Genomic DNA, 56211 nt, shown 5'->3' with positions numbered 1-56211 from the left:
CGAATCCGACATTTCCGAAATGTGCTCGCCGGCGAGCCAGAGCCGCAAAAAGTCCTTCGGCAGCAGGACCTTTGCCACCTTGGCGAAAACAGCCGGTTCGTTGTTTTTCACCCAGGCCAGCTTCGGCGCGGTGAAGCCGGGAAAGACGATGTTGCCGGTCAGCTTGCGAAAGCGCGGGTCGGCATCGAGTGCGGCCGCCTCGGCGTGGCTGCGCGTGTCATTCCACAGGATGCAGGGGCGCAGCACCTGGTCGGCGGCATCGAGCAGGGTGGCGCCATGCATATGGCCGGAAAGGCCGATGCCTTTGACCGCCGCGAGTTCCTTCGCATGCGCGGATCGCAGCTCGCCGATCGCCGCTTCGCAGCCGCCGATCCAGTCGGCCGGGTTCTGCTCGGACCAGCCGGGATGCGGGCGCGACACGTCGAGCGGCGCATGGCCGGAACCGACGATGCCCTGCCTTGCATCGATCAGCAGCGCCTTGACGCCCGACGTGCCGAGATCGAGGCCGAGATACATGTGTCCTCCCATGTCCGTCATGCCTGGCGGCGACGGTCTTCCTTGCTTTCCGGCCCAGTCCTGCGACAGAGGCGGTGAAGATATCCCAGCAATCGTGCCGCCGGACAAGCGCTCCGGTCAACACGTGAAGATTTTTTCGACACTCGAAAAAATCTGGCCGGGGCAGTTTTTAAGGCAAGATTTAGTCTTGGTCAATTCGCCGCGAGAGCGGTTGCGCGCCGTGAAAACAGTGCCGACAGCGGGCTGTCCGGCCGCGCCAGCGCGCGTTCAGCCGCAAGCGCCCTCGCCAGCGCGCCATCACCGAAACGCAATGCCGCCTCGATCAGCGTCAGGTCGATGACGTCGCGTTGTGCGTGGCTGCCGCCGAAGCGATGGGCGATTGCCCGGATCGGCCGGATCAGGCGTATCGTCTCGGCATGATTGCCCTCGCCGAATGCCTTGATGGCGAGCGTCAGCGGATGGCCTACATCCCGGGTGAAAGCAGCGTTGTCGCCCTTGCCCTGCATCGCCTCGCGCTGCGCCTCGAGCAAGCCGCGGGCCGGCGCGTCGAGGCCGGCGCCGACAAACGCCATCATCGCGTGGGCGTCGTTGAAGGCATAATGGCCGGCGGCGGCCTTGGGCAACCAGTTGGCGGCGAGTGTTGTCCAGCGCTCGCCGAGATCGACGCCGCCGAGATGCAGCCGCCACAGGATCGCCGAGGCATCGACCATGTTGAGCGCCAGCGTCGAGCGCTCGCCATAGATCGGCCCGTCATAGAGCGCCAGCACCTCGTCGGTCTCGCCGAGGTCGTAATGGAACAGCGCCAGGTGCCACCAATTGTGGACCTGCAGGAAGCTTTCCCGCGTCCACGCTTCGGGATTGGCGCGCATCCACAGAATGCCGTCCTTTTGCCGGCTCTGCATCTCCATGACATGGGCGACGGCATGCTGGGCCCAGCCGTCGCGCGGCTCGAGATCGACCGCCATGCGGCCAAGTTTTTCGGCGCGCGCGTAGTCGCCCATTTCCTCCAGGCCAAAGGCCTGCATGCCAAGTATGGCGTGGTAGCCCGGCATGCCGCTCTGCCAGGACGGCAGCGCGCGGCCGATGCGGTCGCGCAGCATGCGGGCATTGCCGGTGAAGAAGTCGATCTGGTGGCCGGTCTGCAGCGCCAGCGCATCGAGCGGAAACTCGATGGCGATATCCTCCAGCACGCGGGCGGCCTCGTGCCAGCGGCCCTCCGCAAGGTGGCCAAGGGCGGCGACATGCGCCTGCTCGCGCGTCGTCGCGGCAAGCGGCAGCGCTGCCTCGTAACATGCCTTTGCCACCGCCGTCGCCTCTCGCTCGGTGGCAAGGCCAAACAGATAACCCTTGAACACATGCGCCATGACGAAGCCGGGATCTTCGGCGATTGCCCGGTCAATGGAACGGACAGGATCGCCGATGAAGCACTGCAACTCGCGCACGGCCCGGCTGTAGGACGAGAGCCCGGCCTCCGTCGCGCCGGACAGTGTCAGGCCGAATGCATCGCTGACCGCCACGGTCTGTCCTCAGTTGCCCGATCGCATCGCTACTGTCGCGATGCCGGCGCCGACCAGCAGCGTACCGCCGGTGCGGTTGAAGATACGGATCGCCTTTGGGTTGCGCACCACGTTGCGCGCTCTTGCCGCGATCAGCGCGTAGCCGAAGGCATTGGCGAAGGCGAGCGCCAGGAAGGTCGTCTCGAAGATCAGCATCTGTGTCCAGAAATCCGCGTGCCGGTCGAGGAACTGCGGCAGGAAGGCGACGAAGAAGGTGATGCTTTTCGGATTGAGCGCGGTAATCAGCCAGGCATGCGCCGTCATCTTGGCCGATGACACCGCGTCGGTGCGCGGTTCGGCCCGGAGCGCACCGCCGGCGCGAAACAGCTTGATGCCGAGATAGATCAGATAGAAGGCGCCGATCACCTTCAGCACGGTGAATACGGTGGCCGACGCCGCCAGCAGCGCGCCGATGCCCAGCATCGACAGTGTCATCGCGGTGAAGTCGCCGAGCGCCACGCCGACCGCCATCGGCAGCGCGGTGCCCCAACCCTGGCCGAGCGCATAGGACACCACCAGCAGGATGGTCGGGCCCGGAATGACCAGAAGGACTGCCGAGGCAGCGGCAAACGCAGCCCAGTTTTCGAAGGACATTTTCTTCTCCTTGAGCTCAAAGAAGAGGATAAATCCTTGGCCCTGCGAAGATGTAAAGGGCTAAAAATGGAAAAAGCCCCTCGTTAACGCGAGGCGGCCGGCCTTCACGCTTTTTCAACCATGATTGGTGAAAATGCCTGCTATCCGGCCGGACCGTGTTTCCCGCCGATAGCGTGGGGTTTGGTAAATGCGTGAGTTGCCGCAAGGTCTATCGCTGCCGCATAATGGCGACGCAATCGAAACCGAGATACAGCTTTCCCGCCGCACGGTGCTGTCCGGCGCCGGTGCGCTGGCGCTGCTCGGCGTCGCCGGCTGCAGCCAGACGCTGGATTTGCCGTCGCTCCAGCTCGACGACGTCACCACCGGCTCGATCCGGCCGGTCCGTCCGAGCATCAGCGTCGACAAGAACATCACCAGCCCCGACGTGATGTACGCGTCGCTCACCGACGGTGGCTTCAATGTGCCGGAAGTGCCCTATCTCAAGGTCAAGCCGGAGTTCCGCCGTCAAATCGTCGTCGATCCGACCGGCGAGCAACCCGGCACCATTGTCGTCCACTCGCAGGAGCGGCTGCTCTATCTGGTGCAGCCCGGCGGCGAGGCGATCCGTTACGGCGTCGGCATCGGCAAGGACGGGTTCCGCTGGTCCGGCCGCGCCAACATCCAGTACGGCAAGGAATGGCCGGTCTGGACCCCGCCGCCCGAAATGATCGCCCGCAAGCCGGAATTGGTGAAATGGCAAAGCGGACAGCCGGGCGGCCTCGACAATCCGCTCGGCGCGCGTGCGCTTTACATCTATCAGAACGGCAGCGACACCGGTTATCGCATCCACGGCTCGCCCGAATGGTGGAGCATCGGCCAGGCGATGTCGTCGGGGTGCGTGCGCCTGATCAACCAGGACATTATCGACCTCTACAGCCGCGTCTCCAAGAAAAACCCGGTGGTCGTCATCTGAACGGCGGCTTCGCTTTCAGCGATCACTCTGCCGTTGCGCGATACCGCAAGACAGGCGAATGTGCCTGCGATTTTCATCGCCCGGGAGACGTGAACAATGGCCGGAACTTTTGTCATCGCGCAAGGCGGCGGTCCGACCGCCGTCATCAACCAGACAGTGGTGGGCGCCACGCTCGAAATCCGCAAGCGGCATCCCGGCGCCAAGGTGCTGGGATCGATCCACGGCGTGCGCGGCATTCGTGACGGCAATTACGTCGATCTCTCCGCCATCCCCGAGGACCGCCTGCGGCTGATCGCGGCGACGCCGAGCGCCGCGCTTGGTTCGACGCGCGACAAGCCGGATGCCGACTATTGCGACCTCATCCTCAATGGCTTGAAGAAAGCCGGCGCCGACGCCTTCATCTATATTGGCGGCAACGACACCTCGGGCACGCAGCAGATCCTCACCGAGGCCGCCGGCGGCAAGATCGCCTTCGTGCACGCGCCGAAAACCATCGACAACGATCTCGAGGAAAACGACCACACGCCCGGCTTCATGTCGGCGGCCGAGTTCGTCGCCGGGGCATTCCTTTCGGTCGATCTCGATTTCCGCGCTTTGCCCGGCATCTATGTAGGCATCGTCATGGGGCGGCATGCCGGTTTCCTGACGGCCGCGTCCGCGGCATGGCAGCTCGACCAGGACAGCGGCCCGCATCTCGTCTATGTGCCGGAGCGGCCGTTCTCGGCGGCCGGTTTCATCGACGACGTGCGCGCCACGCTCGACCGCCACAAGCGCTGCATCGTTGCCGTCTCCGAAGGCGTCAGCACCGCCGACGGCAAGGCGCTGGTCGAAAGCCTGGTGCCACCGGAAAGGCTGGAGCGCGACCAGCACGGCAACGTCAAGCTGTCGGGCAGCGACCTGCCGGCAGCCTTGGAGCGCGCGCTCGCCGAAGGGCTACCGGGCAAGCGGGCGCGCGTCGATGCGCTTGGCTATATGCCGCGCGGCTATGTCGGCGCCATCAGCGCGGTGGACGCGCAGGAGGCCTTCGACGCCGGCGCCTTCGCGGTCACGGTGGCCGACGAGGGTGGCGGTTCGGTGGCGCTGCAATATGACGGCAAGAAAACCGTGCTGGAGAAGGTGCCGCTGAAGAACGTCGCCGGCAAGACGCGCCATATGCCGGATGATTTCATGCTGCCCGATGTCAACCGGCTGTCCGATGCGGGCATGGCCTATCTGAAGCGGCTGGTCCCGCAAAAGTACAAGGTCGGCAAGCCATTCGTCTGATGCCGGCCTTCGTCTGATGGACAGCTGGTTCAGCAAAACCCTCGTCGACGCCGAGACGACGATGCTGACCGAGCCCTTCGTGCATGATTTCGTGCGCGCCAACATCTGGCATTTGCGCGGCCGCGATGTCGACCTGCTGGTCGACACCGGCATGGGGATCTGCCCGCTGGCACCGCAGATCGATACGCCGGCCGGCAAGCCGCTGCTCGTCGTCGCCACGCATATCCATCTCGATCATGTCGGCTCGCTGTACGAGTTTCCGTTGCGGGCAGGGCCGCGCCACAACGCCACGCAGTTCGACAGCATGGATGAGGCGGTGACCTACGCCTACATGTTCCATGATCTGGAAGGCGCCGTCTCCAGGCTGCCGGCGGAGGGCTGGAAGGCGGCCGATTACAGGATTCAACCGGCGCCTCTGGCCCGGACCCTGGACGAGGGCGATAGGATCGACCTCGGCGACCGCCAATTCCGCGTCCTGCATCTGCCCGGCCACTCTCCGGATTCGATCGCGCTGTTCAACGAGGCGGACGGCGTGTTCTTCGCCGGCGACGCCATCTACGACGCCATGCTGATCGACGACCTGCCGGATTCGGATCGCGCCGCCTATCGCCGCACGATGCAGCGGCTGCTCGAGCTGCCGATCCGCATCGGCCATGGCGGCCATGGACCAAGCTTCGACGGCAGGCGGATGCGCGAGATCGCCTCGGCGTATCTCAGGCGAACGGACGGGACAGCGGCATAGGAAGCCTCGGCAGGGGCGGTGAGGGGCGGTGAGGGGCGGCACAAATCTGAAGCGATTTTGGCTTGGGCAGCTATTTTGTTCTTGCTTTGTGCCGGCAGCTATGCTATTAATTTGAGTATGGTGCTGATTCGCCCCAACGACCCGCCCCCAAGGCGGGTTTTTGTTTTCGGGGTTCGGCGCCAGCCGGCAAGGCGGCCTGCCAGCCGGAAATTAAATCTTCGTAATATTATCTGGAAACCACGATCGGCGCCCTAGATGCGGGGCTGTCGATCCGGTCGGCTGCCATGAAGGCGAGACAGGTAAGGCCGACGACCGATGCGCCGATGAATTGTTCCGGCAACGGACCGTCACGGCGCTTCACCAATCTCTCGCCCGGACAACGGCCATGTCACCAATCCAGACCCTTCGCAGACATCGCGTTGCCGCTCTGCTGGGCGCCGCGCTGATTGTCAGCCCCTTCGCCTTGCCTCTCGCTCCCAGGCTGAATGATGTTCTGGCGGCAACAGTCACCCCTCCCGTCACCGGCATGACGGCGCCCAACGGCTCGTTCGCGCCGGTCGTGGCGGCCGACAAACCGGCAGTGGTGACCATCACGACGGTCATGAAAGCACAACAGCCGGACACCATGAGCGACGCCTCTCCCTTTGGCGGAACCTCGCCTTTCGACGACTATTTCCGCCATTTCTTCGATGACCAGGGACAGCCCGCCCCCAAGACACCGCCGGAGCAGGCGCCGCGCACCGAGGCCCTCGGTTCAGGCTTCATCATCGGCGCCGACGGCACCATTGTCACCAACAATCACGTCGTCGACGGTGCCCAGTCGATCAAGGTGACGCTCGACGACAGCACCGAACTTCCCGCCAAATTGATCGGCCACGACGCCAAGAACGATCTTGCCGTGCTCAAGGTCAAGGCCGGCAAGCCCTTGCCGACCGTCAAATGGGGCGATTCCGACAAGCTCATGCCGGGCGACCAGGTGCTCGCCTTCGGCAATCCTTTCGGCCTTGGCACCACGGTCACGGCCGGCATCGTCTCGGCGCGCGGCCGCGACCTGCACAGCGGGCCGTTTGACGACTTCATCCAGATCGACGCACCGATCAACCGGGGCAATTCCGGCGGCCCGCTGACGGATGTGAACGGCAATGTCGTCGGCATCAACACGGCGATCTTTTCGCCGAATGGCGGCAGCGTCGGCGTCGGGTTCGCCATCCTCTCGGACCAGGCGCAGAAGGTCGTCGCCAAGCTGATGAAAGGCGGCTCCATCCAGTACGGCTATCTCGGCGTCCAGATTCAGCCGGTGACGCCTGACATGGCGAGCGCCATCGGCCTCGATCGCCCCGCCGGCGTGCTGGTCGCGCAGGTCAGCGACGGATCGCCGGCCGCCAAGGCCGGCATCGAGACCGGCGATGTCATCACCAGCTTCGCCGGCCAGGACATCAAAGACCCAAGGGATCTGTCGCGCGCCGTCGCCGAAATTGCGCCCGGCACGAGGGAAACGCTCAACGTCTGGCGCAATGGGCAGAGGCTGCAGATCTCCGTCGAGGTCGGGCGCAACGAAGACGACATGGCAACGGGATCGGTGACCGGCGATCAGGGTCAGCCGTCGATGGAGCAGGGCCTTCGCGCACCGGCGCTCGGTCTCGGCCTGATGGACGTCACCCCGGATGTTCGCCAGGCAATGAACCTGGCAGGCAACCAGCACGGCGCACTGGTCGAGCGCATCGACCCGAACAAGGCGGCATCGGCTTCCGGCATCCAGCCCGGCGACATCATCGTCGCCGTCGACCAGCATCCGGTGAGAAGCGCCAGGCAGGCTAACCAGGCGATTGTGCAGGCTGCCAGATCCGGCAAGAAATCGGTGCTGCTGCTTGTCGAGCGTGACGGTGCCCAGATGTTTGTCGCCGTGCCCTTCGCCAGTGGCTGAATCGGGCGCGGCGCTGCCAAGATCGATGTAGAGCATTGCCGCCAGGCCGGAGCCAAGATTTCGGTTGCCCGCGGACACGTCTTCGAGAAAACTGACAAAGGTCGATTTGGACCTCGCACAAACGGATATTCTCGATGGTTACCCGAGGCTTCTCTTCCGGACGAAAGCCCCCGACGGATACGGATGCACGTATCCCGCCGGGGCAATATCTCGAGCAAGGTTTCCCGGTCCTGTCGGCCGGCCCGACACCGCATGTGCGCACCGAGGATTGGTCGTTCACGCTTAAGCACGGGCCGCGGCCGATCAAGAAGTGGAACTGGGCCGAGTTCAACGCACTGCCCTTGACCAAGATGACGCGCGACATCCATTGCGTCACCGCATGGACCAAGTTTGACACGGCGTGGCAGGGCGTGCTGGTCGACGACATCCTTGCCGACGCCGGCATCGAGCCGCCCACCGCCTTCACGCTGGCGCTGGGTTTCGACGGCTATTCCACCAACGTGCCGACCAAGGATCTCACCGGCGGCAAGGCGATGGTGGCGCTGCGTTATGAGGGCAAGCCGATCACCCCCGACCATGGCGGCCCGGCACGGCTGCTCGTTCCGCATCTCTATTTCTGGAAATCGGCCAAATGGCTGAACGGATTGCAGTTCACCGAGCGTGACGAGCCGGGTTTCTGGGAGTTGCGAGGCTATCATATCTATGGCGATCCGTGGCGCGAGCAGCGCTACACGAACGATCCATGAGCGACGCACCGGCGGCGCAGTCGCCTTGGCAGACGGTCACCATCACTCGCATTCAAAAGCGCACGCCGCGCGTCACCAGCTTTTTCCTGCAGCCGTCGCGGCCTTTCGCCTACCGTGCCGGGCAGCATGTCGATGTCAGGCTGACGGCGCCTGACGGCTATCAGGCGCGCCGCTCCTACTCCATCGCCTCGGCGCCGGAGACCGGCGAGACCATCGAACTGGCGATTGAAAAACTCGAGGACGGCGAGGTCTCGCCGTTCTTTCACGAAATCGCGGCGCTGGGCGACGAGGTCGAGTTGCGCGGGCCGCTCGGCGGCCATTTCGTCTGGTCCGACAGCGATGGCGGCCCGCTCCTGCTCGTCGGCGGCGGGTCGGGCGTGGTGCCGCTGATGTCGATGGTCCGCCACCGGGCGATGCGGGGGTCGCTGGTCGCCACCGCCCTGGTGTTTTCGGCGCGGGTCTGGGACGAGGTGATCTTTCGCGACGAGTTGATCGACCTCGCCGAGCGCCGGGATGGCTTCGACCTGGTGCTGACGCTGACGCGCGAGCCGGCCCGCCGTCCGGCGGATTATGCGCGGCGGGTCGACGCCGCGATGATGGTGCAAGCCATGACCAGGCTGCCCGCCCCGCCGAAACTCGCCTTCGTCTGCGGCTCGAACGCATTCGTGACGGCCGCCGCCGAGGCACTGATCGATGCCGGCGTCCCGGCGGCCCTTATCCGCACCGAACGTTACGGGGTCTGACCCGGTTCTGCTTGCCCGGTTGCTGCCTTCGCCGGCCGGCATAAGACGGGCCGAAAGCAGCCGCAACGGCGTGGCCGCGTTTGGCTGAGATGGTTAACGATTCGACAAAGAACCTCACCTTCGACTTTTATCGATTTAAAAAATCGAACCGAACGGTTCGTTTCTGTTGACAATGCGTGCAGGACGCTGTGAACGCTGCTTCCCTCAGCCGCCTTGCAGTCAGATCGAGATTATCGGTCATCTCATTGATATTGAGCAACAAAATTGTGGCGAAGGGAACCTTTGGCACAATTTCAAGGTGTAGATTCTTGGTCCACACCAAAACAACTTCGTGATTGGAAACTGGCCATCGGCTCTCCCACATCGGGGCTGTCCGGACGACGCGAATTCCTCCCAAGACACGCCGCTAGACGGACGGAAAACTAAGATACTGGAGTACTTAAAAATGAAAAAGATCGCTCTTGCCGCCGTCGCCGTTTTGGCCATCACCGGCAGCGCCTTCGCTGGCAGCGACAATTTTGGTTCTAATGGTGCGAACCAGCCTGCCGCTTCGGTCGACAGCTCGTATACGGCTTCCATTCAGAAGCCGGCTCACGCTGACAAGCAGCCTGTCCAGGGCGCCGACCGTAACCTCTTCGGCAACAACTAACAGCCGATCCCAGCATCAGGGCGGCGGGCATATCCGCCGTCCGGGGGATCTCAGAAATTCAGGAGTATTAAGGTGAAAAAGATCGTTCTTGCTACCGCCGCCGTTTTGGCCATCAGCGGCAGCGCTTTCGCCGCTAGCGACAATTATGGTTCGAACGGCGCGAACCAGCCTGCGCCTTCCGTCGATAGCTCGTACACGGCTTCCGTCAAGACGGCGGACCATGCTGAAAAGCAGCCGGTCGTCCAGGGCGCCGACCGCAATCTCTTCGGTAACAACTAACAGCCGATTCCAGCGTCAAAGCGGCGGGTGAGCTCGCCGCTTCGATTGAAATCCAGGAGTACCCAAAATGAAGAAGATTATTCTTACTGCCGCCGCTCTTTTGATCGCTGCCGGCGCCGCCTATGCCGGCAACGACAACGTTGGCGGGACCGACATCAATAAGCAGTCGACCGTCAATGTCGACAACACCCGGACGTCTTCGGTTCGCGACAGCAATTCGCCAGTCTACAAGCTGCTGAATTCGTCGCGCGATGTCCCAAAGTCCGCGCCTCAGGGCGCCGACCGCAATCTCTTCGGCAACAACTAACAGCCGAACTGGATTCAAGACAAAAGCGGCGGGCCATGCCCGCCGCTCTTGTTTTTTGCATAACGGAAAACGCCTGCTTCAAGCCGCCTTTGCTTCTGCTTCATGGAGCGCGAAGGAGTGTCCGTCCGCGTCGAAGATGTGCAGATCGCTGGCGTCCGCCGTCAGCCGCATCGCCGCTCCGCGCTTGACCTCGACATTGCCCGGCAGCTTGGTCACCAACGGCAGGTCGGCGCGGCCGATGTCGACATAGACGAGCTGGACCTCGCCGAGCTGCTCGACATAGTCGACCGTCCCTTCGAACAAATAGTCGGCGCCGCTGGCAATCATCAGATCCTCCGGCCGCACCCCGAAGCTCACCGCAGCGCCTTTCGCCGAGGCAGGCGTTGCGATTGGCACCGTTGCCTTGCGGCCGCCGACATGGCTGACAACGGTGGGGTTGCCGGTCTTGTCGATCGTTGCCGGCAGGATGTTCATCGCCGGCGAGCCGATGAACTGGGCGACGAACAGATTGCCGGGCCGCTTGTAGAGCTCCATCGGCGTGCCGACCTGTTCGATATGGCCTTCCTTCAGCACCACGATGCGGTCGGCCAGCGTCATCGCCTCGACCTGGTCGTGGGTGACGTAGATCATCGTTGTGGCCGGCATCGATTCCTTGAGCTTGGCGATCTCGATGCGGGTGGCGACGCGCAGCGCCGCGTCGAGGTTGGATAGCGGCTCGTCGAACAGGAAGACCTTGGGATTGCGCACGATGGCGCGGCCGATGGCGACGCGCTGGCGCTGGCCGCCCGACATCGCCTTGGGCAGGCGGTCGAGATATTTGGTCAGCTGCAGGATCTCGGCGGCCTGGCGCACCCGCTTGTCGATCTCGGCCTTGCTTTCCTTGCCGATCTTCATCGAGAAGGCCATGTTGTCGTAGACCGTCATGTGCGGATAAAGCGCATAAGACTGGAACACCATGGCGATGCCGCGCTTTGACGGCGGCACGTCGTTGACGATCTCGCCGTCGATCTTGAGCTCGCCCGAGGTGATCTCCTCCAGCCCGGCGATGCAGCGCAGCAGGGTCGACTTGCCGCAACCCGAGGGGCCGACGAAGACGATGAATTCGCCCGACCTTATGTCGAGGTCGACGCCGTGCAGAATGTTGAGATTGCCGTATGATTTCTTCACTTGCCTCAGCGTGACATCGGCCATGGTACCCTCCAGTTCTTCATTGAATTCAGTCGATACGCCCGAACCAGGCGTCGTAGCCGCCGAGGCGGATAGTGCCGGCGCCAGTCTGTCCCGAAAACCCGTGTCCCGGCAAGGGCTGCAGTGAGCGGCCGCCAAGATCGACTTCGGCCGGCTTCGCCCCGAGATTGAAGGCGCAGACGATCTGCTCGTTGCCTTCGCGGCGCGTGAACGCGACGGTGTCTCCGTCGCTTTCGATGAACTCGATATCGCCCTTGGTCAGTGCCGGATGAGCGCGGCGGAAAGCCAGAAAGCGCCGGTAGTGCTCGAGCAGCGAGCCGTCGTCGCCTTGCTGCACATTCACCGCTTGCGCAAGATGCTTGCTGGGCACCGGCAGCCAGGGCTTTGCCGTCGAGAAGCCGCCATTGCGGGCGGCGCCGTCCCAAACCATCGGCGTGCGGCAGCCGTCGCGGCCCTTGAATTCCGGCCAGAAGCGGATGCCGTATGGGTCCTGCAGATCCTCGAAGCTGAGTTCGGCCTCGCTGAGTCCGAGCTCCTCGCCCTGATAGATGGAGACGGAGCCGCGCAACGACATCAGCAGCGCCGAGATGAGCTTGAGGTAGGCGGTCGGGTCGGGCTCGCCGGCCGCCCAGCGCGAGGCAGTGCGCATCACGTCATGGTTGGAGAAGGCCCAGCACGACCAGCCGTCGCTGGCCACCTTGCCGAAGGTTTCCAGCACCGCGCGTATCTTTGCCGCGCTGATCTTCTCCGGCGCCAGGAAGTCGAAGGAGTAACACATATGCACGCGCTTGCCGCCGGCCGTATAGGCCGCCACCACTTCCAGCCCACGCTGCGAATCGCCGACTTCACCAACCGCGGCCGTCGCCGGATATTCGTCAAGCAAGGCGCGGAAGCGTTCGAGGAAGCCGAGGTTTTCAGGCCGGCTCTTGTCGTAGAGATGGTCCTGGTAGTTGTAGGGGTTGACGGCCGGCGCCGTCTGATCGTTGCGCTGCTCGGGCGGCAGCGGCGGATTGTCTTCCAGGCCTTGGCTGTGGAAGTAGAAATTGATGGTATCGAGGCGGAAACCATCGACGCCGCGCTCCAGCCAGAAGCGGGTGACGTCAAGCAGCGCGTCTTGGACCGCGCGGGTATGGAAGTTGAGGTCGGGCTGCTCGGCCAGGAAATTATGCAGGTAATATTGCTGGCGGCTGGTGTCCCACTGCCAGGCCGAGCCGCCGAAGATCGACAGCCAGTTATTGGGCGGCGTGCCGTCCGGCTTGGCGTCCGCCCAGACATACCAGTCGGCTTTTGGATTGCTGCGGCTCGAACGGCTTTCCTTGAACCACGGATGGATGTCGGCGGTGTGCGAGAGCACCTCGTCGATCATCACCTTGAGGCCAAGCCGGTGCGCCTCTGCGGTCAGCGCGTCGAAGTCGGCCAGCGTGCCGAACATCGGATTGACTTCGCAATAATCCGACACGTCGTAGCCAAAGTCCTTCATCGGCGATTTGAAGAATGGCGAGATCCAGATGGCGTCGACACCGAGCGAGGCGATGTAGGGCAGCCGCTGGATGATACCCCTGAGGTCGCCGATGCCGTCGCCGTTCGAATCCTGATAGCTGCGCGGGTAGATCTGGTAGATCACGGCACCTCGCCACCAGTCGCGATCGATAGCGAGATCGGGCTTCGGGGTGGCCTTCAAAGCGGATTGCATGATCTCAACCTCCTTTCACCGAGCCGGCAAGCAGCCCGCGGACGAAATAGCGCTGCAGCGAGAAGAACACGATCAGCGGCACGATGATGGTGACGAAGGCCGATGTCGTCAGGATCTCCCAGTCGCCGCCGCGCGAGCCGAGCAACGCATTGAGCTTGGCGGTCAGCACGATCTGGTCGCCCTCGGTACCAAGGAAAACCATCGCCACCAGCAGATCGTTCCACACCCAGAGAAACTGGAAGATGGCGAACGAGGCCAGCACCGGGAACGACAATGGCAGCACGATCTTGACGAAGATCTCAAAATCGCTGGCGCCGTCGATGCGCGCCGATTCCATGATCTCGCGTGGCAGGCCGGCAATATAGCTCCTCAGAAGATAGATGGCGAAAGGCAGACCGAAGCCGGTATGCGCCAGCCAGATGCCGAGATAGGTTTTCGACGGCACGCCGAAGAAGCTGCCGACGCCGTTATAGAGCTTCAACAGCGGGATCAGCGACATCTGCAGCGGCACGACCAGGAGGCCGATGATGACGGCGATGAGCAGGGCGCGGCCGGGAAAGCGCATCCAGGCCAGCGCATAGGCGGCGAACGCGGCGATCAGGATCGGGATCACGGTCGACGGAATGGTGACGGTCAGCGAGTTCATGAAAGAGCGGCCGATGCCTTCCGAAAACAGCACTGTGTTGTAATTGTCGGTGGTGAATTTCGGCGGCGCCGACGAGGCGTAATAAACGCGCTGGCCGCGTTCGCCTTCGAAGGCCTTCGGCGAGGTCATGACGAAACTGCCCTCGGCATTGAGCTGCAGGGTCACGCCGTCGCCGAGATCGGCTGTCGTGCCGGCGGGATATTGCGTCGGCGCTGCCGACTTGACGCCGAAGGCGCTGATGTTGCGAGCAGGGCCGTCGCCGAAAATATTGCCTTGCAGGACGAACTTGCCGTCCTTCTCGACCTGCGCCGAGGCGGGCGGCAGCCGTCCGGCTTCCGTCTGACTGGAACTGGTGAACGAATTCCACCAGCCAGAAGCGATGATCTGGTCCTTGTCGCGCAGCGACGAGACCAGAATGCCGAGCGTCGGGATCGTCCAGATCGCAACGAAGATGAAGACGGCGATATGGACGCCGAAACGGCTGACAAAGGACTTTCCGGTCGAGCCAGTCATCTCAATGCCCTTCCGTCTCTTTGTTCGCCTGGCGGATGTTCCAGACCATGATCGGAATGACCGCTATCATGATGATGATGGCGATGGTGGCACCGCGGCCGAAATCGCCGCCGCCGCGGAACATCCAGTCGAACATCAGATTGGCCAGCACCTGGCTGTTCCACTGGCCGTTGGTCATGGTCAGCACGATGTCGAAAACCTTCAGCACCAGGATGGTGATGGTGGTCCAGACGACGGCGATCGTGCCCCAGATCTGCGGCACCATGATCTTCCAGAAGATCTGGAAAGGGTTGGCGCCGTCGATGACGGCGGCTTCCAGCGTCTCTTCTGGAATGCCGCGCAAGGCCGACGACAGGATGACCATGGCAAAGCCGGTCTGGATCCAGATCAGGATGATCATCAGGAAGAAATTGTTCCAGAACGGCAGCGAGATCCAGACCTGCGGCTGGCCGCCGAAATACTGGACGATGGCGTTGAGCAGGCCGATCTGTGTCTGGCCCTCGCCGCGATATTCGTAGATGAATTTCCAGATGACGCTGGCGCCGACGAATGAGATGGCCAGCGGCAGGAAGATCAGGCTCTTGGCGATGGTGCCCCACCAGATCTTGTCGGTGAGCACGGCGATGATCAGCCCGAGGAAGGTGCAGGCGGCCGGCACCACCGCCAGCCACAGGATGTTATTGAGGATCGAGTTGCGGAACTCGCGGTCGCCGAACGCCCATTGATAATTGGCCAAGCCGACGAAATGGGCGCCGCCGCGATCGAGGAACGACAGCCTCAGTGTCTCCACCACCGGGTAGATCAGGTAGATGGTGAGGATGATCATCGCCGGGCCGACGAACAGCCAGGGCCGGATCACCCCCTGCCGGCGCAGATTGTTAATCGCCGCCTTGCCGGAAACGCCGCGTGCCGGAAAGATCGTGTCGAGAGCCTTGTTGGCGCCCCAGAAATAGGCGACGCAGCCGCCCACGCCGATGATGATGACGAATATCGCCGAAAAAATCTGAGCCGCCATGGGTCCCTCCCCCTGCGCACGGATCCGCCAGTCGAGAATGGCTTTGGCGACGGGATCATGCGCCGATTCAGTTGTCTGGAGCGCGACCAGCCGGAAAGCAGGTCACTGGGCGCGCGTCATGCCGGAATGCATTGTGCTCACGACAATCGACGTGACGCCAAGCACCGGATAGGATCCGGGCCGTTTTGAGGCCCGGATCGCATCAAATCGGAACTCAAGCCGGCCGCTTACTTGATCGCGTCCCAGCTTTTCTGGATGTCGGTGGCGACGTCCTGGGCGGACTTGCCGCCGACGAGGTCGATCATGCCCGTCCAGAACGCACCGGCGCCGATCTTGCCCGGCATCAGGTCGGACCCGTCGAAGCGGAACGTTGAGGCGTTGGCCAGGATATCGCCCTGCTTCTTCAGCGCGTCGCTGGCATAGGCGTCCTTGTTGACCGACTTGAACGGCGTCACGAAGCCGCCCTGCGCCATCCAGATCTCATGAGCGAGCGGCAGCTTCAGGAATTCGATGAACGCGCGGGCACTCTTGCTATCCTTGGTGATCATGGCCAGCGTGCCGGCGCCGAGCACCGGAGTGCCGAGCTCGGGCTTGGAGGCGTAAGGCGGGTAGTAGAAGAAGTCGGCATCCTCGCCGATCTTGGTGCCTTGCGGGAAGAAGGTCGGGATGAACGATGCCTGGTGGTGCAGATAGCATTTCGGCGGCACCGAGAAGAGGCCCTTAGGGCTGTCGCGGAAATCGGTCGCCGCAACCGCCTTGGCGCCGCCCTCGACCATCTTGTCGTCGGTCGCGATCTTGCCGAAAATGTCGATGGCGTTGACCACTGCCGGGTCGTTGAACGGAATTTCGTTCTTCACCCATTTGTCGTAGGTCTCGGGCGTCTGGGTGCGCAGCATGATGTCTTCGACCCAGTCGGTCGCCGGCCATCCGGTGGCGCCGCCCGATCCAAGCCCGATGCACCATGGCGTGCCGCCGTCGGCGATGATCTTCTTTTCGAGCTCGGCAAGCTCTTCCTGCGTCTTCGGCACCTTGTAGCCGGCTTCCTCGAAATTATCCGGCGAGTACCAGACCAGCGATTTCACGTCGGCCTTGTAAGGAAAGGCGAAGAAGCCGGGCTTGCCGTCCTTGTCCTTGAAGGTGCCGAGGTCGACCCAGGATTGCCCGGCGCCGTAATTGTCCTTGACCCAGTTGGCGGTGTCGTCGCCGAGCGGCGTCAAAAGGCCCTTCGATGCCAGATCCTGGATCAGGCCCGGTTGCGGCAGCACGGCGATGTTGGGCGGGCTACCGGCCTGCGTGTCGATGACGATCTGCTGCTCGTAATTCTCCGACGAGGAGTACTTGATCTCGGCGCCGGTGGCTTCCGAGAAGTAATCGAGAACGGTGCGGATAAGCCCTTCGTCCTCGCCGCGCCACGGGCCGAAGATCGTCAGCGTCTCGCCCTTGAGGTCGACCTTCTTGAGCTCTTCGTAGTTGGCCCAGTTGAAACGGGGATCTTCGCCCGGCTTGAACTTCAGTTCGGCTTGCGCGGGCATGGCCAGAGCGAGCGTGGCAAACGCGGCGCCCAGCAGAAGCATTTTCTTCATCGGTATTCCCTTCCAGTGGTGACAAACACCGAACGAAACCTCCATTCCGTCCGCCGGCGCTGCAGGACTGTGACTCAGTCGGAAAGGAACTGCAACCTTTCGTAGAGTCTTCCAAAGCGCTTTGGTCATCTTGATCTCGCCACTGAATTGATCGCGAGTCAAGAGGAAGCCAGGCTAATCGATTTAATTTCTGCGGGCCTGGTGCCGACGAAAGTGCGCTGCAGCACAGTTTTCTGGCAATGCAGCAGCAAATTCGGCTTCAAACCGGTCCGAACCGTGCGTATGGTCACTGCGCTCGGCAACGCGGTTCGCAGCGGCCAGCTCGATTCAGATTAAAAGCGCTTTGAGCCTTGGAGGCCTTCCGGTGAATCTCAAGCAACTCTCCCATATGCTGGCGCTTTCGCAGACCACGGTCAGCCGCGCATTGAACGGCTACCCGGAAGTCAACGAGGAGACGCGCCGGCGGGTGGTCGATGCCGCCAAGCGCCACGGCTATCGCCCCAATCCGAGCGCGCGCCGGCTGGCAACCGGCAAGACCGGCATGATCGGCTATGTGCTGCCGACGGGAACGACCGTCGATATCGACCCGCATTTCGTCGAGTTCCTGTCCGGCCTCGGCGATTATGCGCGTTCGCACGAGTTCGACCTGGTGCTGTCACCGGCCGATGCCGACGACCAGGAGACGACCTACCGCCGCATTGTGGCCAACCGGCAGGTCGACGCGGTCTATATCTCCTCGCCGAGGCCGACCGACCGGCGGGTGGCGCTGGTCAATACGCTCGGCATTCCCTTCATCGTCCATGGCCGCAGCGAAGGCTTCGATTTCGACTATCCCTTCACCGACATCGACAATGAGGGCGCCTTCCACGAGGCGGCGCGGCTACTCGTCCAGCTCGGTCACAGGCGTCTGGCGCTGATCAATGGTGATGATCGCGAGACCTTCGCCATCCATCGCGAGCGCGGCGTGCGGCGCGCACTTGCGGCGAGCGGCCTGATGCTCAGTGAACAGCATGTCTGTTCCCTCACCATGACCGAGGAGAACGGCTACCGCGCCGCCAGACGCTTGCTGGAACAAAGCGACGCGCCGACGGCGATCGCCTGCTCCAGCCTGATCATGGCGCTCGGCGTGGTGCGCGCGGTGCGCGATCTCGGCCTGACCATTCCGGGCGACCTGTCGCTGATCGCCCATGACGACGTCTTTCCCTGGCTGAAGCCGGAAAATTTTTCGGTGCCATTGTCGACGACGCGCTCGTCGATCCGCCTGGCGGGCGCACGCATCGCCGAACGGCTGGCGGCGCGGATTTCCGGCCTGGAGGAGGGCGCTCGCGGCGAGGTCTGGCCGGTCGACCTGGTGGTCAGGGGATCGGTCGCCGGCGCGCCTGCCTAAGGGCACAACTCAATCACTCTGAAAGGCCGAGGTCGACCTTGGCGGCTGTTGGCAGCATCAGCGAGTGCGTCCTGGTCTCAGGCCGCGGATTTGAGGTGATCGATGAAGGCGCGCAGCTTCGGCAGGACTTGGCGCTTGCCAGGATGATAGAGGAAGACACCCGGCGTCGTCGTGGCGATGCTGTCCAGCACCGACTTGAGTTTTCCTTCTTCTATCGGACCTTCGGCGAGTGGTCGTGGTGTCTGCGCCAGCCCAACGCCCCGCGTCGCAGCCCCGACCAATGTCGAATAGTCGTGCGCGATCAGCGGGCCTGAGACGACCGCTTCGATTGCGCCGTTGCCGTCGATGAACGACCAGGGCGCGATGCTGCCATTCGAACGGCGCAAGCGTAAGCAGGCGTGGTGGCGCAAGTCGTCGACACGCTCGGGACGGCCGTGGCGCTCGAGATAGTCAGGGCTGCCGACGACCACGAACGAGAACGGCGCTGTCAGCCGCACCGCAACCATGTCGGGGGCGATGAGCTGCCCGAGGCGAATGCCGGCGTCGAACCCGCCGGTCGCGAGATCGACCATCTGGTCGCTCACGGCGATCTCCAGTTCGATCTCAGGATAGGCTTGGCAGAACGACGCGATCACCGGCTCCAACATCAGCGGCACGATGGCGCGGGGCACGGACAGGCGTAGCAGACCGGTCGGCCGTTGGCCGATATCGCGGGCGGCCTCGCCGGCCGCGACAAGCTCTTCGAATGCCGGGCCGGCACGGTCTAGGAACCGCTGGCCAGGCTCGGTTAAACCAACGCTCCGCGTCGTGCGGACGAACAGCGCCGTGCCCAGGCGGGCTTCCAGTGCGCGCACCGCCTGGCTCACGGCGGACGGCGTCACGCCGAGATCAGCGGCGGCACGGCGGAAGCTGCGGCGCCTGGCGACGGCCAGGAACGCCTCGACGCCCTCCAGCGCACCATGCCGGACTGTGTAGTTCTGCTTCATAGGTTGTTGTGATTACACCGGATAGTCGAATTGCGGTAGCGGGCTTAAAGCCGCGTGAATCAACTGTTGAGGAAGCCAAATGTCCACGGAAATGGTATTCCAAACCCATCTTGTTCTCGGCTACGTCGCGTGGCTGCTTTGCTTCGGCGCGTACGGTTTGCCGTGGCTCAGGTCGATGGACTGGGTCGCAGCGCAACGCGCTATCGCTACGCTGCACAGCTTCCGCTTCTTCGGGCTCGTCTTCATGGTTCCAGGCGTCGTAAGCTCCAATCTGCCCGCCGATTTCGGCGTGTTCGCCGCCTACGGCGATTTCGCGACTGGCGTGCTGGCCATGCTGGCGCTGCTCACGGTTAGGATACGCCCGCTCTTCTGGCCGTTGGTCGTCGCCTTCAACGTCGTAGGGACGGTCGACCTCGTCGTCGACTATTACCACGCCATTCAGATCGGCCTTCCTGCACGCGCGGGAGAACTGGGCGCCACCTACGCGATCCCGATCATCTACGTACCGCTGCTGATGATCACGCACATCGCCGCATTCTATTTTCTGGTTCGTCCTCGGCAAAACGCGACTTGAGCGGGCTATTGCTTCGCCGTCTCGGCCGCCTTCATGTCCAGCAGCCCAAAGCCGAAATCATAGTCGCGTCCCTTGGGGCCGAGATCTTTTGCCGTGGCGGCAAGTGTTTTCTCGACCCAGTCGGCGGAGCGGTCGGGCGCCGCATGCAAGAGATTGGCGACGGCGCCGGTCACGATCGCCGCCGCAAAGGAAGTCCCGCTCACCACATCCGAGCCGGCGCCGCTCGGCGCCACCATCTCGACGCCGGGAGCGGAGATGAAGACGTAGGCGCCGCGATTGGCCTGCGCCATCAACCCGTCCTTGGCGTCGGTGGCCGTCACCGCGATCACGCCGTCGAAGGCGGCCGGATAACCATAGGGCGCCTTCGGTCCGTTATTTCCGGCGGCCGCGACCAGCACGATGCCAAGCGCGCGTGCATTGCGGCAGGCGATGTCGAGCAAGTCGTTCTTCGGACCGACGAAGCTCATATTGATGATGCGGACATCCTGCTCCGCCGCCCAGTCGAGCGCCGAAAGGATGACGTCCATGCTCGACTTGCCGCCCTCGAAGGCGCGGGCGTGGTAGATCCCGGCGCCCGGCGCCATGCCTTTGAACGCGCCGGTGCCGGCGATCAGGCCGTCGACCGAAGTACCGTGGTCGCGCGCCTTGATCGGCACATCGGGCATGGCATCGAACTGCCCGGCAATAACGCCGGAAAGCGCCGGATTGCTGTCGTCGATGCCGGTGTCGATGACGCCGACGCGGATATTCTCGCCGCTGGCCGCGTCGGCGTCGAGTGCGATGCGCTCGAACGCATAATTGACGATACTGGCCGTCTGCTGCAGCGCATAGACGTGGTTGGCCTCACGCCGCAAAGTACGGCCGCCGGCGGCAAGCTGCGCCAGCACGACGCCGACCGGGCGGCCATCGGGTATGCCGAAGCGCACCAGTGTGTTGCCGAGCAGCCGCGACTGCCGCTGCGAGCGTATTTCGAGGCCGAACGAGGCGGCGATCCGCTGGACCGCGCCGGCATCGCCAGTGACGGTGACCAGCACCTCGTCGGGCACGAAATCGCCGATCACGGCGCGCGGCGGCTCGGTTGCGACAAGATCGGTGGGTGCTACGACCGGACCACCCGACGCGGCAGCCTGTATTGCCGGGGCGCCCGAAGGCGGAGCGGGCGGCGGGGCCGCAGTATTGCCAGGAGGTGTCGGCGCCCCGGCGACTACGGCGGGATTGGGAAACAGGTCGACAATCAAGCCCGGAAGAAACACGGCGCCCGTCGTTCCAGGAGCCGGCGCTTTGCCGCCATCCTTCACGCCGCCGCCATCCGTGGCGCAGTCGGCGTTGGCGGCACTTGCCCGGTTCAGGCAGTCGATCTCAGCCTGGCTGAGGTTCGGGTCGTTGGTCTGCGCCATTGCGGATGCGGCGGAGATTGTGATTGCCGCCGTCAATCGAATGACCGCCTTAGCCGCCATCAGCCGGTTTCCTTCCCTCCAGGGCAGCTTCGGTGAAAGGCTGGGCGGCAATAAGGCCAAGCAGCTTCTGATAGTCGGCGGCGGTCTTGGCCGGAACGCCGAGCCGGAAGATGCCGTCGGCGGTCGGCCCGCCGGCGATATTCAACTGGTTCTGGTCGAGAAAAGCGACGATTTCGGACAACTTCGCATCCGCTTTGAATTTCACCAGGGCAAACGGCATTTTGGCCAGATCGTCCTCCGATCCGGCAATCTCGAAGTCACCGCCTCTGTTGCCGGTCTGCACAAAGGATTGCGTGACGACCAGAGCCAGCAGCACCGCGGCCGCGGCCCAGGCGACGCCGGCGGGCACCGCCTTGAAGCGGCTCCAGGCCTGCGCCAGCCAGGACGATGCCACAGGCGCACGGGACGGGCCGGCCTCGGCGTCGAGCGCCTTGGCGAAGCGGCTGAGCGCATCGGCCGGCGGGCGGATTGCCTCGTTTGCGGCAGCGGTGCCGGAGAATTCGGCCTCGGCCTCACCCAGTGCGGCCATCGCCGCCGGATCGCTCGCCAGCCATTCCTCGATGGCTTCGAGCTCGGCGCCCTCCAGCGAGCCGTTCAGATAAAACGGCAGCAGCATTTCCATTTCGTCGCGGCGTGACATTTTTTCAGCGGCGCTCATGGCCACCCCCTGTCGTAACCGGCGGCCTTGAGGGCTTCGCCGAGTTTCTTGCGGGCGTAGAACATCCTGGTCTTGACCGTGGCGACCGGGATGCCGAGTACCTCGCCGATCTCGCTCACCGATTGCCCGTGATAATAGGCAAGGTCGATCACCGTGCGGTGCTCTTCCGGCATGGCATCGATGAAGCATCGCAAGGCAGCGGCCTTGTCTTCCTTCATCGTCACGACTTCCGGCGTGTCGGCGACGTCGGCGACCTGGGCCGCGTCATCGTCGTCGATCCAGTCTTCCTTCTTCTTGCGCAACAGGGACAGCGCCTTGAAGCGGGCAATGCCGAGCAGCCATGTCGAGACCTCCGAGCGCCCCTCGAAGACCGGCGCCTGTCGCCAGAGTTCGAGGAACACCTCGTTCGCGATATCGTCGGCCATCAGTTCCGATCCCGTCTGGCGTGCCACGAAGCGGTAGACCCGCGCGTGGTGGCGCATGAACAGGAGCCGCCCGGCGGCACGGTCGCCCTTCGCGACCCGCTCGACGAGCGCGCGATCGGTCTCCGCGGCCGTCATCGCCGGTCGAGCCGCCCGGCTCCTGCCTGCTCTGTCGCTGATCGGCCCAAAAAGGTTCACCGCATCCGCCCGAGGACTTTTGCGGAGGCTAGCCGAAGAGCGGGAGCGTGGCCAGAGTATACCGTTCTCCCCCTTTTTAGGGATACTGTCTAGGCCGTCAGGCTCGCAATGACGGCGGCCAAAAGGCGGCTCATAGCCATCGGGCAAGGTGCAGTCGTTCAGTCTCGGGCGGGCGTAATTGGATGCAGGGATTCCCGACAGTTTTGTCACTCACCGGTCCGCTGCCGGGCGACTAAGGTCCCGATCGCAAACGGCAATCCAAATCAGTCGAGAAATGGCTTTGCCTTCATCGTCGCCGGCACCGGCACGCCGAGGCGCGCAAGCACCGTCGGCGCAAGCTGCAGCTGATCGAGCAGCGTATTGGCTTTCGGACCCGCGCCGGGCCCGAAGTAGTAAAGTGCGAAATCCTGCATCTCCTCGTCATGGCCGCCGTGATGGCCGCGATCGGTCTGGCCATGATCGGCGGTGACGATCACCTCGTAGCCGTCCTCCCGCCAGCGCGGCAGGAAGCCGGCGAGCATGGCGTCCATTGCATAGACGGCATGATCCATTTCATGGCAATCATGGCCGAAGCGGTGGCCCATCGAGTCCAGAGTGCAGCTGTGCAGGATGCCGTAGTCGATGCCGTAGCGCCTGGTCAGCATGGTCAACGTCGCGAACAGGTCGACGTCGCTCGGCGTCATCTGGTTCGTGGCATTGTAGCCGCTCATGGTATGGAACCGGCCATGGCTGATCGGCCTGCCCGGCTGGTCGAACTCCAGGTCCTCGACCAGATCGAAGGGATAGGCCCGGAAGAATTCGGACCAGTAGGAATGGGTGACCGCACCCGTCTTGCCGCCGGCCCTGCTGACTTCGGAAAAGATGTCCGGCTGTTCGATGCGAAACCGGTTCTCGTTCGACAGGATACCGTGCACTTGGGGCGGCACGCCGGTGTGGATCGAGGCATAGCAGGATGCCGAGGTCGACGGCAGGACGGAGCGCATTTTCCATACGCGCGCTTCGCCTGATTGCACCCAGCCTTCGAGATTGCCCATCAGCCGTCGCCAGTTTCGGTAAGGCACGCCGTCGAGGATGATGAGCAATAGTTTTGTCTTGAGCGCCATAGGCAGCTCCATGTGCCTTAATCGGATAGTCAGGGCCGGGCTGCCGTTCGATCCACGCCCGGACCGGATCGTCGGGCGCAATGGCCGGCGCGCTAGTTCCCCGCGCTGGCCATGCGGCGTCCCTTGATCGCCTTTTCCAGCCAGCCGATCTCCATTTCTGGCACCGACGACAGCAAAAGATCGGTGTACGCATCGAAAGGTGGCGTCAGCACGGTGCTCTTGGCGCCGTAGCGCACCACTTCGCCGCGATACATCACCGCGATCGAATCGGCGATCGACTTGACCGTCGCCAGGTCGTGGGTGATGAACAGATAAGCGACATTTTCCTCTTTCTGCAGCTCGAGCAGCAGTTCCAGTATGCCGTGGGCGACCAGCGGGTCGAGCGCCGAGGTCACCTCGTCGCAGATGATCAGCTTCGGCTTGGCGGCGAGCGAACGGGCGATGCAGACGCGCTGCTTCTGGCCGCCCGAAAGCTCGGCCGGATAGCGGTCGACATAGCCCTTGCCCATTTCGATCTTGTCGAGCAGTTCGGCGACGCGTTTGTCGCGCTCGCGCCCGCGCATTCCAAAATAGAATTCCAGCGGCCGGCCGATGATGGTGCCGACCGTCTGGCGCGGGTTCATCGCCACATCGGCCATCTGGTAGATCATCTGCAGCTGCCGCAGATCCTCCTTCGGCCGGTCGGCCAGCCGGTTGGCGAGCGGCCGTCCGTCGAAGGTGACGGTGCCCTGTTCGGGCGGCAAGAGGCCGGTGATGGCGCGCGCCAGCGTGGATTTGCCGGAGCCGGACTCGCCGACCACCGCCAGCGTCTGGCCCGGGAAAATGTCGACCGAGACGTTCTTCAGCACCTTGATGTGGCTGCGGCCATAGGCGGCGGTGATGTTCTTGACCGACAGGAACGGGCTCGTGCCGGGCTTCTGCTCCTGGTGTTCGATCTCATGCACCGAAACCAGTGCGTTGGTGTACTCCTGGCGCGGCTCCTTGATGATCTGGCGGGTGCCGCCCCATTCGACCAGCCGGCCGTGGCGCAGCACCATGATCTCGTCCGAAACCTGGGCGACGACGGCAAGATCGTGGGTGATATAGAGCGCCGCGACATGCGTGTCGCGGATGGCGTCCTTGATCGCCGCCAAGACGTCGATCTGCGTCGTCACGTCGAGCGCAGTGGTCGGCTCGTCGAAGACGATCAGGTCGGGCTCCGAGCACAGCGCCATTGCCGTCATCACGCGCTGGAGCTGACCGCCCGACACCTGGTGGGGGAAACGCTCGCCGATGCTTTCGGGGTTCGGCAGGCTAAGCTTCTTGAACAGCGCCACGGCGCGCTTTTCAGCTTGCGCCCGCGTCGCCGTGCCGTGCAGGAGTGCTGCCTCGACCACCTGGTCCATCAGCCTGTGCGCCGGATTGAAGGCCGCTGCCGCCGATTGCGCGACATAGCAGACCTCGCGGCCGCGCAATTTGCGGAACCCTTCGTTGCCGCCCTTCAGGATGTCGCGGCCATTGAGGATGACCTCGCCGCCGGTGATGCGCACGCCGCCGCGGCCGTAGCCCATCGACGACAGGCCGATGGTCGACTTGCCGGCGCCGGACTCGCCGATCAGTCCGAGCACCTTGCCCTTTTCGAGCGTCAGCGAGACATCGTGCACCAGCACGATGTTCTTCGGCGCCTCGCCCGGCGGATATACCGTGGCCTCGATGCGCAGATTGCGGATGTCGAGCAGCACGCCGGACTTCAGTTGCCCCGACTTCGGTTGCCCGGGCTTCGGTTGCTTGTCAGCCATCACCCGCGTCCTCCCTTCAGGCTTGTCGTGCGGTTGAGCACCCAGTCGGCGACGAGATTGACGGAAATCGCCAGCGCTGCGATCGCCGCCGCCGGAATGAGGGCGGCGCCTATGCCGAAGACGATGCCATCCTTGTTTTCCTTGACCATGCCGCCCCAATCGGCGTCCGGCGGCTGCACGCCAAGCCCGAGGAAGGACAGTGTCGACAGGAACAGCACGGCATAGATGAAGCGCAGGCCGAGTTCCGAAACAAGCGGCGACAGCGCATTGGGCAGGATTTCGCGGAAGATGATCCAGCCGCTGCCTTCGCCGCGCAATTTGGCCGCCTCGACATAGTCCATGACGTTGATGTCGACGGCGACCGCTCGTGACAGGCGATAGACGCGGGTCGAATCCAGAACGCCCATGACCAGGATCAGCATCACCAGATTGGATGGCAGCACCGAAAGCACGACAAGGGCCATGATCAGCGTCGGGATCGACATCAGAAGGTCGACAAGCCGTGACAGCAGCGTGTCGAACCAGCCGCCGAAAACCGCTGCCGAGAAGCCGAGGATGGCGCCGAGCGAGAAGGACAGCGCCGTAGCCAGCACCGCAATGAACAGCGTGATGCGGGCGCCATAGATCATGCGCGACAACAGATCGCGACCGAGATTATCGGTGCCCAGCCAATGCGCCGCCGACATCGGTTCCCAAGGGACGTCGCTGACGATCTCGGCATTGCCATGCGGCGCGATCCACGGCGCAAAAATCGCCGCCAGAACGAACAGCGCCGTCAGCACAATGCCGATCAATGCCGGGATGGGGATGCGTTTGATGACGAGCATACCCGACCCCTTCATTTCGGATGTCTAAGGCGCGGATTGGCGACGATCGCCGCTATGTCCGCGATGATGTTCAGGCTGATGTAGACGGCGGCGAAGATCAGCCCAACCGCCTGAACCACCGGCACGTCGCGCTTGGTGACGTGGTCGACGAGATATTGTCCCATGCCTGGATAGACGAAGATCACTTCGACAACGACGACGCCGACGATGAGGTAGGCCAGGTTGAGCATGACGACGTTGATGATCGGCGCAATCGCATTGGGGAAGGCATGCCTGCGGATGACCGCGAAGGCCGAAAGCCCCTTGAGTTCGGCGGTTTCGACATAGGCCGACTGCATGACATTGAGGATCGCGGCGCGCGTCATGCGCATCATATGGGCGAGCACCACCAGGGTCAGCGCCGCCGCCGGCAATGCTATGGCCTGGATGCGTTCGCCGAAAGGCATCCCGTCATAGACGGTGGAAATGGCGGGAAACCATTGATGTTGCACCGCGAAGAAAAAGACGAGCACATAGCCGACGAAGAATTCCGGGAAGGATGTCGAGGCGAGCGCCAGTCCCGAGATCAGCTTGTCGACCCAGCCATTGCGATAGCGCACCGCGATCAGGCCGAGGATGATCGCCAGCGGCACCGCGACGATCGCCGCCCAGAAGGCGAGGAACAGCGTGTTCCACAGCCTTCCCTCGATCGAGGTTGCGATATCCTGGCCGCTCGACATAGCCGTGCCGAGATCACCGGTCAGGATGCCGCCGAGCCAGCGAAAATAACGGATGTAAGCGGGATCGTTGAGGCCGAGCTGCTCGCGCAGATTGGCGAGCGACTCCGGTGTCGCCGACTGTCCGAGAATGGCTTGCGCGACGTCGCCGGGCAGGATCTGGGTGCCGGCGAAGATCAGGACCGAAACGGCCAATAGAAGGATGATGCCCAGCGCAATGCGCTGGGCCACCAGTTTCACGATGGGTGAGGACATATCCGCAAGGCCGGGCTCAGGCTTCCAGCCAGCACTTCGCCAGGGCATATCCGTTCATCAACTCCTGATGCGGATCATCCACCCAGCCGGCAACCTTGGCGCCCGTCGCGTCGATGAACTGATTGAACATCGGCAGGATCAGGCCGCCCTCGTCGCGCACCATCACAGCCATGTCGTGGTACATTGCCTTGCGCTTGGCCTCGTCGAGCTCGGCGCGAGCCGCCAGCACCATCTTGTCGAAATCCGGACGCTTGAAACGCGTGTCGTTCCAGTCGGCCGTCGACAGGTAGGCGGTAGAGTACATCTGGTCCTGCGTCGAGCGGCCGCCCCAGTATGAGGCGCAGAAGGGCTGCTTGTTCCAGACTTCCGCCCAGTAGCCGTCGCCCGGCTCGCGCTTGATCTCCAGCTTGATGCCGGCCTTGGCAGCACTCTGCTGGAACAACTGTGCGGCGTCGACGGCACCGGGGAAGGCGACGTCCGACGTCCGGAGCAGGACGGCACCGTCATGGCCCGATTTCTTGTAGTGGAACTTGGCCTTGTCGGGATCGTATTTGCGCTGCTCGATCTCGGTGAATAGCGGGTACGATGCATTGATCGGGAAGTCGTTGCCGAGCGAGCCATAGCCACGCAGCACCTTGTTCAGCATCTCCTCGCGGTCGATCGCCAGCTTCAACGCCATGCGCAGATCGTTGTTGTCGAACGGCGCGGTATTGCAGTGCATGATGAAGACGTAGTGGCCGGGTCCCGAATGGTTGCGGATGGTGACGCCGGGCACGCGCTTGATCAGATCGACGATTTTCGGCTCGACCCGGTTGATCATGTGGACCTGGCCGCCCTGGAGGGCTGCGGTACGCGCGGTCGCGTCGTTGATGACGATGATCTCTATCTGGTCGGCATGGCCCATCTTGTCGCCCTGCCAGTAGTTGGCGAAGCGCTCGCCGGCATGGCGCACGCCGGGCTCGTTGGTGGTGACCTTGTAAGGACCCGCCGAGATACCGGCATCGGCCTTGTCCTTACCGCCGTTCGGCTGGATGATCAGGTGATAATCGCTGAGCAGATAGGGAAGATCTGCATTCGGCTCCTTCAGCGTCAGCACCACTTCCTTGCCGCTAGCCTTGATGCTCTCGATGCCTTTCATGTAACCGAGCGCGCCGGACTTCGACTTCTCGTCCGAATGGCGTTCGAGGGTGGCGGCCACGTCCTCTGCAGTCACCTTCTTGCCGTTGTGGAACTCGACGCCATCGCGGATCTTCAGCGTCCAGGTCTTGGCGTCGTCCGACGAGCCAATCTCCTCGGCGATGCGGTTCTCGAGCTTGCCCTCGGGAGACAGCTCGACGATCAGTTCGCCCCACATCTTGCCGAAGGCGAACGGCACCTGCGTCATGAACAGCGCCGGATCGAGGCTGTTGGTGGACTCGCCACCGACCAGGCCGGCCTTGAGCGTGCCGCCCTTGACCGGACCCGCTGCGCGGGAAGCGCTGGAAAGCAGCGAATTGGCGAAGGTTGCGGTGACGCCGAGCGCTGCCGCCCGGCCGAGAAAATCGCGACGGCTCAGCTTGCCGGACGCAACGCGCCGGCTCAGATATTCCAGTTCGTTAGACATGTTGAGTTCCTCACTCTGTTGGTCCGACCTTATGGTCGTTTTCTCATTTCTTATCGGGAGAATAATGACCGTAAGGGAAAGCAGTAAGCAAGACCGAATGCGACATGCCGTGGCGTAAATCGTGCGTCGCAATTGGACCAATCGCTATAAGCGCTCAAAGCAGTTCGCGCGGGATTTTCTCCTCGAAGTTGCGCTCGAAGACCAGTTTCTCGCCTTCATAGGCTTCAATTCTGGCGCTAACCATGAAGCTTTGCGCGTCGGAGCGCATTTCGGCGAAGGTTTCGGTGCGCACCGACCATCCATTTCGCGACAGCGTCTGGGTCCAATGCGTCTTGCCCAACGCTGACAGCGGATCGTCAGGATGGATCACCCATGTCTCTCTGGCGATGCTGCCGTGGGCAAGACCGTGCTCCAGATCGCGCACTTCGCCAAAATCGTCGACGATGGAAAGCGTGATCATTCCGGCCTTTTCGTCGCGATCGACATGACGCTCGGAATTGGCGGGCCGAAGTGTCTCTGTTGCCCACGGGGCAGCACTTTCAGGAGCGGGGAAGGTGACCTCGTCACCTGTCGCCGGCGGGCGCAGCGGTAGCATCAATGTCGCCGCCGACAATTCCAGCCGGACCGGGTCCGGCGACGGCCAGATCATCGGCCAGTACGCGTTCGAAACGGCAACGCGCAAGCGGTGGCCGGCCGGCACGCGATAGGCGCATTGGTCGAGCACCACCCGGGCGCTGACGGTTTCGCCAGGCACCAGCGCTTCGGGAAATTCATGCGAGTTGCGATGCGTCAGGTTGAGCACGCCGTAGGAGATCAGCTCCGACGCTCCGTCCGGATGGACGTCGCACAGCCGAACCGCGATGTTCGCCTGGCGCCGGTCCGACGAAACCCGGACCAGAACTTCGGGAGCACCGACGATGTCGATCACTTCGGTCAGCACCGGCTGGTCGAAACACATCGACAACGCATCGTCGGGGCGCTGGTCACCCGGCAGTTCCGGGCCGAAGGTGAAGGGGAAATATTCGCCACCGGCAAGGCCGCAGTTTTGCGGCGAAGCGACGATAGCGTGGTTGCCTTCAGCGATAAGCTCAACCTCTTGCGTCTTGATGATGGGTGACGGCCATTCGGATTCAGCGACCCAGCGGCCCGGCCGCTCGGGATGCCAGCGCGCCGGACGAACGCTGTCCATCACATAGGCGCGGTAGGCTGGGTCGGCCTCGACGCCGGTATCGGTGCCCTTCAGCCAGCGGTCCCACCAGCGCAAGGCCTCCTGCAGGAAACCGATGCGCGGTTCAGGCGCGGCATAATGCGGGTATTTGTGGATCCACGGGCCGACGATGCCCTTGACCGGCGCCTCGATATTGGCGGCGAGATGGGAAATCGTATTGCGATAGCCGTCATGCCAGCCGCCGATCGACAGCACCGCGGCATGGATGGCCGGATAGTCCTCACAGATGGAGCCGCGCTTCCAGTAGGCATCGCGATGCTGGTGCTTCAGCCACAGCGGCGCCAGGAAGGGCTGGTTCTCCAGCCGGGTCAGCCACAGGTCGCGCCATCTGTTGTCGCCGGCCAGCAACGGATCCGGCGGCCGTGACGAATACGACAGCATGGTCGAGGCCCAGCCGAAATTCTCGATCAGCAGGCAGCCGCCCTTATAATGGATGTCGTCGGCATAGCGGTCGACCGTCGAACAAAGACTGATGACCGCCTTCAGCGCCGCCGGCTGCCTGGCTGCCACCTGTAAGCAATTGAAGCCGCCCCACGAAATGCCCATCATGCCGACATTGCCGTTGCACCAGGGCTGCGCCGCCGCCCAGGCGATGACGTCGCAAGCGTCCTGCAATTCCTGCTCGGAATATTCGTCGTCCATCAGCCCTTCGGAATCGCCATTGCCGCGCATGTCGACGCGGATCGAGGCGTAGCCGTGGCCGGCGAAATAGGGATGCGTCAGCTGATCGCGGTAGATCGTGCCGTCGCGCTTGCGGTAGGGCAGGTGCTCGAGGATCGCCGGCACTGGATCGTCGGCAGCATCTGCCGGCATCCACACCCGCGCCGACAGCCGGCAGCCGTCCGGCATGACGATCCCCATGTCCGGAAATTCGACAGCCTTGCGGGGAAATTCGGTGACGGTTTTCATGGGGGGCATAACGCCCGGCAGCGAGGCGACTTTCAATCGCTATTCGCGACTGGAGCAGCAGATTATGCGACCTGTCAGAGAGGCCGCGCGGCTACCGCAACTCGTCCACCAACTCCGGGTGTTTTTCCAACAGCGTCATCAGCTGAATGGTTGGGCCACTCGGCTCGATCAGACCCCGTTCGTATTTGTCGAAAGCGTTCTCGCCGACCTTGAACAGGGATCCTGCCTCGCGTTGCGAAAGTTTGAGCTTTGTGCGCACGCGACGGATGGTGGCCGGTGCCGGAACGCCGTCGATCTTTTCTTTGAGGATGCGGAGCGCTGCATCGACGACGGTCATGTCGTCTCCGACATGCACGCCGTCACTTCCCGAAGAGGGATAATAACCCGGCAGGTCGATGATCATGCTCTCGCCTTTGTAAGTCACAGTGAACGGACGCACCCCACGCGTCAGCGTTTCTCCTGTTTCGGGGGAGATCATGCTATTCGTTTCGTTATTTTCTTTCATCGCCATGGTCACTTTTCCTTGAACGACATGACCGTGAATTCGGTCAGGACGTCCGCCTGAAATTTCACGTAAAGAACCAGGTCGCGTGCTGGCACATAATAGACATCTTGCCAGACACGATGGTCGGCGAACGGCGTCATCGACTTTACAAACATCTTCCGCGTGATGCCGCCGATCGCCTCGACAATACCGGCGCGATCCCAGCCCAATGGCATCCCGTAGGGCGGACGTCGTGATTGCCAGCGTGTCGACAGAACCCAACTCAGCCTTGATTGCATCAAGGTCGTAAGTGGGTCTGCGTTTCTCCATAAAGGAATTTGCCACCATAAAGGTGGCAACTCAAGCCATTGAACTTTGCTGCATTCAATTCAGCGGGATCTCGTTTTCGTCCTTGCCGGCCTGATAGGCGCCGGACAATTCGTCATAGCGCGATGATATTGTGCGGATACGCGCTTCCAGTCGCAGGCGCTCCGTCTCGGGCAGCGACCGCGCCAGTCGGCGGATCGAGAAGCTCTTCCAATAGGCGTTCTCGGCATTGTAGCCGCCGGGGTCGAGGGTGAAGACCTCCTTCAGGATCTTCAGATCGTGCGGGATGTCGAAGCTGTCGCGCGAATCCTCGTGGCTGAACAGATAGTAGAAATTGTCGAAGCCGGTCCAGGTGATCGCCGACAGGCAGAGCGAGCAAGGTTCATGCGTGGCAAGAAAGATCGCGTCCTTGGTGTCGACGCGCTCGGCCTTCGGCATTTCGTAGAAGCGCTTCAGGCAATGCACCTCGCCGTGCCAGAGCGGATTTTCGATCTCGTTGTTGGTTTCGGCAAGCACCAGCGAACGGTCGTCCTTGCGCAGGATCGCCGCGCCGAACAGTTTATTTCCGTGCGCGACGCCTTCGACGGTCTTCGGCACGATGTCGTGCTCGATGACGTCGAGCAGGCGGTCGATCAGCGAAATGTCGGTCATCACAGGCTCCCATCGGGAAGATCGATCTCATAGGCGTGCGAGAAGTGGCACTCTTCGAGATTGGAGCCGTCGCCGCCACGGTCGACGACCAGGAAGTTCTGGGACTCGCCGATCGGCGTCAGCACGCCGTGCCACAAATTGCGCGGATAGTTGACGCCTTGCCCGGGCCCGGTGATGAAGGCATGCGGCTCGCCCGGGCCTTCCTCGCCGTCATGGCAGACGACGACCAGGAACGGCCGTGGCGACAGCGGGATGAAGGCCTGGCTGCCAAACGGGTGACGCTCCACCATGGTCAGCTTCAACGGCAACTCATAGGGCGTGCCGCGCACCATAGAGATCAGCACGCGCGCATTCGGCCCTCGTGCTTCCGCGGTGGCGAGGTCGTGGTAGCGCTCGGCCTTGCCGCCATTGATCGGATAGTGGTTGTCGCCGCCCATATCGATGACGTCGCCGAATTCGGCGAAATTCTCGCGGGTCAGCGGCCGCGCGACGATGCGAGTCATGGTGAAGGTCTCGCGACGCCGGCGCTGCCAAGCTTGGCGTGGCGGTTCACGTCCTTGTAGAGGAGGTAACGGAATTTGCCTGGGCCGCCGGCATAACAAGCCTGCGGGCAGAAGGCGCGCAGCCACATGTAGTCGCCGGCCTCGACCTCAACCCAGTCCTGGTTGAGACGGTAGACCGCCTTGCCCTCCAGCACATAGAGCCCGTGCTCCATGACATGCGTCTCGGCGAAGGGAATGACCGCGCCCGGCTCGAGCGTGACGATAGTGACATGCATGTCGTGCCGCATGTCGGCCGGATCGACGAAGCGCGTCGTCGCCCATCGGCCTTCGGTACCCGGCATCGGCGTCGGCGTGATGTCCTGTTCGTTGGCGAAGAACGCTTGCGGCGGCACGATGCCGTCGACTGCATCATAAGTCTTGCGGATCCAGTGGAAGCGGACGGCGGCGCCGCTTTCATTGCGCACCGTCCAGCCGCTCGCTGGCGGCAGGAAGGCAAAGCCGCCCGGCCTTAAGCGATGTTTGTTGCCGGCAAGCGAAACGCTGAGCTCGCCTTCGACCACGAACAGCGCACCTTCGGCGGCGGCGTCAAGCTCGGGGCGGTCGCTGCCGCCGCCGGGCGCGAGCTCGACGATATATTGCGAAAACGTCTCGGCAAAACCCGATAGCGGCCGCGACAGCACCCAGACGCGTGTCCCGTCCCAGAACGGCAAGGCGCTGGTGACGATGTCCTGCATCACGCCCTTGGGGATGACGGCATAGGCCTGCGTGAACACAGCGCGGCCGGTCAGCAATTCGCTCTGGCCGGGATGTCCGCCCTGCGGCGCATAATAGGTTCGCTCGGCCATTTTCATCATATCCATAAATTCAAGCCTGTTGCGGAAGCCAGGGCCTATCGCCAAAGCCTATTGCGGAAGCATGTCCTTGAGACGAAGCAGCGCGATGCGCTCGACCTGCCTGCAGGCGGTTTCGAATTCGACATCGTGGCGGTTGCCGATACGCGCCTCGAACTCGGCCAGGATCTCCTCCTTGGTCTTGCCTTTCACGGCGATGATGAACGGGAAACCGAAACTGGTGACGTAGGCGGCATTGAGTTTTGCGAACAGCTCGCGCTCCCTGTCGGTCAGCGCGTCGAGCCCGGCCGAAGCCTGTTCCCTCGTCGATTCCGCCGTCAGCCGCTTGGCCTGCGCCAGTTTTCCGGCAAGATCGGGGTGGGCATTGAGCACAGAGAGCCGCTCGGCCTCGCTTGCCGCGCGAAAGACGCGGCAGAGCGCATTGTGCAGGCCCCCGGCACTGTCATGGGCCGGGCCGAGTTCCAGCTCATAAGCGCGCTCGGCAACCCACGGCGAATGCTCGAACACGCCGCCGAATGCGTGGACGAAGGTCTCGAATTCCATTTTCGACGGGCGTAGCGCCGGCAGCCGGAACGGATGCGTCTCCTGCCAATGTTTTGCAATGTCGATGCGCCGTGCCAGCCAGACCTTGTCGTGTGTTTTGACGTATTCGATGAAGCGCTTCAATGCCGCAACCCGGCCCGGCCGCCCAACCAGGCGGCAGTGCAGGCCGATATTCATCATCCGCGGCCGCCCTGCCTTGCCCTCGGCATAGAGCGTGTCGAAACTATCCCTGAGATAGGCAAAGAACTGGTCGCCCGAGTTGAAGCCCTGCGGCGTGGCAAAGCGCATGTCGTTGGCGTCGAGCGTATAGGGGATGACCAGCTGCGGCTTCGCCGTGCCGTCCGGTGCCACATGCTCGAACCAGTAGGGCAGTTCGTCGTCATAGGTATCCGACACATAGGCGAAGCCGCCTTCTTCCGCCGCCAGCCGCACCGTGTTGATCGAGGTGCGGCCGGTGTACCAGCCGGTCGGCCGCGCGCCTGTCACCTCATAATGCAGCCGGATCGCCGCCTCCATGTCGCGGCGCTCGTCTTCTGGCGCGTGGTCGCGGTAGTCGATCCACTTCAGCCCGTGCGAGGCGATCTCCCAGCCGGCCTCCTGCATCGCCGCGACCTGATCGGGCGAACGCGCGAGGGCCGTGGCGACGCCGTAGCAGGTGATCGGCACTTGCGCCGCGCTGAACAGGCGCAGCAATCGCCAGAAGCCGGCTCGGGCGCCGTATTCGTAGATCGATTCCATGTTCCAGTGGCGCTGGCCGGGCCAGGGCGCGGCGCCGACGATCTCCGACAGGAATGCCTCCGAAGCCTTGTCGCCGTGGAGAACGCAATTCTCGCCGCCCTCTTCGTAATTGACGACGAACTGCACCGCGACATGCGCCCCGCCGGGCCATTTCGGATCCGGCGGATTGGCCCCGTAGCCGCGCATGTCTCGTTCGTAACGCATTCTCGCTCCTGCCGGAAATTGTGATCAGGATAGTCGAAAGGAGTGCCTGCGCATTCCCCCGAAATTTTTGAAAGTGTTTTTGTCGCGCTCCGCTCGACCGGGACTTATGCATCGCCTTTAATTGGCGCACAATTCATGAATAGTGTTCGACCGTGCAGGGAGTGGAGCAGCCAGTGGCGGAAACGTCGAAAGCCGAAGGCGGGCGCCTGACGACCCATGTCCTCGACACGGCGGCCGGCAAACCGGCGGCCGGTCTGTCGATCGAGCTCTATCATCTTGACGGCCAGGCCCGGACGCATCTGAAAACGGTCGTCACCAATGATGACGGCCGTTGCGATGCTCCGCTGCTTGCCGGCGCGGAGTTCCGTACCGGCGAATACGAGCTGGTCTTCGCGGCCGGCGATTATCTGCGCCGACAGGGGACAAAACTGCCGGAACCGGCCTTCCTCGACAATGTGCCGATCCGCTTCGGCATGGCCGAGCCGGTGCACTATCATGTGCCGCTGCTCCTATCGCCCTACGGCTATTCGACCTACCGGGGAAGCTGAGATGGCTGGGATCAAGACACGCAACGAAATCCGTTTCATCCTCAATGGCGAGGACGTCGCGCTCGGCACGGTTGCACCCGACCAGACACTGCTCGATTGGCTGCGGCTCGACCGCTCGCTGCGCGGGACCAAGGAAGGTTGCGCCGAGGGCGACTGCGGCGCCTGCACGGTGCTGGTCGGCAGGCTCTCCGGTGGAACACTGGTCTATGAAAGCGTCAATGCCTGCATCCGCTTCCTTGGCTCGCTCGACGGCACGCATGTCGTGACCGTCGAGCATCTGCGCGGCGAGGCAGGAAAACTGCATCCCGTGCAGCAGGCGATGATCGATTTCCACGGCTCGCAATGCGGCTTCTGCACGCCGGGTTTCGTCATGTCGCTTTATGCCCTGTGGATGCGGTCGCCGGAGCCGTCGGACGCTGCCATCGAAAAGGCACTGCAAGGCAATCTCTGCCGCTGCACCGGCTACGAGGCGATCATGCGCGCCGCACGTGCCATCTCCAGCTACGGCAAGGCGGCAAAGGATCCGTTGGCGGCGGAGCGAAAGGTAGTCACGGCCAAGCTCGAAGCGACGAAGGACGGTTCGCGCATCGAGATCGGCTCCGGCAACAAGCGGCTGATCGTGCCGGCCAATGCCGACGATCTGGCCAGCGTGCTGGCCAAGGAGCCGGGCGCCATTATTGTCGCCGGTTCGACCGATGTCGGCCTTTGGGTGACCAAGCACATGCGCGATATTGCGCCCGCGATTTTCATCGGCAATCTCGATGGTCTGTGCGGGATTTCCGCGGACAACGGCGTCATCTCGATCGGCGCCGGTGTCACCTATACCGAAGCCTTCTCGACGCTAGCGAAACGCATCCCGGCGCTCGGGCCGCTGTTCGACCGCATCGGCGGCGACCAGGTGCGCAACATGGGCACGATCGGCGGCAATATCGCCAACGGTTCGCCGATCGGCGACACGCCGCCGCCGCTGATCGCACTCGGTGCCCGTCTGACGCTGCGCCGCGGCGACAAGCGGCGGACGATCCCGCTCGAGGATTTTTTCATCGCTTATGGCCGACAGGATCGGCAGCCCGGCGAATTCGTCGAGGCCGTGCATGTTCCGGTGCCGGGCAGCGAGACGAAATTCGCCGTCTACAAGATCACCAAGCGCCGCGACGAAGACATCACAGCAGCGCTGGGCGCGTTTTTCCTGAAGCTCGCCGAGGATGGCACGGTGGCGGATGTGCGTATCGCCTATGGCGGCATGGCGGCAACGCCGAAGCGAGCCTTTGGCGTGGAAAAGGCATTGCTTGGCAAGCCCTGGACGGAAGCGACGGTCGAGGCGGCGATGGCCGCGTATGCCGGCGATTTCACTCCGCTGACCGACATGCGGGCAAGCGCCGAATACCGGGCGCTGGCGGCGCGCAACCTGCTGCTGCGCTTCTTTGCCGAAACCACCGGCACCAGCGCGCCGATCCAGGTATTACGGCATGAGGCGGCCTGATGAACAAGCACGCCACCCCAAACCTGAAGGCGCAAAAAATCGCCGGCGGCGTCGCCACCGACCAGCGCCATGATTCCGCGCATAAGCATGTCAGTGGCACGGCCGTCTATATCGACGACATGCCGGAGCCGGCCGGAACGCTGCACGGCTGCCTTGGGCTTTCGACGGCGACGCATGCCGCCATCACCAGCATGGATCTTTCGGCGGTGCGCGCCGCACCCGGCGTCATCGATGTACTGACGGCGAGCGACGTGCCAGGCGAGAACGATATTTCGCCGACCGGCCGTCACGACGAGCCGGTGCTGGCCGACGGCAAGGTGCAATTTTTCGGTCAGCCGATCTTCTGCGTCATCGCCGAAACCCGCGAGCAGGCCCGCCGCGCGACGAGGCTGGCCAAGGTCGAATACAAGGAATTGCCGTTCGTCGCCGATGTCGGCGAGCTCGACCCCCGGAAAGACAAGCTGGTCACGCCGCCGCTGACGCTGAAGCGCGGTGATGCAGCGGCTGCGATCAACGGGGCGCCGCGCCGGCTGAAGGGAAAAATGCGCATCGGCGGCCAGGAGCATTTCTATCTCGAAGGCCATATCGCCTTGGCCATCCCTGGCGAGGACCACGACGTTACCATCTATTCCTCGACCCAGCACCCGAGCGAAATCCAGCACATGGTGAGCCACGCGCTAGGTGTGCCGAGCCACGCGGTGACGGTGGAAATCCGCCGGATGGGCGGCGCTTTCGGTGGCAAGGAAACGCAAGGCAATCAGTTTGCGGCATTGGCCGCTATCGCCGCGAAGAAACATCATCGCGCCGTGAAAATCCGGCCCGACCGCGACGACGACATGATCGCCACCGGCAAACGCCACGATTTCCTCGTCGACTACGAGGTCGGCTTCGACGACGAGGGCAATATTCTGGGCGTAGATTTCATGTTCGCGGCGCGCTGCGGCTTCTCGGCCGACCTCTCCGGCCCGGTCACTGACCGCGCGCTGTTCCATTGCGACAACACCTATTTCTGGCCGGCGGTGCACGCGCAATCGGCGCCGCTCTACACCAATACGGTATCGAACACTGCCTTTCGCGGCTTCGGCGGCCCGCAAGGCATGGTCGGCGCCGAGCGCGTCATCGACGAAGTCGCGTTTGCCGTCGGCAAGGACCCGCTCGAAATCCGCAAGAAGAATTTCTACGGCACCAGCGACCGCAACATCACGCCCTACCACCAGACGGTCGAGGACAACATCATCCACCGCATCATCGCCGAGCTGGAGGCGAGTTCCGATTATGCAAGGCGCCGCCGCACCATCGATGCTTTCAATGCCAACAGCCGCTTCATCAAGCGCGGACTGGCGCTGACGCCGGTCAAGTTCGGCATCTCGTTCACCGCCACCCATTACAACCAGGCCGGCGCGCTGGTGCATGTCTATACCGATGGTTCGGTGCATCTGAACCACGGCGGGACCGAGATGGGGCAGGGCCTCTATGTCAAGGTGGCGCAGGTTGTGGCGGAAGAGTTCCAGATCGACCTCGATCAGGTCAAGATCACCGCGACGACGACCGGCAAGGTGCCGAATACCTCGGCCACGGCCGCGTCTTCCGGCTCCGATCTCAACGGCATGGCGGCGCAGAATGCCGCCCGCCAGATCAAGGACCGGTTGATCAATTTTGCCGTCGAGAGATACCAGGTGCCGCGCGACCAGGTGTTGTTCCTGCCCAACCGCGTGCGCATCGGCAACCAGGAGATCGCCTTCGCCGATCTCGTCAGGCAGGCCTATATGGCGCGCATCCAGCTTTCGGCGGCGGGTTTCTACAAGACGCCGAAAATCCATTGGGACCGCGACAAGGGCGAGGGCCATCCCTTCTACTATTTTGCCTATGGTGCCGCGTGCTCGGAAGCCTCTGTGGACACGCTGACCGGCGAATATATCGTCGAGCGCACCGACATCCTGCACGAAACCGGCCGCTCGCTGAACCGCGCCATCGACCTCGGCCAGATCGAGGGCGGCTTCATCCAGGGCATGGGCTGGCTGACGACGGAGGAACTGTGGTGGGACGACAAGGGGCGGCTGCGCACCCATGCGCCATCTACCTACAAGATCCCGCTCGCGTCGGACCGGCCGAAGATTTTTAATGTGACTTTGGCCGACTGGGCGCAAGCAGGCGAGCCGACGGTGCACCGCTCCAAGGCGGTCGGCGAGCCACCCTTTCCGCTCGCAATGTCGGTGCTGCATGCGCTGTCGGACGCAGTGGCGAGCGTTGCCGGCCACAAGATCTGCCCGTGCCTCGACTCGCCGGCCACGCCGGAGCGGGTGCTGATGGCGATCGAACGGCTGAGGCGGGAAGCCAAGGCCGGCACTTGAATCCCGGAAAACGTGCAATTCAGGCCGAAAAACTCTATATTTCCCAATAGGGAACGCGAATGATGAACGCGAAAGTGCAGAGCCTGAAAGCCTTTCTTGCCGGTGCCGGCCGGGTGGCCTTGGTTGAGGTGGCCGGGACAAAAGGCTCGACGCCGCGCGAGACGGGTGCCTTCATGTTCGTCTCGGGATCGGCCACTTTCGGCACGATCGGCGGCGGCCAGCTCGAATACATGGCGATCGACAAAGCGCGGCAGTTGCTTTTCTCCCCCCTTGAGGGGGAGATGGCCGCGAAGCGGCCAGAGGGGGTCGTCTCAGAAGGCACCGCCAGCGCGTCGAGCACTGCCGCGGCGACCCCACCCGACGGCTTCGCCGCCACCCTCCCCTCAAGGGGGAGGGATATCCGCGCTACGCTCGACATCGCGCTCGGCCCGGAGATCGGGCAGTGCTGCGGCGGCAGGGTCGAGCTGCTGTTCCGGCTGGTCGACCCTGCGCTTGAAGCCAAGCTGGTTGCGGAGGCAGAGGCCGAGGAAGCGCAGCTGCCGCATGTCTACATCTTCGGCGGCGGCCATGTCGGCCAGGCGCTGGCCTCCACGGTGGCCTTGCTGCCGGTACGTGTCGTCCTTGTCGAGACGCGGGCCGAAGCGCTGCAGGGCATGCCGGAAGCGGTCGAGACCTGTTTGACGCCGATGCCGGAGGCGGTCGCGCGCAAGGCACCGGCCGGCTCCGCCTTTGTCGTCCTCACCCACGACCATGCGCTGGACTTCCTGATCGTCGCCGAGGCGCTGAAACGCCGGGATGCCGCCTATGTCGGCATGATCGGTTCCAGGACCAAGAAGGCGACGTTCCGGAACTGGTTCCTGAAGTCGGCGGACGGAAGCGACGCGGAGTTTGCCCGCCTCGTCTCGCCGATCGGCGGCGATGCGGTCAAGGACAAGCGCCCGCAGGTGATCGCCGCACTCGCTGCAGCCGAAATCATGACGGCGCTGGCCGCGTATGGTACGGCATCAGTCGCTCCGCATCCCGCCTCTCGTGGAAAGGCAATGGCCGGCTGACGGCTAATATTCCGCCGAGCTGCACTTTCTTGCAGGCGCGCTTCCAGAGGCTGCTGCCTATATTGGTCGTTTCAAGCCGAGATGGTCGCGCAGCGTGCTGCCTTCATAATCCGTGCGGAACAGCCCGCGCCGCTGCAGCTCCGGCACGACTAGTGTGGCAAAGGCATCGAGTTCGCCGGGAAAATAGGATGGCATGACGTTGAAACCGTCGGCCGCGCCGCCCTCGAAGCGTGCCTCGAGCTCGTCGGCGATCTGGGCTGGCGTGCCGACGACGCGCCAGTGGCCGCGCGCGCCGGCGAAATGGCGGGCAAGCTGGCGAATGGAAAGCTTATCGCGGCGCGATTGCTCGATGACGAGCGCCTGCCGGCTCTGCATGCCTTCGCTGGCCGGCAACTGCGGCAGCGGTCCGTCAATGGGATAGCGCGCGAGATCGGATATGCTGAGATAGCTGGAAAGCAGCGCGACACCGACGTCGTCCGGGATCAGTTCCTGCAATTCATCATGTTTTGCCCGGGCTTCCGCTTCGCTTGCCGCGACGACCGGCGCGACGCCAGGCATGATCTTGATGTCGTCCGGCTTGCGCCCATGGGCCGCGAGTCGTCCCTTGAGGTCGTCGTAGAAGGCCTTCGCTTCCTCGAATGTCTGCGCCGCCGTAAAGACCACGTCGGCGGTCCGGGCGGCGAGGTCGCGACCCTCGTCCGACGCTCCCGCTTGCACCATGACCGGTGCACCTTGTGGCGAGCGCGGCAGATCGAGCGGGTCGCGCACCGAAAAACTTCTGCCTTCGTATCCACCCTGGCCTCGCCAAAGGCCGGCAACCACCGCAGCGAATTCGCGCGCGCGTTCGTAGCGGTCCGCATGTGGGCGCAGTCCGGTCGAACCGAAATTGGCGGCCTCGATCTGGCTGGCCGAAGTGACGAGGTTCCAGCCGGCTCGGCCGCCGCTCAGATGGTCGAGCGACAGGAAGGTCCGCGCCAGCCCGTAAGGCTCGTTATAGCTCGTCGACGCCGTAGAGACGAGGCCGATGAGCTCCGTCTGGACGGCGAGCGCGGCAAGCAGGCTGATCGGCTCGAAGCCGATCGAGCGCGACGTTTGGCTGGCGATGTTCACATTGGCCTCGCGCACGCCGGCGGCGTCCTCGCAGAAGATCATGTCGAACTTGGCCGCTTCCGCCGTCCGCGCCAGCTGGATGTAATGGTCGATGTCGATGCCGGCCGTGACATGCGCCTGCGGATGGCGCCAGGCGGCGATGTGGTGGCCTGTCGCCCACAGGAAGGCGCCGAGCTTCATCTGGCCTCGAGCGGCGTTCATTGCCGATCCTCCCCTGCAAGCCCGAGACGGGCGCGCAGTGTCGCCGCGCTGTAGCCGGACCGGACAAGGCCGCGGCGGCGAAGCTCCGGCAGCACGAGATCGATGAAATCGTCGAGCGCCGATGTGAACGGCATGTCGATGTTGAAAACCGTCGCAGGCTTTCGAGCGAAAGCACTCTTCGAGCCTGTCCGCAAACAGGTCCGGCGCGGCGGTAATTTCGGCGCTGACGGTAACGTTCATCAGCACTTTCAACGCCTCCGGCCTGCGCCCGAAGGCAAGCGCACGGCGCTTCAGATCGCCAGCCTTCGCCGGCTCGATCGATGGCTCATCCAGCAGGACGACATCGGCGGTGGGTGCGGCGATATCCATGGCGGGCTCGGACAGGCTGGACATGACCAGCACCGGCGTGTCCTGCGGCGACCGCGCCACGTTGAGCGGCCCGCGCACGGAGAAATATTCACCCTTGTGGTCGAGAAGGTGCATCTTCTCGGGATCGAAGAAGCGCCCGCCAAACTTGTCGAACAGCAGCGCGTCTGCGTCCCAGCCTTTCCACAAGCCTTGCACGATGCCGATGAATTCCTCGGCGCGCAGGCGGAAATCGTCGCCGGAAAACCCTTCCGGTCGGCTGAAATTGGCCGCCTCGCGCGGGTCGGGCATCATGCTCGCGTTCCAACCGGCGCGGCCATGGCTGATAATATCGAGCGAGGCGAAACGGCGTGCGAGATTATAGGGCTGGTGGGCGACCATTGACGCCGCGGCGACGAGGCCGATCCTGCTTGTCACCGTCGCCAGCGCTGCCAGCAAGGTCGTTGCTTCGAAGCGCATTTGCCGGTTCGGTCCGCCTGCAACCTGCGCGGAATCGGCGAGCAACACCATGTCCAGACCGGCCGCTTCGGCTTCTTGCACGAACCGCGTCAGCAGGCTGAAATCCGGAAGGGCGTCGGACGGATGGGAAGCAGCGGCTTCCGGAGCTAGTGAAACGGCTAGATGCATTGTGGCGCCGCTGGCCATCGGTCTTCCCTGGTGAGTGAGATTCCATAAGAAATATCTTCGTCGGCTGGACGGAAAGCAACCGGCCAGCCGGCGATCATTTGCCGGCCAGAATATCCCTGATCAGCCGCTGGCAGCGCTCGGCCATGAAGTCGAGCAGCAGCCGCACCTTCGGATCCTGCAGCTTCTTGTGCGGGTAGACGGCGGCGAACTGCACCGGCGTCGGCGGCGTGTTGCTCAGGATCACCTTCAGCCGCTGGTCGCGGATAAACGGCTCGACCTCGAAGCGGGGCTTGTTGATGATGCCGCGGCCGGACAGCGCCCAGCCGGTCAGCACGTCGCCATCGTCGGTATCGTAGGGGCCGTGCACCTCGAACTTTTGCGGCCCGTTCGGCGTCTGCAGCATCCAGACATATTCGCGCGCGCCGGAATAGCGCAGCATCAGGCAATCGTGCTTCTTGCCGATCAACTCCTGCGGCTCGCTCGGCTCGCCGCGCACTTCCAGATATTGCGGCGCCGCTACCAGCACTCGCTCGCAGTCCATGATGCCGCGCATCCTGAGGCTGGAATCCTCGATGATGCCCAGCCGGAAGGCAACGTCGATGCCTTCCTTCATGATGTCGACATTGTGGTCGGAAAGCCGGAGCCGCACCTCGATATCGGGGTATCTGTCGTGGAAATCCGGGATGCCGGATGCCACCAGCCGCCGCCCGAGGCCGAGCGGCGCTGTCACCTTTATGGTGCCGCGCGGCTGGCCGGATAACGCGCTGACCGCCGCTTCCGCCTCGGTGACCGCCTCGAGCACCTGCTTGGCGCCGGAGTAGAACACCGTGCCGTGCTCGGTCGGCATCAACTGCCGCGTCGTGCGGTTGAACAGCCTGACGCCGAGGTGCTTCTCGAGCTCCTTGATTCGGTTGGAGGCGACCGCCGGCGAAATGCGCATGTCGCGCCCAGCCGCCGACAAATTGCCGAGCTCGACGACGCGGACGAAAACGGCGATGTTATCGAGATAGGCCATGCGGCTTTCGTGGCTCTCATGGTGGCTACGTGTAACGACCCTAGTATTTTCCAATTTTTTTTGAAAGTCATCGTGCAGCTCAGCCCTTTCCGTTTGCGCTCCAGTCCGTAAAGTCAGTCGATCGGCAGGGACGATTTTTCATGATGGATTTCGCGATATTCTGGGATTGGCTGAGTTTTGCCGTGCGCTGGCTGCACGTCGTCACCGGCATCGCCTGGATCGGCTCGTCCTTTTATTTCGTCGCGCTCGACCTCGGCCTGCGCCAGCGCCCGGGCATGCCTGCAGGTGCCTTCGGCGAGGAATGGCAGGTGCATGGCGGCGGTTTCTACCACGTGCAGAAATATCTGGTGGCACCGGCCGAAATGCCCGAGCACCTGACCTGGTTCAAGTGGGAATCCTACGCCACCTGGCTGTCAGGCTTCGCCATGCTGTGCGTGGTCTATTATGCCGGGGCGGATCTGTTCCTGATCGATCCGAATGTCCTTGCCATGTCGGTGCCTACAGGCATCTTGCTGTCGCTGGCGACGATCGGCGTCGGCTGGGTGGTGTACGATCTCTTGTGCCGTTCGCCGCTCGGCAACAGCGACACCGGCCTGATGCTGGTGCTGTATGGGGTGCTGGTATTCATGGCCTGGGGACTGACCCACCTGTTCACGGGCCGCGCCGCCTTCCTGCATCTTGGCGCCATCACCGCGACAATCATGTCGGCCAACGTCTTCATGGTCATCATCCCCAACCAGAAGATCGTCGTCGCCGACCTGATCGCCGGCCGCAAGCCCGATCCGAAATACGGCAAGATCGCCAAACAGCGCTCGCTGCATAACAATTACCTGACGCTGCCGGTTTTGTTCCTGATGCTGTCGAACCACTATCCGCTGGCGTTCGGCACGCAGTTCAACTGGGTCATCGCCTCGCTGGTGTTCATCATCGGCGTGCTGATCCGGCACTATTTCAACATCAGGCATGCGCGCAAACGCAATCCGACCTGGACCTGGCTGGCGGCGGCCGTGCTGTTCGTCGTCATCGTCTGGCTGTCGACGGCACCGAAGCTGCTGACCGGCGAGGCGAAGGCGTCGGCGGCGGCCCAGGTCTACGTTGCCTCGGCGCATTTCCCCGCCGTGCGCGATACGGTGCTTGGCCGCTGTTCGATGTGCCACGCGGCGGAGCCGTCCTACGAGGGCATTTACCATGCGCCGAAGGGCGTGATGCTCGACACCGATGCCGGCATCGCCGAGCACGCCGGCGAGATCTACCTGCAGGCCGGACGCAGCCACGCCATGCCGCCTGCCAACGTCACCCAGATCACCGACAAGGAACGGACGCTGCTGGTGGCATGGTTCGAAGGCGCAAGGAAATGACCAGCACGCTGCTGCGCGGCCGCACGCTGTCGTTTTTGCGCTGGCCCGAAACTATCGACGACCATTCCGCCTGGCGCTACGAGCAAGATGGCGGCCTGCTGCTCCGCGACGGTAGGATCGTTGCCGCGGGCACCTATGCCGAGGTCGAGAAAAAGGCGGGCGAGGGAACAAAAAAGATCGACCACAGGCCGCATCTGCTGCTGCCCGGGTTCATCGATGCGCACGCGCATTTTCCGCAGATGCAGGTCATCGCTTCCTTCGGCGCCGAGCTGCTCGACTGGCTGAACACCTACACCTTTCCCGAGGAGACCAAATTTCAGAATGCCCAGCATGGCCGCCGTATCGCCAGGCTGTTCCTGGATGAAGTGTTGCGCCACGGCACGACGACGGTTGCCGCCTATTGCTCGGTGCACAAAGAGTCTGCCGAAGCATTCTTCGCCGAATCGCACGACCGCAACATGCTCAACGTCGCCGGCAAGGTGATGATGGACCGCAACGCGCCGGAGGGCGTGCTCGACACGCCGCAATCGGGCTATGATGACACTAAGGCGCTGATCGGGGAATGGCATGGCAAAGGGCGGCAGCACTATGCCATCACGCCACGCTTTGCCATCACTTCATCGCCCGAACAGCTGGAGATAGCGGGCGCGCTGTGCCGCGAATATCCGGACCTGCACATGCAGACGCATCTGTCGGAAAACCACGCCGAGATCGCTTTCACGCAGCAGCTTTATCCGCAGACGCGCGACTATGCCGACATCTATGAACATTATGGGCTGCTCGGCCGCAAAAGCCTGTTCGGCCACTGCATCCACCTGTCGGAACGCGAGGCGGATGCGCTTTCGGAAAGCGGCTCGGTGGCGGTGTTCTGCCCGACCTCCAACCTGTTCCTCGGCTCGGGCCTGTTCGATTATCAACGCTATCGCCGCCGCGAAAAGCCGCTTCGCATCGCCGCCGCCACCGATGTCGGCGGTGGCACCAACTATTCGATGCTGCGCACCATGGACGAGGGCTACAAGGTGATCGCGCTGAATGGCGAGAAGCTAAATCCGTTTCAGTCATTCTGGCAACTGACCCGCGGCAATGCCGAGGCGCTGTCGCTTGTGGAAAAGATCGGCACGCTGGAGGAAGGCAGCGACGCCGATATCGTCGTGCTCGACGCCCGCGCCACGCCGGCGATGCGGCTGCGGGTGGAGACGGCAGACACGCTCGCCGAGGAATTGTTTCTGCTGCAGACGCTCGGCGACGACCGCGCCGTGCGCGAGGTCTATGTCGCCGGCCGCGCGGCCAAGACGGATATGGCGGTTTAGCTGTCGTATGCGGCCGGCTTGACCGAGCAGCAGCCATCCGCCAAAGCAACAGGCGAGATCGACAGGGGAACGACATGGCCGTTGCGGACGACATCGCTCTGATCAAGAAACAAGAAGCCACGCTTGTCTTTTCGGCCTTCGATGAAGCCGTCGCTTTCGAGATCGGCTCGGCGATCCGCGACCGGGCTCTCAAGGAAAACCTGCCGATCATCGTCGATATCAGAACTTTCGACCGCCCGCTGTTCTATGCGGCAATGCCCGGCTCGAACGCTTCCAATCCGGACTGGGCGCGGCGCAAGATCAACGTCGTGCGGCGGTTCCTGAAAAGCACCTACCGCATTGTGCTGGAGCAGCAGCGCCCCGACCGCAGCTTCAAGCCCGGCGAGGGGCTGGACGTTGCCGACTATGTGCTGGCCGGTGGCGGCTTTCCCATCACTGTCAAGGGCGCTGGCGTCATCGGCGTGATCACCGTTTCGGGCCTGCCGGAGCGTGAGGACCATGGCGTGGTCGTTGATGCGCTGTGTAGCTACTTGGGCGTCGATAGCCAGGAGTTGGTCCTGCCGCCGGAAGCAACATCGTGACGTTGGCGCCGCCCCTCATCCGCCTGCCGGCACCTTCTCCCGGTATGGTGACGGGGAGAAGGGAAGCGCTCCAACGCTGGCGACCCCCTCTCCCCGTCTCTATACGGGGAGAGGGTAAGGGTGAGGGGCAGCGCAAACGCCGCAGAAGCTCGCGCAGCGTCCGTGGCAGCTCAGTATGACCGCGCTCGACCCCAAGTCCTTTCTCATTTCGATCTTCAACGCCGCCGTTGCCGCAGCCGATCCCGAAAGGACGATCAAGGATCATTTGCCGGCAAGGCCGAAGGGCCGCACGATCGTCATCGGTGCAGGAAAAGGCTCGGCGCAGATGGCGGCGGCTTTCGAGGAAGCGTGGGACGGACCGATCGAAGGGCTGGTCGTCACCCGCTACGGCTATAGCGCGGCCTGCCGGCGCATCGAGATCATCGAGGCGGCGCATCCGGTGCCGGATGCCGCCGGGCTGGAAGCTTCGCGACAGCTGCTCGAAAAGGTCCAGGGACTGACTGCGGACGACCTTGTCGTAGCGCTCATTTCCGGCGGCGGCTCTGCGCTGCTGCCGTCACCCGCCGAAGGTCTGACGCTGGCCGATGAGATCGCCGTCAACGAGGCGCTGCTCGCCTCCGGTGCGCCGATCGCCGCGATGAATACCATCCGCAAGCACCTTTCCACCATCAAGGGCGGCAGGCTGGCGGCCGCCGCATATCCGGCCAAGGTGGTCTCGCTGGTGGTATCAGACATTCCGGGCGATAACCCGGCGCTGGTCGCTTCCGGCCCGACCGTTCCCGATTCCGGCAGCCGCGAAGATGCATTAGCGTCGATCGCTGCCTATGACATGAAACTACCGGCTTCAGTGATGACGCACATCAATTCGCCGGCCGCCGATGCACCGCGCGTCGATGATCGGCGTTTTTCGCGCAACGAGGTACATCTGATCGCCTCGGCCGGCGTATCGCTGGAAGCGGCTGCGGCCGAAGCCAGGCACCAAGGTATCGAAGCGGTCATTCTCTCGGATTCCATCGAGGGCGAGGCGCGTGAGGTCGGCGGCGTCCACGCCGCGATCGCGCGCGAAGTGGCGACGCGCAACCGGCCATTCGCAAAGCCGGTGCTGATCCTGTCGGGCGGCGAGACGACCGTGACCTTGCGCGCGAAAGGCAAAGGCGGCCGCAACTCGGAATTCCTGCTCGCCTTCGCCATTGGCATCAGCGGCATGGCCGGCGTCCACGCACTGGCTGCCGACACCGACGGCATTGACGGTTCGGAAGACAATGCCGGCGCCTTCGCCGACGGCTCGACAGTGTCGCGGATGCATAAGGCGGGCGTCGATGCCAAGGCCATGCTTGCCGGCAACAACGCCTGGATGGCATTCAACGCCGTAGATGACCTTTTCGTACCCGGTCCGACCGGCACAAACGTCAACGATCTCCGGGCGATATTGATCAAATAGCTCAGGCGGCCATCAGCTTTTTCACCGCTCTCATATCCTGCAGGAACCGCTCGCGTTCGGCCTGCTTGTCCGCCGGCTCGCGGATGCGCAGGATGAAGGACGGGTGGATGGTGACGAAGACACGCAGGCCATCGTCGCGTTCCACCACCGCCCCGCGCATCTTCATGATCGGCACCACCTTGCCAAGCAGCGCCTGCGCCGCCGTTGCGCCGAGCGCCACCGCCAGATTGGGCTTGATCAGATCGATTTCCTTGTCGAGCCACCAGCGGCAAGCCTGCACCTCGCCGGCGTTCGGCTTGGAGTGGATGCGCCGCTTGCCGCGCGGCTCGAACTTGAAATGCTTGACCGCGTTGGTGACGTAGACTTTCAGCCGATCGACGCCGGCATCGTCCAGGATCGCGTCGAACACCTTGCCCGCCGGACCGACGAAGGGCTTGCCCGCCAGGTCCTCCTGGTCGCCCGGCTGTTCGCCGACGAAGATCACCTTGGCTTTATCAGGGCCCTCACCGAACACGGTCTGCGTGGCGTCGTGCCATAGCGGACAGCGGCGGCAGATCTTGGCCGTTTCGCGCAGTTCAGGAATCGTCCTGGCGTCGATTTCGATCGTTTCGGGGGATTTGCCGGTCGGCAAGCCTCTCGACTGCACCTTGGCACGGTGCGGCGTGGGGGTCGTCTGCATCCTGGCGATCATGGCTAAGGCGGCCTTGTCCGCTCCTGCAATCAGACACGCAATGAGCAAAGCCCGCCGAAGGTTCCGCTGAATTTGTTCCGCATGGGCCTTCACCGGCGGATGGCGACGATGTGAAGCCCTAAACCTCGTGCAGATAGAGGTGATAGTCTAGCTCGCTGACCGTGCGCGCCACGCGCAGATATTCCGACTGCTTGATTGCCACGAATGTCCGATGCAGGTCTTCGCCCAATGCGCCCTTGAGGAAGGTCGACGCCCTTGCCGCCTCGATGGCGGCACGCCAGTCGACCGGCATCGTCGTGCGCGTGACGGCGGATTCGTAGCCATTGCCGGTGGTTTCAGGGCCGGGATCAAGCCCTTCGTCGAGACCCTTAGTGATGCCGGCCAGCACCGTTGCCGCGACTAGATAAGGGTTGGCATCGACGCCGGATGGCCGGTGCTCGATGCGGCGGTTCTTGGCATCGCCGGCCGGCACACGCAGCGCCACCGAACGGTTGTTGACGCCCCAGGTCGGCGCCACCGGCGCATAGGATTGCGACACGAAACGCCGCCATGAATTGGCGTGCGGCGCGAACACCAGCATCGATTCCGCCATCGTCTGGATCAGTCCGCCGAGACCGCGCAGCAGCGGCAGCGACCAGCTTTCGCCGCCGGCTTCGGCAAAGACGTTCTTGCCGGCATCATCCAGCAGCGAGACATGGAAATGCATGCCAGAGCCGGCATACTTCTCGATCGGCTTGGCCATGAAGCAAGCGGTGACACCATGACGGCGTGCCTGCGCCCGCACCAGCCGCTTGAGCATGACGAGATCGTCGGCCGCCCGCATCACGTCCTTGCGGTAATTGAGCGTCAGCTCGTACTGGCCGGGCGCATATTCCGAGATGACCGTCTCGGCCGGGATGCCTTGCACCTTGGCTGCGGCATATATGTCGGAAAACAGCGGCTCCATGCCGTGCAGATGGTCGACGGAATAGACCTCGGTCTTGGCCGAGCGGCGGCCGTCGAGCACCGCATGAGCCGGCTGCACCTTGCCTTCGGCATCGCGCTCATTGGCGAGCAGGAAGAACTCGAGCTCGAACGCGCCGGCCGGATGCAGGCCCTTGGCCGCGAGGATATCTACCTGGCGGGCGAGTGCCAGCCGCGGGTCGGACGACATTGGCTGGCCATCGAGATGATACATCGCCATCAGCACCTGGCCGCGCGGCGGCTGTGTGCCGAACAGCGGCACCAGTGTGCCGGGGATCGGCCACGCCCGCAGGTCGCCGTCGCCGGTCGTCCAGATCAGCCCGGTCTCGTGGACATCCTCGCCGGTTATGTCGAGGCCGAGGATCGAGATCGGCATGTGCCGGCCACCCTCGAAGATGCTCATCAACTCATGACGGCGCACGATCTTGCCGCGCCCGACACCATTGGCGTCGGTCAGCACGATGTCGAACGCCTCGATCTCGGGATGGGCGTCGAGAAAGGCCCGCGCCTCGGGGGGCGTCGAGCCCGAAGGGGATGCCGTGACCAGGTTCAAACTTTGCTTGGGCGCTTGTTTCATGCCGCAAGCTTCTCTCACGCCGTAAGCTTTGCCGCAACCGCGCCGAAGGCAGTGATCAGCCGGTTCACCTGGGCGGCGCTGGTCGCAGGAGAGATCAGCATCATGTTGTGGAAGGGTGCGATCAGCACGCCGCGATTGACCAGCGCGACATGGATTGCCGCCTCGAGTTCCGGTGCATGCGCAGCTTCCGCCTCGCCGCCGTTCCTCAGCGGGCCCGGCGCGCAGATGAACTCGACACGAGCACCGACGCGAGCAACATGCCAGGGCAGACGATAGCGATCGATGACGGCAGTCAGCCCGGCGTCGAGCCGCCGCGCCAGATGGTCCATATGGCTGTAATTCTCGTCGGTCATGACGTCTTCGAGCGTGGCGCGCATCGCCGCGAATTGCAGCGGATTGCCCGACAGCGTTGTCCCCATGCCGGAATAGCCGGGCTCTTTCTGGCCGATATAGGCGGCATAGCGCGTTGCAACGCCTTCGCTCATGCCCCACACACTCGCCGGTAAGCCGCCGGCAATCGGCTTGCCGAGCACGAACAGGTCCGGCTCCAGCCCGAATTTCCTCGTATAGCCGCCGGGGCCGGTCGAGATCGTATGCGTCTCGTCGATCAAAAGCAGCGTGCCGGCCGCACGGGTGAGATGCCGCAACCCATCATGAAAGCCGGCTTCGGGCAGCACCATGCAGGAATTGGTCAGCACCGGCTCGGTGATGACGCAGGCGACTTGCCTGTCCCGGAGTGCGGCCTCGAGCGCCGGAAGATCATTGAACTCGACGATATCAGTTGCCCGCGTCAGGTCGCGGAATTCGCCGGCCAGTCCCGGTCGGTTCACCGCTTTGCCGTCGACCAGCCGCACCATCGTCTCGTCGACCGAGCCATGATAGCAGCCGTTGAAGACCAGGATCTTCTCCCGGCCGGTAACGGCACGGGCAACCCGCAGCGCGAAGCGGTTGGCGTCGGTCGCCGTCGTCGCGATCTGCCACAACGGCAAACCGAAACGCTGCTGCAGCAGCGGCCCGATGGCGAGCGCGTCCTCGGCAGGCAGCATGTAGGTCAGGCCGCGTCCGGCCTGCCGGCGGATGGCGCGGGCGACCGGCGGCGGCGAATGGCCGAACATCGAGCCGGTATCGCCGAGGCAGAAGTCGTCGAGCTGGTTGCCGTCGATATCTCTGATGGTGGCGCCTTTGGCCTTATCAACGAGGATCGGGAACGGCGTCGGCCAGTCGTTCATCCAATGCATCGGCACGCCGCCGAAGAAGCCGGGCAGTCCGTTGCCGATTTTCGCCATCGATTTCGGCCGCGCCCGGCGGAAGATGTCAGCCTCCGCCTCGCGCAATTTTGCGATCCGGACAGGGCTGATGCCGCCGGTGGAACTCTTTGAATGGTCGATGATGTTCATGACGGCCTCTCGTTGACACTCTAGCCAATGGGCGACTGGCACCGCAATTGGCCGGATAGCTGCCGTGAGTTGGTTCAGCGGTCATATGAATGGAAACAGGCGCTTGACCGCGAGCCGCCTTCGGCACCAATGGCACTTCGGGCTGGAGAGGACAAGATGATGCGGGCGATCGTCTGCGCGGCAACACTACTGTCGTCGGTTGGTGCAGCTTTGGCGTCCGGCGGCATCTGGTGTTCCACCGAGGATGCAGCCGTCAAATTTCAGGTCGAGGCCGGCGTCACCAGAGGCATGGGCGGCCCGACTTTCAATTTTCGCGGCGATCTCGAAATTCTCGGCAGGCCGGTCGGCGACGATCTGCGCAAGACCGTGTTCGAGGATCAGAATCTCACGCAATACTGGCTCGACAACAAGGAGCTGCGGCTGCTCGTCTATCGCGAGCACGAGGTCGCAAACAACTACAGCTATGTCAGCTTGGCCATCCTGACAAAGGCCAGCGACGAAGGCGTCTATGACGGACGTTATTCGCTCGAGGTCTATGACGGCACGGCGGATGCGGACAAGGATGGCAAGCCGGCTGAATTGACCGGCAAAGTATCTTGCGGAGCCGAGTAAGTAACAGGCTACGCCGAAATATCGATGACGCCGCAGTCGCCGGCAGCGCTGCCGAAGGCGACACGGCGCTCTTCCTTGTCCCACATCATCGATGTGATGGCGCCCTTGCCCGGTCGGCGCAACAGCACCTCCTTGGCATCTGCGAAACGCACCGCCATTACCATGCCGTCATCATAGCCGACGGCGACGACGTCCTGGCCCGGATGGCAGGCGACCGAGGTGACCATCGCATTGCCGCGCGTGCCGAGTTCCAGCGGCGCCTTGCCCATCGGCCCGTCCTTGCCGGAAAACGGCCAGACGATCGCCGCCGGGGCGCCGGAACTCGCCAGCCATTTGCCCTTGGCGCTCCACGACAGGCTTTTGACCTTGCCGGGGTAGCCAGACATCCGCATGTGCTTGCCGTCGGCGAGCTTCCAGCCATGCAGCGCGTTTTCCTGCATTGTGGTGACGACGAAGCCGCCGTCCGGCGAAAACGTGATGCCGGTGTGAGCGCCGGCCCATTCGAGCTCGACCGGCTTGCCGTCGGCGGCCGGGAAATGCAGCGTCGCGCCATTGTAGCGGGCAACGCCGAAGCGCATGCCCTTGGGCGAGAAGGCTAGCCCCTCGACCGAGCGCGGATGCGAGAATTCCCTGGTCTTGCCGTCAGCAAAACGCACATAGGCAATTTTGCCCGAAGCATAGGCAACAGCGCCTTGCGGCCCGGCGGCGACGCTGGTGATCCATTTTTTGCCTGCAGCCGCCAATTCCGCTGCATTGCCGCCCGCGGTTACGGCAAAGATCTTGCCGTCCTCACCGCCGGTGATCAGCCGGTCGTTTGCGGCATCGTGAAAGGCGGCGAGCAGCCCGTCATTGGCCTGCACCGTCTTATGGCCATGGTCGAGCCGATGGATTGTGCCGTCGGCCAGCGCGAAATGCGGCACGTCGCCGAGGAACACGGCGGCGAGGCAGTGGCCTTCGAGATCGAGCGGGGCGACTGTCGGCATGAGAGACCATTCCGTTCGAGATTTCTGCTAGCCCACCCTTAAGGGGTTGAGCTGCGGGTCTCAACCCGTGCTTCGGATCGTCGTGAGGAGAGAGCGCCAGCGTTGCGGGCTGCCCCTTCTCCCCTTCTTGTGGGAGAAGGAAGAAAGGGGAGCTAAATCAAGCGGCCTGGCAGGCCTGAAAGCTTGTCTTCAGCCGCTCGGCGTCGAGTTCGCGGCCGATGAACACCAGCCGGCTCTCGTGCTTCTCGCCGTCCTTCCAAGCGCGCTGGTGATCGCCCTCGATGATCATGTGCACGCCCTGGATGACATAGCGCTCGTCATCGCCTTTCAGCGCGATGATCCCTTTCAGCCGCAGGATGTTCGGGCCTTCCATCTGGGTGACCTTCTCGATCCACGGGAAGAACTTTTTCGGGTCCATCTCGCCGCCGCGCAGCGACACCGACTGCACGGTCACGTCATGGATGTCGGAAGCGTGCTCATGATGATGATGCCCGTCATGATCGTGGTGATCATGGCCGTCGTGATCATGGTGATGGTGGTCGTGATCGTCATGCGCCTCGAGGAAGTGCGGATCGTTCTCCAGCGCCCGGGACAGGTCGAACGCACCGCGATCGAGCACCTCGGACAGCGCCACGCCGGCGCGTGTGGTGCGATGGATTCGTGCCGCTGGATTGATGGCGCGGATCGTCGCCTCCACCTTGCTCAGCTCTTCGGCGGTGACCAGATCGGTCTTGTTGAGCACGACGACATCGGCAAAGGCGATCTGGTCCTCGGCCTCGCGGGAATCTTTGAGACGCAGCGGCAGGTGCTTGGCGTCGACCAGCGCCACCACGGCATCGAGCCTGGTCTTGGAACGTACGTCGTCGTCCATGAAGAAGGTCTGCGCCACCGGCACGGGATCGGCGAGGCCTGTGGTCTCGACGACAATGGCGTCGAAGCGGCCAGGCCTGCGCATCAGGCCTTCGACGACGCGGATCAGGTCGCCGCGCACGGTGCAGCAGACGCAGCCATTGTTCATCTCGTAGATTTCCTCGTCGGATTCCACGATCAGCTCGTTGTCGATGCCGATCTCGCCGAACTCATTGACGATGACGGCGTAGCGCTTGCCATGGTTTTCCGAAAGGATGCGGTTGAGCAGTGTCGTCTTGCCGGCGCCGAGATAGCCGGTGAGGACGGTTACGGGGATCTGCGTCTGTGCGTCGCTCATATTGTGCCTCGAATAGGGATTGCCGGCTCCATATAGGATGTGTGCTCGGCTTTTGCACGAGGCAAACCGATGGGCCAAAGAGGCCGGTATTGCCGAACTTTCCTCACATCGCCGAACGTTCATTGGCGCGGGCTGGCGGTGGGCCTAGATAGGGCGAGGGGTTGTTCGCACTGAGGAGGCGCCAGATGTCCGACAAGTCCTTGCCACTAAGCCGGCGGCAGGCTCTCGGTCTTGTAGCGGTCACCACCGGCGGATATTCCTGCCCGCCGGCGTAAGGGCCGGGCAGGTCTCGCCCTATGCCGGGCTCGCCTTGTTCGAAGCCGGTGCCGGCGTCTGCGCCATCACGCCCGAGGTCACCCAAGGACCGTTCTATTTCGACCCGAAGCTCGAACGCGCCGATATCACCGAGGGCAAAAAGGGCATCGCCCTCAATGTGCGGCTGCAAATCGTCGACGCCGCCTGTCGACCGCTTCCCGGCGCACGCGTCGATATCTGGCATTGCGACGCCCAGGGCGCCTATTCCGGCTATCCCGGACAGGGCGACGGGCAGGATATCGACACGTCCGGCCAGAGTTTTCTGCGCGGCTGGCAGAGAACCGATGAAGACGGCATTGCTTCTTTCGCCACCATCTATCCCGGCTGGTATCGCGGCCGCACCACCCACATCCATTTCAAGATCTTCCCCGACGACCGCTCGGCGATGACCGGCCAGATGTTCTTCCCCGACAGCTTGAGCGAGCAGATATTCGCCACCGTCGCGCCCTATCACGATCGCCCCGGCAAACGCGATACATCGAACACGCGGGACGGCATTGCGCGGCAGGCCGGGCCGCCGTCGCAGGCAGCGCTGCGGGAAATGGCGGACGCCTATCACGCCTTGATGGTGGTCGCGGTGAGGGCCGGTTGAGAACACCTCGTCACGTCGTCATCCAGCCGTTGCGGAAAGTCGTTTGTCATCTAACTGAAATAAACATCTGGCATTAGCCACGGCGAACACCGCGATGCTTGCCGGCAAAGCTATTTTCCG

Annotated in this window: 52 protein-coding genes and 1 pseudogene (1 of these 53 cut by a window edge); 21 read left to right on the top strand and 32 right to left on the bottom strand. The window is 63.3% G+C overall.

Annotation, left to right across the window (positions count from 1 at the left end; genetic code table 11):
• From xylB to AC0L2P_RS18770, 3 genes are all read right to left on the bottom strand, one after another.
• Window positions 1-516 carry the 5' end (the start) of a xylulokinase gene (gene xylB / locus AC0L2P_RS18780; RefSeq protein WP_473502941.1) on the bottom strand. It extends 939 nt beyond the left edge of the window, so 516 of the gene's 1455 nt are visible here — the first part of the coding sequence; it begins with the start codon at window positions 514-516; its stop codon lies beyond the left edge, outside the window.
• Window positions 517-707: 191 nt separating this feature from the next.
• Window positions 708-2033 carry a tetratricopeptide repeat protein gene (locus AC0L2P_RS18775; protein WP_473502847.1) on the bottom strand — a complete coding sequence of 442 codons (1326 nt, stop codon included), beginning with the start codon at window positions 2031-2033 and terminating at the stop codon, window positions 708-710.
• Between the two features lie 9 nt (window positions 2034-2042).
• A complete protein-coding gene (locus AC0L2P_RS18770; protein WP_473502845.1) occupies window positions 2043-2666 on the bottom strand; it encodes a LysE family translocator in 624 nt (207 codons plus the stop codon).
• A 187-nt stretch (window positions 2667-2853) separates the two neighbouring features.
• On the opposite strand from AC0L2P_RS18770, the gene AC0L2P_RS18765 reads away from it, so the two are divergent.
• The 9 genes from AC0L2P_RS18765 to AC0L2P_RS18725 all read left to right on the top strand — a co-directional run bounded on the left by AC0L2P_RS18765 (window position 2854) and on the right by AC0L2P_RS18725 (window position 10271).
• On the top strand, window positions 2854-3618 hold the full coding sequence (locus AC0L2P_RS18765; protein WP_473502843.1) for a L,D-transpeptidase: 765 nt from the start codon (window positions 2854-2856) through the stop codon (window positions 3616-3618).
• Between the two features lie 96 nt (window positions 3619-3714).
• Window positions 3715-4881 carry a diphosphate--fructose-6-phosphate 1-phosphotransferase gene (locus AC0L2P_RS18760; RefSeq protein ID WP_473502841.1) on the top strand — a complete coding sequence of 389 codons (1167 nt, stop codon included), beginning with the start codon at window positions 3715-3717 and terminating at the stop codon, window positions 4879-4881.
• Window positions 4882-4897: 16 nt separating this feature from the next.
• On the top strand, window positions 4898-5623 hold the full coding sequence (locus tag AC0L2P_RS18755; RefSeq protein WP_473502839.1) for an MBL fold metallo-hydrolase: 726 nt from the start codon (window positions 4898-4900) through the stop codon (window positions 5621-5623).
• 385 nt (window positions 5624-6008) lie between these two features.
• Window positions 6009-7547: a DegQ family serine endoprotease gene (locus tag AC0L2P_RS18750; protein WP_473502837.1), complete on the top strand. Its 1539-nt coding sequence runs from the start codon at window positions 6009-6011 to the stop codon at window positions 7545-7547.
• Between the two features lie 134 nt (window positions 7548-7681).
• Entirely contained in the window at window positions 7682-8293 is a 612-nt protein-coding gene (locus tag AC0L2P_RS18745; protein WP_473502835.1) for a molybdopterin-dependent oxidoreductase, read from the top strand.
• Entirely contained in the window at window positions 8290-9036 is a 747-nt protein-coding gene (locus AC0L2P_RS18740) for an FAD-binding oxidoreductase (RefSeq protein ID WP_473502833.1), read from the top strand. Before AC0L2P_RS18745 ends, AC0L2P_RS18740 begins: the two co-directional genes overlap by 4 nt.
• A 445-nt stretch (window positions 9037-9481) precedes the next feature.
• On the top strand, window positions 9482-9685 hold the full coding sequence (locus tag AC0L2P_RS18735; protein ID WP_473502831.1) for a DUF680 domain-containing protein: 204 nt from the start codon (window positions 9482-9484) through the stop codon (window positions 9683-9685).
• 72 nt (window positions 9686-9757) lie between these two features.
• Window positions 9758-9964, top strand: coding sequence for a DUF680 domain-containing protein (locus AC0L2P_RS18730; protein WP_473502829.1), 207 nt, complete (start codon window positions 9758-9760; stop codon window positions 9962-9964).
• A 67-nt stretch (window positions 9965-10031) separates the two neighbouring features.
• Window positions 10032-10271, top strand: coding sequence for a DUF680 domain-containing protein (locus AC0L2P_RS18725; RefSeq protein ID WP_473502827.1), 240 nt, complete (start codon window positions 10032-10034; stop codon window positions 10269-10271).
• A gap of 78 nt (window positions 10272-10349) precedes the next feature.
• Here AC0L2P_RS18725 and AC0L2P_RS18720 read toward each other — a convergent pair whose 3' ends face one another.
• From AC0L2P_RS18720 to AC0L2P_RS18700, 5 genes are all read right to left on the bottom strand, one after another.
• Complete coding sequence (locus AC0L2P_RS18720; RefSeq protein ID WP_473502825.1) at window positions 10350-11462, bottom strand: ABC transporter ATP-binding protein; 1113 nt, start codon at window positions 11460-11462, stop codon at window positions 10350-10352.
• A gap of 25 nt (window positions 11463-11487) precedes the next feature.
• Window positions 11488-13152: a beta-galactosidase BglA gene (gene bglA, locus AC0L2P_RS18715; RefSeq protein ID WP_473502823.1), complete on the bottom strand. Its 1665-nt coding sequence runs from the start codon at window positions 13150-13152 to the stop codon at window positions 11488-11490.
• 4 nt (window positions 13153-13156) lie between these two features.
• Complete coding sequence (locus tag AC0L2P_RS18710; RefSeq protein ID WP_473502821.1) at window positions 13157-14311, bottom strand: carbohydrate ABC transporter permease; 1155 nt, start codon at window positions 14309-14311, stop codon at window positions 13157-13159.
• Between the two features lies 1 nt (window position 14312).
• Entirely contained in the window at window positions 14313-15326 is a 1014-nt protein-coding gene (locus tag AC0L2P_RS18705) for a carbohydrate ABC transporter permease (protein ID WP_473502819.1), read from the bottom strand.
• Window positions 15327-15553: 227 nt separating this feature from the next.
• Window positions 15554-16909: an ABC transporter substrate-binding protein gene (locus AC0L2P_RS18700; RefSeq protein ID WP_473502817.1), complete on the bottom strand. Its 1356-nt coding sequence runs from the start codon at window positions 16907-16909 to the stop codon at window positions 15554-15556.
• A gap of 364 nt (window positions 16910-17273) precedes the next feature.
• On the opposite strand from AC0L2P_RS18700, the gene AC0L2P_RS18695 reads away from it, so the two are divergent.
• Window positions 17274-18296, top strand: a complete 1023-nt coding sequence (locus AC0L2P_RS18695; protein ID WP_473502815.1) for a substrate-binding domain-containing protein — start codon at window positions 17274-17276, stop codon at window positions 18294-18296.
• Between the two features lie 77 nt (window positions 18297-18373).
• Here AC0L2P_RS18695 and AC0L2P_RS18690 read toward each other — a convergent pair whose 3' ends face one another.
• Window positions 18374-19282 (bottom strand): LysR family transcriptional regulator, encoded by a 909-nt coding sequence (locus tag AC0L2P_RS18690; protein ID WP_473502813.1) that lies wholly within the window; start codon window positions 19280-19282, stop codon window positions 18374-18376.
• Window positions 19283-19361: 79 nt separating this feature from the next.
• Here AC0L2P_RS18690 and AC0L2P_RS18685 point away from each other — a divergent pair, with 79 nt between their 5' ends.
• Window positions 19362-19856 (top strand): hypothetical protein, encoded by a 495-nt coding sequence (locus tag AC0L2P_RS18685; protein ID WP_473502811.1) that lies wholly within the window; start codon window positions 19362-19364, stop codon window positions 19854-19856.
• Window positions 19857-19861: 5 nt separating this feature from the next.
• Here AC0L2P_RS18685 and AC0L2P_RS18680 read toward each other — a convergent pair whose 3' ends face one another.
• The 15 genes from AC0L2P_RS18680 to puuE form a co-directional block, all read right to left on the bottom strand.
• Complete coding sequence (locus tag AC0L2P_RS18680) at window positions 19862-21313, bottom strand: S8 family serine peptidase (RefSeq protein ID WP_473502809.1); 1452 nt, start codon at window positions 21311-21313, stop codon at window positions 19862-19864.
• Window positions 21303-21971, bottom strand: coding sequence for an anti-sigma factor (locus AC0L2P_RS18675; RefSeq protein WP_473502807.1), 669 nt, complete (start codon window positions 21969-21971; stop codon window positions 21303-21305). The genes AC0L2P_RS18680 and AC0L2P_RS18675 overlap by 11 nt, the downstream gene beginning before the upstream one ends.
• On the bottom strand, window positions 21968-22531 hold the full coding sequence (locus AC0L2P_RS18670; RefSeq protein ID WP_473502806.1) for a sigma-70 family RNA polymerase sigma factor: 564 nt from the start codon (window positions 22529-22531) through the stop codon (window positions 21968-21970). The genes AC0L2P_RS18675 and AC0L2P_RS18670 overlap by 4 nt, the downstream gene beginning before the upstream one ends.
• 323 nt (window positions 22532-22854) lie before the next feature.
• Entirely contained in the window at window positions 22855-23694 is an 840-nt protein-coding gene (locus AC0L2P_RS18665; RefSeq protein ID WP_473502804.1) for an alkaline phosphatase family protein, read from the bottom strand.
• Window positions 23695-23786: 92 nt separating this feature from the next.
• Window positions 23787-25472 carry an ABC transporter ATP-binding protein gene (locus AC0L2P_RS18660; RefSeq protein WP_473502802.1) on the bottom strand — a complete coding sequence of 562 codons (1686 nt, stop codon included), beginning with the start codon at window positions 25470-25472 and terminating at the stop codon, window positions 23787-23789.
• Window positions 25472-26299, bottom strand: a complete 828-nt coding sequence (locus tag AC0L2P_RS18655) for an ABC transporter permease (RefSeq protein ID WP_473502800.1) — start codon at window positions 26297-26299, stop codon at window positions 25472-25474. Before AC0L2P_RS18655 ends, AC0L2P_RS18660 begins: the two co-directional genes overlap by 1 nt.
• Window positions 26300-26310: 11 nt before the next feature.
• Window positions 26311-27270 carry an ABC transporter permease gene (locus AC0L2P_RS18650; RefSeq protein ID WP_473502798.1) on the bottom strand — a complete coding sequence of 320 codons (960 nt, stop codon included), beginning with the start codon at window positions 27268-27270 and terminating at the stop codon, window positions 26311-26313.
• 16 nt (window positions 27271-27286) lie between these two features.
• On the bottom strand, window positions 27287-28873 hold the full coding sequence (locus tag AC0L2P_RS18645; protein ID WP_473502796.1) for an ABC transporter substrate-binding protein: 1587 nt from the start codon (window positions 28871-28873) through the stop codon (window positions 27287-27289).
• Window positions 28874-29027: 154 nt separating this feature from the next.
• Window positions 29028-31010: a CocE/NonD family hydrolase gene (locus AC0L2P_RS18640; RefSeq protein WP_473502794.1), complete on the bottom strand. Its 1983-nt coding sequence runs from the start codon at window positions 31008-31010 to the stop codon at window positions 29028-29030.
• 91 nt (window positions 31011-31101) lie between these two features.
• On the bottom strand, window positions 31102-31521 hold the full coding sequence (locus AC0L2P_RS18635; protein ID WP_473502792.1) for a type II toxin-antitoxin system MqsA family antitoxin: 420 nt from the start codon (window positions 31519-31521) through the stop codon (window positions 31102-31104).
• Window positions 31522-31523: 2 nt separating this feature from the next.
• The gene (locus tag AC0L2P_RS18630; protein WP_473502790.1) at window positions 31524-31724 is read right to left on the bottom strand and encodes a type II toxin-antitoxin system MqsR family toxin; all 201 of its coding nucleotides are present in this window, start codon (window positions 31722-31724) and stop codon (window positions 31524-31526) included.
• Window positions 31725-31878: 154 nt separating this feature from the next.
• Window positions 31879-32472, bottom strand: coding sequence for a nucleoside deaminase (locus AC0L2P_RS18625; protein WP_473502788.1), 594 nt, complete (start codon window positions 32470-32472; stop codon window positions 31879-31881).
• Window positions 32472-32975, bottom strand: coding sequence for an ureidoglycolate lyase (locus AC0L2P_RS18620; RefSeq protein WP_473502786.1), 504 nt, complete (start codon window positions 32973-32975; stop codon window positions 32472-32474). Before AC0L2P_RS18620 ends, AC0L2P_RS18625 begins: the two co-directional genes overlap by 1 nt.
• A complete protein-coding gene (locus tag AC0L2P_RS18615; RefSeq protein ID WP_473502784.1) occupies window positions 32972-33820 on the bottom strand; it encodes a bifunctional allantoicase/(S)-ureidoglycine aminohydrolase in 849 nt (282 codons plus the stop codon). The genes AC0L2P_RS18620 and AC0L2P_RS18615 overlap by 4 nt, the downstream gene beginning before the upstream one ends.
• 57 nt (window positions 33821-33877) lie before the next feature.
• A complete protein-coding gene (gene puuE, locus AC0L2P_RS18610; protein ID WP_473502783.1) occupies window positions 33878-35311 on the bottom strand; it encodes an allantoinase PuuE in 1434 nt (477 codons plus the stop codon).
• A 173-nt stretch (window positions 35312-35484) separates the two neighbouring features.
• Here puuE and uraH point away from each other — a divergent pair, with 173 nt between their 5' ends.
• The 4 genes from uraH (at window position 35485) to xdhC (ending at window position 40745) form a co-directional block, all read left to right on the top strand.
• Window positions 35485-35859: a hydroxyisourate hydrolase gene (uraH, locus tag AC0L2P_RS18605; RefSeq protein WP_473502781.1), complete on the top strand. Its 375-nt coding sequence runs from the start codon at window positions 35485-35487 to the stop codon at window positions 35857-35859.
• A gap of 1 nt (window position 35860) precedes the next feature.
• Window positions 35861-37342: a xanthine dehydrogenase small subunit gene (gene xdhA / locus AC0L2P_RS18600; protein WP_473502779.1), complete on the top strand. Its 1482-nt coding sequence runs from the start codon at window positions 35861-35863 to the stop codon at window positions 37340-37342.
• Complete coding sequence (gene xdhB / locus AC0L2P_RS18595) at window positions 37342-39693, top strand: xanthine dehydrogenase molybdopterin binding subunit (RefSeq protein ID WP_473502777.1); 2352 nt, start codon at window positions 37342-37344, stop codon at window positions 39691-39693. Before xdhA ends, xdhB begins: the two co-directional genes overlap by 1 nt.
• Window positions 39694-39755: 62 nt before the next feature.
• Window positions 39756-40745 carry a xanthine dehydrogenase accessory protein XdhC gene (xdhC, locus tag AC0L2P_RS18590; RefSeq protein ID WP_473502939.1) on the top strand — a complete coding sequence of 330 codons (990 nt, stop codon included), beginning with the start codon at window positions 39756-39758 and terminating at the stop codon, window positions 40743-40745.
• A gap of 57 nt (window positions 40746-40802) precedes the next feature.
• Here the strand turns inward: xdhC and AC0L2P_RS18585 are convergent, their stop codons facing one another.
• From AC0L2P_RS18585 to AC0L2P_RS18575, 3 genes and pseudogenes are all read right to left on the bottom strand, one after another.
• Entirely contained in the window at window positions 40803-42056 is a 1254-nt protein-coding gene (locus tag AC0L2P_RS18585) for an LLM class flavin-dependent oxidoreductase (RefSeq protein ID WP_473502938.1), read from the bottom strand.
• Window positions 42057-42332: 276 nt separating this feature from the next.
• A pseudogene (locus tag AC0L2P_RS18580) lies at window positions 42333-43049 on the bottom strand (LLM class flavin-dependent oxidoreductase); the annotation flags it as partial.
• A gap of 94 nt (window positions 43050-43143) precedes the next feature.
• Window positions 43144-44064, bottom strand: coding sequence for a LysR family transcriptional regulator (locus tag AC0L2P_RS18575; protein ID WP_473502775.1), 921 nt, complete (start codon window positions 44062-44064; stop codon window positions 43144-43146).
• A gap of 140 nt (window positions 44065-44204) precedes the next feature.
• On the opposite strand from AC0L2P_RS18575, the gene AC0L2P_RS18570 reads away from it, so the two are divergent.
• The 4 genes from AC0L2P_RS18570 (at window position 44205) to AC0L2P_RS18555 (ending at window position 48754) form a co-directional block, all read left to right on the top strand.
• Window positions 44205-45422, top strand: a complete 1218-nt coding sequence (locus AC0L2P_RS18570; protein ID WP_473502773.1) for a urate hydroxylase PuuD — start codon at window positions 44205-44207, stop codon at window positions 45420-45422.
• Window positions 45419-46732: a guanine deaminase gene (guaD, locus tag AC0L2P_RS18565; protein ID WP_473502771.1), complete on the top strand. Its 1314-nt coding sequence runs from the start codon at window positions 45419-45421 to the stop codon at window positions 46730-46732. Before AC0L2P_RS18570 ends, guaD begins: the two co-directional genes overlap by 4 nt.
• Window positions 46733-46806: 74 nt before the next feature.
• Window positions 46807-47313, top strand: coding sequence for a heme-degrading domain-containing protein (locus tag AC0L2P_RS18560; protein ID WP_473502769.1), 507 nt, complete (start codon window positions 46807-46809; stop codon window positions 47311-47313).
• A gap of 175 nt (window positions 47314-47488) precedes the next feature.
• On the top strand, window positions 47489-48754 hold the full coding sequence (locus AC0L2P_RS18555) for a glycerate kinase type-2 family protein (RefSeq protein WP_473502767.1): 1266 nt from the start codon (window positions 47489-47491) through the stop codon (window positions 48752-48754).
• Window position 48755: 1 nt separating this feature from the next.
• Here the strand turns inward: AC0L2P_RS18555 and AC0L2P_RS18550 are convergent, their stop codons facing one another.
• Genes AC0L2P_RS18550 through AC0L2P_RS18540 form a run of 3 tightly spaced genes read right to left on the bottom strand, consistent with a single transcriptional unit; the run spans window position 48756 to window position 52382 of the window.
• A complete protein-coding gene (locus AC0L2P_RS18550; protein WP_473502765.1) occupies window positions 48756-49538 on the bottom strand; it encodes a UdgX family uracil-DNA binding protein in 783 nt (260 codons plus the stop codon).
• Between the two features lie 25 nt (window positions 49539-49563).
• On the bottom strand, window positions 49564-50985 hold the full coding sequence (locus AC0L2P_RS18545; RefSeq protein ID WP_473502763.1) for a glutamine synthetase family protein: 1422 nt from the start codon (window positions 50983-50985) through the stop codon (window positions 49564-49566).
• A 14-nt stretch (window positions 50986-50999) separates the two neighbouring features.
• The gene (locus AC0L2P_RS18540; protein ID WP_473502761.1) at window positions 51000-52382 is read right to left on the bottom strand and encodes an aspartate aminotransferase family protein; all 1383 of its coding nucleotides are present in this window, start codon (window positions 52380-52382) and stop codon (window positions 51000-51002) included.
• 156 nt (window positions 52383-52538) lie between these two features.
• Between AC0L2P_RS18540 and AC0L2P_RS18535 the strand changes: the two genes are divergently transcribed.
• Window positions 52539-52994 carry a hypothetical protein gene (locus AC0L2P_RS18535; protein WP_473502759.1) on the top strand — a complete coding sequence of 152 codons (456 nt, stop codon included), beginning with the start codon at window positions 52539-52541 and terminating at the stop codon, window positions 52992-52994.
• 8 nt (window positions 52995-53002) lie between these two features.
• Here AC0L2P_RS18535 and AC0L2P_RS18530 read toward each other — a convergent pair whose 3' ends face one another.
• Together AC0L2P_RS18530 and AC0L2P_RS18525 are read right to left on the bottom strand one after the other, a co-directional pair.
• Window positions 53003-53977, bottom strand: a complete 975-nt coding sequence (locus tag AC0L2P_RS18530; protein ID WP_473502757.1) for a WD40 repeat domain-containing protein — start codon at window positions 53975-53977, stop codon at window positions 53003-53005.
• A gap of 157 nt (window positions 53978-54134) precedes the next feature.
• A complete protein-coding gene (locus tag AC0L2P_RS18525; RefSeq protein ID WP_473502755.1) occupies window positions 54135-55184 on the bottom strand; it encodes a CobW family GTP-binding protein in 1050 nt (349 codons plus the stop codon).
• A gap of 310 nt (window positions 55185-55494) precedes the next feature.
• Between AC0L2P_RS18525 and AC0L2P_RS18520 the strand changes: the two genes are divergently transcribed.
• Complete coding sequence (locus tag AC0L2P_RS18520; RefSeq protein ID WP_473502753.1) at window positions 55495-56091, top strand: intradiol ring-cleavage dioxygenase; 597 nt, start codon at window positions 55495-55497, stop codon at window positions 56089-56091.
• Window positions 56092-56211 lie beyond the last annotated feature (120 nt).

Source organism: Mesorhizobium sp. WSM4836, from assembly GCF_055811815.1.
This window is presented reverse-complemented; position numbering and strand designations above follow the sequence as displayed.

What these genes read in the sequence shown, in the direction of transcription:
- AC0L2P_RS18770 (WP_473502845.1), bottom strand. Translation starts at nt 2,666, where the DNA reads ATGTCCTTCGAAAACTGGGCTGCGTTTGCCGCTGCCTCGGCAGTCCTT.
- AC0L2P_RS18765 (WP_473502843.1), top strand. Translation starts at nt 2,854, where the DNA reads ATGCGTGAGTTGCCGCAAGGTCTATCGCTGCCGCATAATGGCGACGCA.
- AC0L2P_RS18760 (WP_473502841.1), top strand. Translation starts at nt 3,715, where the DNA reads ATGGCCGGAACTTTTGTCATCGCGCAAGGCGGCGGTCCGACCGCCGTC.
- AC0L2P_RS18755 (WP_473502839.1), top strand. Translation starts at nt 4,898, where the DNA reads ATGGACAGCTGGTTCAGCAAAACCCTCGTCGACGCCGAGACGACGATG.
- AC0L2P_RS18750 (WP_473502837.1), top strand. Translation starts at nt 6,009, where the DNA reads ATGTCACCAATCCAGACCCTTCGCAGACATCGCGTTGCCGCTCTGCTG.
- AC0L2P_RS18745 (WP_473502835.1), top strand. Translation starts at nt 7,682, where the DNA reads ATGGTTACCCGAGGCTTCTCTTCCGGACGAAAGCCCCCGACGGATACG.
- AC0L2P_RS18740 (WP_473502833.1), top strand. Translation starts at nt 8,290, where the DNA reads ATGAGCGACGCACCGGCGGCGCAGTCGCCTTGGCAGACGGTCACCATC.
- AC0L2P_RS18735 (WP_473502831.1), top strand. Translation starts at nt 9,482, where the DNA reads ATGAAAAAGATCGCTCTTGCCGCCGTCGCCGTTTTGGCCATCACCGGC.
- AC0L2P_RS18725 (WP_473502827.1), top strand. Translation starts at nt 10,032, where the DNA reads ATGAAGAAGATTATTCTTACTGCCGCCGCTCTTTTGATCGCTGCCGGC.
- AC0L2P_RS18720 (WP_473502825.1), bottom strand. Translation starts at nt 11,462, where the DNA reads ATGGCCGATGTCACGCTGAGGCAAGTGAAGAAATCATACGGCAATCTC.
- bglA (WP_473502823.1), bottom strand. Translation starts at nt 13,152, where the DNA reads ATGCAATCCGCTTTGAAGGCCACCCCGAAGCCCGATCTCGCTATCGAT.
- AC0L2P_RS18710 (WP_473502821.1), bottom strand. Translation starts at nt 14,311, where the DNA reads ATGACTGGCTCGACCGGAAAGTCCTTTGTCAGCCGTTTCGGCGTCCAT.
- AC0L2P_RS18705 (WP_473502819.1), bottom strand. Translation starts at nt 15,326, where the DNA reads ATGGCGGCTCAGATTTTTTCGGCGATATTCGTCATCATCATCGGCGTG.
- AC0L2P_RS18700 (WP_473502817.1), bottom strand. Translation starts at nt 16,909, where the DNA reads ATGAAGAAAATGCTTCTGCTGGGCGCCGCGTTTGCCACGCTCGCTCTG.
- AC0L2P_RS18690 (WP_473502813.1), bottom strand. Translation starts at nt 19,282, where the DNA reads ATGAAGCAGAACTACACAGTCCGGCATGGTGCGCTGGAGGGCGTCGAG.
- AC0L2P_RS18685 (WP_473502811.1), top strand. Translation starts at nt 19,362, where the DNA reads ATGTCCACGGAAATGGTATTCCAAACCCATCTTGTTCTCGGCTACGTC.
- AC0L2P_RS18680 (WP_473502809.1), bottom strand. Translation starts at nt 21,313, where the DNA reads ATGGCGGCTAAGGCGGTCATTCGATTGACGGCGGCAATCACAATCTCC.
- AC0L2P_RS18675 (WP_473502807.1), bottom strand. Translation starts at nt 21,971, where the DNA reads ATGAGCGCCGCTGAAAAAATGTCACGCCGCGACGAAATGGAAATGCTG.
- AC0L2P_RS18670 (WP_473502806.1), bottom strand. Translation starts at nt 22,531, where the DNA reads ATGACGGCCGCGGAGACCGATCGCGCGCTCGTCGAGCGGGTCGCGAAG.
- AC0L2P_RS18665 (WP_473502804.1), bottom strand. Translation starts at nt 23,694, where the DNA reads ATGGCGCTCAAGACAAAACTATTGCTCATCATCCTCGACGGCGTGCCT.
- AC0L2P_RS18660 (WP_473502802.1), bottom strand. Translation starts at nt 25,472, where the DNA reads ATGGCTGACAAGCAACCGAAGCCCGGGCAACCGAAGTCGGGGCAACTG.
- AC0L2P_RS18655 (WP_473502800.1), bottom strand. Translation starts at nt 26,299, where the DNA reads ATGCTCGTCATCAAACGCATCCCCATCCCGGCATTGATCGGCATTGTG.
- AC0L2P_RS18650 (WP_473502798.1), bottom strand. Translation starts at nt 27,270, where the DNA reads ATGTCCTCACCCATCGTGAAACTGGTGGCCCAGCGCATTGCGCTGGGC.
- AC0L2P_RS18645 (WP_473502796.1), bottom strand. Translation starts at nt 28,873, where the DNA reads ATGTCTAACGAACTGGAATATCTGAGCCGGCGCGTTGCGTCCGGCAAG.
- AC0L2P_RS18640 (WP_473502794.1), bottom strand. Translation starts at nt 31,010, where the DNA reads ATGAAAACCGTCACCGAATTTCCCCGCAAGGCTGTCGAATTTCCGGAC.
- AC0L2P_RS18635 (WP_473502792.1), bottom strand. Translation starts at nt 31,521, where the DNA reads ATGGCGATGAAAGAAAATAACGAAACGAATAGCATGATCTCCCCCGAA.
- AC0L2P_RS18625 (WP_473502788.1), bottom strand. Translation starts at nt 32,472, where the DNA reads ATGACCGACATTTCGCTGATCGACCGCCTGCTCGACGTCATCGAGCAC.
- AC0L2P_RS18620 (WP_473502786.1), bottom strand. Translation starts at nt 32,975, where the DNA reads ATGACTCGCATCGTCGCGCGGCCGCTGACCCGCGAGAATTTCGCCGAA.
- AC0L2P_RS18615 (WP_473502784.1), bottom strand. Translation starts at nt 33,820, where the DNA reads ATGGCCGAGCGAACCTATTATGCGCCGCAGGGCGGACATCCCGGCCAG.
- puuE (WP_473502783.1), bottom strand. Translation starts at nt 35,311, where the DNA reads ATGCGTTACGAACGAGACATGCGCGGCTACGGGGCCAATCCGCCGGAT.
- xdhA (WP_473502779.1), top strand. Translation starts at nt 35,861, where the DNA reads ATGGCTGGGATCAAGACACGCAACGAAATCCGTTTCATCCTCAATGGC.
- xdhB (WP_473502777.1), top strand. Translation starts at nt 37,342, where the DNA reads ATGAACAAGCACGCCACCCCAAACCTGAAGGCGCAAAAAATCGCCGGC.
- xdhC (WP_473502939.1), top strand. Translation starts at nt 39,756, where the DNA reads ATGAACGCGAAAGTGCAGAGCCTGAAAGCCTTTCTTGCCGGTGCCGGC.
- AC0L2P_RS18585 (WP_473502938.1), bottom strand. Translation starts at nt 42,056, where the DNA reads ATGAACGCCGCTCGAGGCCAGATGAAGCTCGGCGCCTTCCTGTGGGCG.
- AC0L2P_RS18575 (WP_473502775.1), bottom strand. Translation starts at nt 44,064, where the DNA reads ATGGCCTATCTCGATAACATCGCCGTTTTCGTCCGCGTCGTCGAGCTC.
- AC0L2P_RS18570 (WP_473502773.1), top strand. Translation starts at nt 44,205, where the DNA reads ATGATGGATTTCGCGATATTCTGGGATTGGCTGAGTTTTGCCGTGCGC.
- guaD (WP_473502771.1), top strand. Translation starts at nt 45,419, where the DNA reads ATGACCAGCACGCTGCTGCGCGGCCGCACGCTGTCGTTTTTGCGCTGG.
- AC0L2P_RS18560 (WP_473502769.1), top strand. Translation starts at nt 46,807, where the DNA reads ATGGCCGTTGCGGACGACATCGCTCTGATCAAGAAACAAGAAGCCACG.
- AC0L2P_RS18555 (WP_473502767.1), top strand. Translation starts at nt 47,489, where the DNA reads ATGACCGCGCTCGACCCCAAGTCCTTTCTCATTTCGATCTTCAACGCC.
- AC0L2P_RS18545 (WP_473502763.1), bottom strand. Translation starts at nt 50,985, where the DNA reads ATGAAACAAGCGCCCAAGCAAAGTTTGAACCTGGTCACGGCATCCCCT.
- AC0L2P_RS18540 (WP_473502761.1), bottom strand. Translation starts at nt 52,382, where the DNA reads ATGAACATCATCGACCATTCAAAGAGTTCCACCGGCGGCATCAGCCCT.
- AC0L2P_RS18535 (WP_473502759.1), top strand. Translation starts at nt 52,539, where the DNA reads ATGATGCGGGCGATCGTCTGCGCGGCAACACTACTGTCGTCGGTTGGT.
- AC0L2P_RS18530 (WP_473502757.1), bottom strand. Translation starts at nt 53,977, where the DNA reads ATGCCGACAGTCGCCCCGCTCGATCTCGAAGGCCACTGCCTCGCCGCC.
- AC0L2P_RS18525 (WP_473502755.1), bottom strand. Translation starts at nt 55,184, where the DNA reads ATGAGCGACGCACAGACGCAGATCCCCGTAACCGTCCTCACCGGCTAT.